The sequence below is a fragment of the Danxiaibacter flavus genome (assembly GCF_041060425.1).
GTDB lineage: Bacteria > Bacteroidota > Bacteroidia > Chitinophagales > Chitinophagaceae > Danxiaibacter > Danxiaibacter flavus.
Genome location: NZ_JAULBC010000007.1, coordinates 200,386 through 258,056, shown reverse-complemented (window position 1 = coordinate 258,056; position 57,671 = coordinate 200,386). Strand labels below are relative to the sequence as shown.

Here is a 57,671-nt window from a genome sequence, read left to right as displayed (position 1 = left end):
TAAAAAGCAAACCACCTATAACCGCAATTGCCAAAGGTGCAGTTTGCTTCCCGCTTTCGCCAATTCCTAAAGCCATCGGAATCATACCTGCTATCATGGCAAAGCTGGTCATAAGAATCGGGCGTAAACGGTTTCTGGCTGCCGCGGCCCCAATGCTTCCGTTAACATTATTGGCAGTCTTTAATTGTTCAGCGTTATGGACAAGCAATATTGCATTTGCAACAGCTACTCCCACAGCCATAATACATCCCATAAAGGATTGTATGTTGATTGAGTTGCCTGTAACCCATATTAACAGTATTGAACCGGCAAGTACTCCTGGAAATACTGCAAGAACAGCAAGTGCTAGTTTAAAAGACTGGAAATAAGCAGTGAGCATTAAACCAATCACAACGATTGCAAGGAGCAAGCCCAGCGATAGTTCATTGATCGTTTGTGTCAGCAGGTCCGATTGTCCGCGCATGTAAACTTTAACTCCCTGTGGCAGTTTTCCCATTTTGTTTATTGCTTTATTTATTTCTGTTACCGCTTTGCTTAAATGCTGCTTATGAATATTAGCAGTTACGGTGATAAATCTTTGCTGATTAATTCTGTTGTACTCGCCGATAGAGCTGCCGCTTTTGTAATCAGCAATATCTCTCAGGTAAACAGGATTGTTATTGTGATTTCCGACAGGGATCTGTTCAACCTGGTCCGTACTGTTCATGCCCATTTGAGGGTATTCGATCTGTACCTGGTAGGAGGTGCCCGAAGTTTTGTCAAGCCAGTATACCGGTGTTATGAAACGGCTGGAAGAAGTACCCTCTATTACTGATCGTCCGGCCTGATCAACCGAAATGCCCATTTGGCCGGCTCTCACCCGGTCATAATTAATTTGAATAGTAGGATAGTCCAATGGTTGCGGCACTTGCACATCGCGTAAATAATCTATTTCTTTTAATGACTTCATCAGGCGGGAAGCTATCTCGCGGCTTTGCTGAATATCTTTTCCCTGGACAACTACCTCAATGGGATTATCAGAGCCGAGGCTCATAACCTGGTCGACCAGATCGGCAGGCTCAAATGATAAACTTGCGCCTTGTATATTTTTGCTAACCAGGTCTCTGATCTTTTCTTTAAGTTCTTCTTCGTCAACTGACGCGGATTTTGCAAGTTTGATTTTGAGCAATGCTTCGTGCGGCCCACTGGTGTATAAAAAAATCGGGTTAATGGCATAAGTTGGCGGCTGAAGTCCCACAAATGAAGAGCTGATGGCGATATTTCCTTTACCTGCAACATCTTCAAAATATTGCAACAGTTTTTTTGTAGCATCTTCTGTACGCTCAATCCTTGTACCCACCGGCATGCGAAGGCGAACCTGCATTTGACCTGAGCTGACTTTCGGAAAAATTTCTTCACCGGCCCCTTTATAACCAAGATATGTTAATGCTATAAGCAAACACAAAACGGCTGCAACAAATAACCCTGCAGATTTTCCGGTCTTTTGAATAAACGCCGACAGTCGTGTTTTTAATTTTTCAAGCCCGCTCTCTTCCCTTGAATTTTGTACCGGCCGCACTATCCAATTGGACAACACAGGCACAAGCGTTTGAGACAACAAAAACGAAGCGATCATAGAAAAACCAACTGCAAGAGACAAGGGTAAAAACATAGATCTAGGCACTCCGGACATAAAAAGCGCAGGAACAAACACAGACAATACACTTAAGAGTATTAACAACTTTGGCACTGCAATTTCTGCACATGCGTCCCAAATAGCTCTCGCCTTTGATTTCTTTAACTCAATATGGTGATGGATATTTTCAACAGTTACAGTGGCCTCATCTACCAATATTCCGACTGCCAGGGCAAGGCCGCCCAATGTCATTATATTAATGGTCTGCCCAAGCAAATAAAGGCATAATGCGGAAGTAAGCAAAGCAACAGGAATTGTAATAACAACGATAGCTGCGCTTCTTACATCCCGCAGGAACAACAATACCATAATGCCGGTTAAAATGGCTCCCAAAGCGCCTTCAAATAATAAGCTTCTTAGTGAATTAATTACATAGCCGGACTGATCAAATTCATAAGATACTTTGATGTCCTGGGGTATCGCTGATTGCATATCAGGCAAAGCTTTCTTAATGGTTTGTACAACATCCCATGTTGACGCATCTGCACGTTTGGTAACAGGTATGTACACCGACCGTTTGCCATTAATAAGTGCGTAACCGGTAGTCACGTCTGCTCCATTGTCTACAGAGGCCACATCCCTGACGAGTACAGAAACGCCATCAGCGTTTTTGATAGTTACGTTTTCCAGTTCTTTAAAATTATCTACGACGCTGTTAGACGCAGTTATAAGCGCTTTGTCGCCTACGCGTATATTGCCCGCAGGGACGATCGAATTGTTTTTTGCAATAGCTGCTACTACTTCCTCAGCAGTCAGGTGATAACTGCGCAGTCTTTCCGGGTCAGCCTTTACAAGAACCGTTCGCTGATTGCCGCCGAAGGGTGGGGGAGCAGATACCCCTGCAAGTGCAGCAAACATAGGCCGCACTTTAAAAAGCGCGAGGTCCTGTATTTCTGAAAGAGAACGGGAGTCACTTGTAAACACCAGCTGCCCTACAGGCACAGAGCCAGCATCATACCTCATAACAAACGGAGGTACTGTTCCCGGTGGCATGAATGATCTTGCACGGGTAGCATAAGAAACCACTTCAGCCATAGCAGCCGCCATATTTGTACCCTCATGAAATTGTAGTTTAATGAGTGCCAGCCCCTGGATTGATTTACTTTCTACTGCTTTTATGCCGGTGATATACAGAAAATGGTATTCATAATAAGATGTGATGAATCCCTCCACCTGCTGAGGAGACAGACCACCATATGTTTGTGCTACATAAATGGTGGGAGCGTTAACAGCAGGGAATATATCAAGTGCTGATTTACGGATGCTCATTATGCCAAAGAAGATCACCGCTACCACTGCAACAATTATAGCTATTGGCTTTCTTAGTGCTAATTGTATTAACCTGATCATTGAGGTTTACCTGATTTCATTTATAAAAACTTGTTCGTCTCCCGTTACTGCTGCCTTAAGAAGCAATGCTTTCCACGCATCCCAATACGATCTTTTTAAGTCGAGTTCCGCTTTAAATAAATTGTATTGCGATTGAATAAGGTCAGCAAAACTGACGAGGCCGGTATTGTAACGGAATTGCATAGCTGAAAAAGCGTATTTCGCTGATTCCAGCTGTTGTTGCGTTTCCCGGGCCACTGCAATATTGTTGTCGAAGGTTGTGTTGGCGATTCGTTGTTGACTTAGAAGCGACTGCTTGTTCTGTTCAAGATTTTCCTGCGCGGATTTACTGATAAATTCCTGTTGAGCCAACTGCTGCCGGACTTCGCCATATTTAAGAATAGAAAAAGATAGCTGCAAGCCAACGCCATAGTTATAACGGCTCAAACCAAGGCCGTCCCAGGTTTTAACTGACCCGTCAGGCTGGAAACCCGAGCCTCGGGCAAAACCTGTTCCCCAAACGGAGAGTTTGGGAAGATAGGATTTGCGGATGTAAGCTTCCCTTGCTTTGCTCGCTTCCAGCTGAGATTGGCCAAACTTTACAACCGGATGATTCATTGTCCCACTATCGCGTTGCACTTCGGTAACAGGAAGCTTTTCTAAAAATGATGTATCGGTCGGAACAGGCAATGAATCTGTTGCAATTAGCTCCGCAAGCGTCCATTGTTGAGTCTCTAATTGCTTCCGGGCATTCAGCAGGTCTATCCTGGCCTTTGACAGTTCCGAAAGAAACAACGCCGTGTCTACCCCCGGTTTGATGCCAGTGCTAACAAGCATTTTGCTTTGTGAAAGGCCGGCGGTAATGCGGTCGATATTCCTTTGATTAATGCTTATCAGGTCGATGGACAAAAGAACGTCGAGATATGTACTCAGTACGTTTATTGAATGCTGGAACGTTTGGTTGGTTAACGCGGATTTTTTACTGTTGACCTCTGCAACCGCAGTATTGATCTGTGCATTCCGTTGTCCGAATGTTACGGCCTGCCAGTTGATCAGGATACCTGCGCCACTTCCGGAAACAGGGTCGTAGACGTTTTTACCGGAGGGAGGTCCGGTAATTGGGAGTATTGTTCCGGGATAGAACATGCCTGTGAGATTGTTTGCTGTACCCATATTGGCCTGGTACGCTGCGTCTATTGTTGGAAGTCTTGAATATTTTGCAACGTCTACATTTTTAGATGCTGCATCAGCATCGGATTGCACGGCTTTCAATTGGTGATAGCGGTTTTTGCCAAGTGTCACAGCATCTAACATGCTTATCGGCATCAATGGTACAGTCTGTGCTCCAGCCGCACAAGCGATCAGGATAAAGAACAACAAAAATCCGGAGTAGTGTAACGACGGGTTTCTTTTTTGCATGCGGTTGATTAAACTAGGGATTCCAGTTGTGCTTTTCATCTTTTACATATTTTGCCCAGCTATAGAGCGCATCATACATTTTCATACCTATTTCCAACATCTCGTGATCATCCGGATAGTTATAAGACAAGCCCGCTGAAATGCTCCATAATCCGGCCGATTGAGGAGCAAGCTGAAAGCTGTCAGTATCTGCACCTCTTACTATTGTAGCAATATCAAGCAGGGCGCTGTCTGTTATACAATGCTTTTTGATAATATAGTCAAACGTGCATTCCTCACCGTAATGCGTGTATTCAACACCAGCAATGTCATAGGGAATTGCATTTAGTTCCTCAGCTTTTTCAACTACCAGCTCTTTTGCGGTATAAATGAATTCCGCATCTTTATCTACAAAATTTTTGATCAGCCAAGGACAAGCGATCCTGTCTATTTTAGGATGCTCTCTGGTTATCCATTTCATGAATGTAGTCTTTATTTTAAAGCGATGACAGTTCTGCCGGCTTACGGCAAAATATTCATCTGCTAATTTTTTTTTGAGTTAGTCTTATCAAGGGGGCCTTTAATCCGGTTGCAGTTTTCCCCGGACCATTAACAGGTTGCGCAGAAAATGAATCAGCCTCTCTTCAATGGCAATTCATTTTCTGCAATGCTTCAAATCCTGAAGCAAACTTACCAAAGAGCGAAACTAAAAAATAGAACGTATTTAACTTTTGGAACGTTCTTTACCTTTTTAAAAACTTTTTTATAACCAGCACTTTTGCTGTTTATTTTCAATCATCGAAAAACGGCGTCGCCTGAGAAAACTGTGAGATAAGGAAATTAAGTAAATGAGTAGTCTGTGATTCGGTCAATGACCTTTTTTTATATGCATTCGGAGATATTCACCAGGTAATGATAGCAGCAACCAGATTTTCTTCAGAATTAAATATGACCTTCGGGTTAATTTTTGCCGTACAAAATGATAAAAGGAATCCTTTCTGTTGCTTTGACAATTTTGCTGGCTGGTGCACATGGACAGGTAACGAGCCCAAAAGACATCACCGGTAAAATTTCGGGTAAACTTGTAGATTCGGCAACCAATTTTCCTCTTCAATCTGCAACGGTTACATTATACATTTCGGGAACAATCAGTCCGGTTGATCAGGCTACTTCTGACACGAGCGGCAATTTTAAGTTTTTAAAAGTTTCCTTCGGCAACTACACAGCGGTTATAGATCTTGTTGGATATCGCACGGCTAACATTAAGAACATTATCGTGGACTATAAAAAACAGGTAGTCGACTTAAAACTGGTTTACCTTTCGAGACAAGCAACCACATTGCAATCCGTAACTGTAAACGCGCAGGAAAAATTGATTGAAAATAAAATTGACAAGCTCGTATTTAATGCTGAAAAAGATATTACATCCCAAACCGGCGTAGCGACTGACATACTAAAAAAAATACCTCAGATTTCCGTTGATGTGGATGGTAATGTGGAGCTGGCAGGTAGCACGAACATTCGATTTCTGATTAATGGAAAGCCTTCCACTATTTTCGGTAGTAATATCGTTGATGTTTTGCAATCTATTCCTGCTAACCAGGTAAAAAGCATTGAGGTAATTACTAATCCCGGGGCTAAATATGATGCACAGGGAACAGGAGGAGTTATTAATATCATACTAAAGCATAACACCATCCAGGGAGTAAATGGAAATGTGTCCTTAACCACAGGAACCATTGTGCAAAATGGTTCCGTTAATTTAAATGCGCGAAAGGGAAAATTTGGATTAAACGCATTTATGAATGGCAACGCCAGATTAAGCACTACTACACCAACCAGCTTTCAACGTCTTTCAACTGATACTGTAGCTAAAACCTATGTGAAGTTAAACCAGGATGGAAGCAGCGACTTTACCCGTTATGGATTCCAGACAGGAATTGCATTCGACTGGACCATCACTGAAAAATCCGGTATTTCTGCAGGGTTAAACTATTCCAGGTTCGGCAACCATGCAAAGGGAAGCATTAATCAATCGGAGGAAGAACACAAAACTGATGGCAGTATTTTTTCGAAGATCAATTCAATTAATAATACTGGTAATGCTTTCACGCAATATAGCTTTGATCCGAGTCTTAATTATAAACACAGTTTTAAAAATAAGGAACAAAAACTCGAGATTGGCATGGATGGGAGTTTTGCACATAATTTAAAAACGGCAGACAATGATCAGTATTTACAACCACAAGATTCCCTGATCTACGGCACCAGGAACAACAACCCGGCAAAAGAAAACGAATATGAATTGATGGTTGATTATATTCAGCCCTTGCACAAGGATGTAAATTTGGGAATAGGAGGAAAATTCAGCGGATATGATATTTCCAGTACCGCCAATGCCTTAGTTTGGAACAATTACGTAGCGGATTATCTTTATGATGCTGCATTGTCAAATAACCTCAATTACCATCAAAAAGTTTATGCTGCATATGCTGAATTAAGTTTCCCTATAGGTAAATTAACAGATGCCAAAATAGGTGGACGTTATGAACGGACCCAGGTTAATTCGTTTTATGCAAACGCACAGCAAACGATAGATAAAGGATACAATACCCTTATCCCTTCCATTTTCTTAATGAGAAAAATTGGCGAAAGGCAGGCGATAAAATTAAATTATACGATAAGAATTAATCGCCCCGGTTATGCGGACTTAAATCCCTTTATTAACACGAGTGACCCAAAAAATGTTACTACCGGTAATCCTGATCTGAAACCTGAAGTATGGGACCGGTATGAGGCATCTTATACCAATGATTTTGTTAAGAACGGATCTTTTATGATTTCCTTATTTTACCGGCAAAGTAATGGCGACATACAACCCTTCATTGTTTATTATCCAACAATACAGGTTGGCGACACCGTATATACCAACGTAGCAGTAACAACCCGTAAGAACATTGGAATTGAAAAAAACATGGGCACCAGTCTGTACCTCGACCTTCATATAAATGAGAAGTTGAATCTACGATCTAACATCACCTATTTTTATCGCTATACAATTAACCAGGTTGATCCGGGATATAATTCTACCGGAAATATTTACCGTTTCAATGTCAACGCGTCGTATCAGATAACAAGCAACTTTGCAACAGAAATATTTGGAAGTTACAATTCCCGCCATCATGAAGCGCAGGGAAATTTTCCTTCATTTACTTCGTACAGTTTAGCGGTAAGAAAGCTGTTTTGGAATAAAAAAGGAAGCGTCGCCCTCACAGCCAATAATATTTTCAGCAAGTATGTGGATCAACGTACGGATCTTTATGGTCCGAACTTTTTGAGTGTTAGCCTTCGAAGGATACCTTACCAATCGATTGGTATTAATTTCACCTGGAAATTTGGAAAATTGAACATAAAGAATGAGAGACCGGAAGATAATAACCCTGATCCTAATGCTTATTGAAAACCTTTAAAAGAATATATACTGGTAACTAATTGCAACAATATTGTAGTCCAGACCGCTGGCCGTAAAAGCACCTGTATGCAGCTGTAATTTTATTGAATGGGATTTGGCCAATGGAACCGCCCATATAGCGCCCACTCGCCAGTTGTCCTTGAGATCGCCTGCCGCCACGCCGTTAACAGTAGTTTCGCCGCCGTTAAACCAGTTTCCATTAACACCTACCCACATCTGGTTTTTAAAATAATAACAAACATGCCCCTGGATGCTAAAAACCGGACGTTGTTCCTGCACCTTATCAACGAGGTATTTGTTATTGTTCGTGTATAACCAAACGCCTGCATATGCCTCAGTATAAAAGCGCTTGAAACGCCTTGATACACCTACCTCTGGCTTGAAAGCCCATCGGTGGCTTCCTAAATTGATTCTTTTATCACTATAATAAAGTCCTATGGGAACAGATGTAACAAGGCTGACACCTACAATTGTTTTTTGCTGATACCTGCGGAAATCTTTCTTGTCCATAGCAGGGGAACCCCACAGATTCATACCAATCCTTACACGCATATCGCTGAAGCCGCTACGGGCGCCGCTGGTGTCATGGCCATTTATTTTTAACTGCCCGGCCATATCTGTATAAGGCAGCGAAAGTTGTACTCTCGATAATTTATTGGCTATCCCAAATGTGCGTACATAGCCAACTCCCAGGTTGTGGCTTGTTATTTTAAAATCAGCTATAGGCAGCGAAGGGTCTGCTACTACGTTTCCCTTGGCATAGCCATACACAAAGGCAACAGCGTTCATATTTTTAGGCAGGTTCGCATATATTCTCGGCTCAAGATCCTGGGTTTTGCCGGCGATACAATAAAAACAAACCAGGCATGTAAAAAAAATTCTTGCAGCATAAATAAAAGAGCGCAAAAAAGATCCATCGCTACCTGGCATAAATGCCGGTCCGTTATATTTTTTTGTATGGTATCGAAACTGCACTTTATAAGAGCTTTAATTATCTGTAGCCTTCTCTATTAAATGTAATCACCATCCAATTTTTTCAAAAGGGCTGGTGGCGGCCAATATTCCGGTGAAACGGAGTTGTCATAAAATGCATAACAATACAATATTAATTTTTATGAATTCACTTTGTATTTGTTTTACGGTTCATTTAACGGTAAAAACCGCAACGGATAAAATATATTGGCCAAACATTAAATTTAAATGTTATACATAAAACTTGCAATTCAGCGAAAGAAAAATTATTTTGTTTACGGAATTTTTAAAAGCCTGGTACTAAATATAAAGAAGCGATAGCAACCTGAATAAGACACCGATGACTAATTCGGATAACTGCCCCCATTTAACTATACTCAACAAAACTGACACAGTCTTTCCTTTAAGCCGTAAACCTTGTTTTCGATTTTGATCGGAGCAGATTTTTCGTGTGTAAAGGTTTAAGGTTAATGTCTTGCGACTAGTCTTTGTAAATGTAAAGCGTTTATGTACAAACATATTTATCATTTACTTAAATAAACTTTTATGCCAGATCATAACAGCATCCAGCAAGATTTGCTGAATAAAGTAAGCAGAAGGTATCTGTTGAAAAATTCTGCTATTGCAGCCACAGGGGCAGTTTTACTACCATCATTTATTACCGGATGCACCAAGCACAATGATTTTCCCGGAAAGGGCGGAAACGGGGAAGGAGATCCTCCGTTTACACCGGCACAATTGCAGCAGGCCGCTGATAATTTGAGACGTTTGCGTGTGTGGATAACCGATCTGTACCCGTTGACCATTGAGTATGAAAATATAGTACTTCTTGCATTAGGTGCTACCCAGGAGAATGGAACCTGGAACAACTTTATTGCGGGTGTCTTTATTGACATAGCTTTTGCATTGGCTGCTGCGGCTGCCATTGCGAGTGATGGTGCGGCTGCTGTGCCTGCATTCGCCTGTTTATCTGCATTTCTACACGACTGGGGCATTGGCAAGGACAAACCGAGTAACCTGGATGATGTGTTTGCAGATTTTGATTTCGGACACAATGTGATGCAGCTGTCAATAGAACAGAAACTAAGTTACCTGGTTGAGCCGGCTGATAATTACAAGAACCTGCAAGATGCTTGGGACAATGATTTTGTATACCAACCAGACCCTAATACAGCTGGTAAACATTACACCATCGGCGATTTGGCCAGTTCGAATTTCCCCGACCTTGGTGATGACTATAATGCATTACAAAGCGCTGCGTTCACTTCGTTTAAAAAATTGCTTTGGAATTTGGCGATAGTGAAAACTTGTTCATATTCCATAGAAAGCAGGTGGACTATAGATATATATAACGATCATAACAATAATACTTATCCCTATCATACCGTCACTGAATATGCTCAGCAAATAATGTACCCGCAGAACAAAGGACGCTACCTGAGGGCCGTTTTGGAATATAGATATGACGAATACAGTTCTTATGAACTGCAATCCTGGAACCTCGGTATCGACGGCGGTACATTTTCGGAAGCAGCGTCAAACATATTGTTTATGGACGATACCCCCACTCACATCATAAACCCCGCCGGTTTATTTAATCGCAGTTACGTTTTTGAACAATTCGCCGATAAAAAGCCCACCTTCTTGCGGGGTAATTATCCCGACTATCCAAGCTGGCACGAATTGGGACATGATCCGGAATCTAATTTCTGGCAGGATGATGACTGGAATTACACCTGTGGAAATCTCCCGTCGCTTATAAAAGGATAAACGATCACAATAACCAAGGGTTTCAGAAGTCATGATAAGTTCACTCATCATCTCTGAATCAAAATATTTTTTGTTAAGTCAACATATTTTCCAACCTGGTTAAACAAACTTTTATGACAGGTCCAGCTACCCATTCAAAAGAAATACCTGAAAAGCACTTCATTCAAAAATCAGGAAAACAGGCAATATACATTAACTGAATCAACGCAAATTAATATGGGAAAGATAACTCCGTACACCATCGTCATTATGTCTGCAATGCTGATGCTTTCCTTTTCAAAACATCATTTACCTTCTTCGGATGATCACCAGCGGAAAGTGCAGGCAGCAGTAGATAGCGTTCGACTCGCTCTGTCCGAAAAAATGGGCATTGATTATCCCTATATTAACGTTCTTATACAAACGCCCGGAGAACAGATCTTCGTTAGTTCGGCAGCGGCAGGCAACCAGCCGCTTACTGCTGATACTTATTATAGATTTGCCAGCACCACTAAAAATTTTACTTCAGCTGCCATACTGAATATGTATGAAGATGGCTGGCTTGATTATAAAGCAAAAATTGCCAGTGCAATTCCCGGAAGCGATATCACGTACGTACCAGCCACTCCTGAATGGAATTTCCCTCACAAGCAGGATATTACTATTGAACAGTTATTGCAGCATAGCGCCGGCGTATTTGACGTGGATAACGATTCTGTGCCGGGATATAAGGGTGAAACCTATACGGACTATGTAATGAGATTGGATTCAACGCATCAGTTCACTACAGATGAAATGGTAAGCGTGCTTACGAAAAAGAATCTTTCTTATTTCACTCCGGGCAATGGCTATCATTATAGCAATACAGGATATTCCATACTTGCAAAAATCATTGCAAGAGTTTACAGTTTTAAAGCTGGCACAAACAAAACATATGATGACTATATGCAGGACTATATTGTGGGAGGCCGCAGCCCGGTGCCGGTTCATGAAATTCATTTCCCCGTATTAGCAACGGAAAAGGCGCTCCCCAATCCTCATGTTACAGGAGCTTATCTGCTTCCTGATGGCATTCAGCGTTTTGATAGTTACAATATGAGCGCCCAGGTTGGTGAGGGAAACGGCTATGGAACTATGAACGCTTTGAATACGTATATCCGTTCTTTGATGAAAGGCAAAAATGTGCTGAAGCCTGCCACTGTGCAGTTGATGCAAACGGACAGGTTAGCATATGATTCTGCCTATGCACTTGGATGTACTTATCGTATCAATTTGGGGTTTGGACATAATGGCGCAAGGATCGGATACCTGTCACAAATGGCGTACGATCCTGTAAATGATATCTCAGTTGTATCAATGGTTACGATGTGGGATTTGCGGAAAGGCACCACCTCCTTCCTGCTACCCTTTAATGCTATTTATGATGCAGCGTACGCAGCAAGAAAAGCATTGGGATATCCCGGAAAACCATAGGTGGCAAGCATCTGATAAATGTATGAATTGATTGAATGGATTGATTGCATTGTAGAGACGTTGCATCGCAACGTCTCTACAGGCGGAACGCCTGTAACCAAAAACAATCCATTAAATCTGTTGAACACCTTGCGAAGAATCAATCGGCTACATTGCAAGGTTGCGTTTCCGCAATTGTTTCAGGAGATAAATATTACTGTAAGATCGTAAGACCGTAAGACCGTAAGATCGTAAGATAGTAAGAAGTGTAAAAAGATATCGAAGGGGCAAAGCTGCTTCCCAGTCCTTTTTCGAAGAGCAGGGACTTTACGAAGGCCGCTTGTTATGTGCACTTTTTTTCTTTGAAGATGCAGCTTCCTGCTCTTTATAAAATTCTCTTGCGCGTTTAAGGCCGGTTGCAATTGCTACTCCCTCGCCTGAGCCATTCAGAAGTAATTCGTTTGCAATTTCAGTTGCTTTATTTCGAATTTTTACCGGTTGATTTTTGTAGGAGGGAGGATAATTCCCATTATACCAGGGCATATTATTCGCTTTTAAGTAAATAAATGGATCACAATCTTTCTGTTTGGAAAGTTCTGTCGTATATCTGTCCGCAAAAGCCACGCCACAGCCGAAAAATACGCTTCTGGCATAATTATTTGATGGTTTGAAGTATGGCATCGAACAGAGAAATAATCCGTCAATTGAGTTTGTTTGCTGAGCTGTTGGTATTGCACGAAAAAGATAAGCGGTTAGCCGGAATTTTATCCGCAGCGGCATACCGTCTCCGTAATGTTTCTGAGGAATTGGTATTATTAGATAAAAGAGCGCTCGCGCAAATTGTCCGCATCGAAGTAGTAAAACTGATTGATGAATTAAGAAAAACGGGAACCATTGCTGCATTGGACGAACTTATTCAGCTTACGCCAGCCGGCTTGTTTGACATGATGCGGATTCGTGGCCTGGGTGGAAAAAAGTTGCACGATCTGTGGCATAAAGCCAAAATAGACAATGTGCAGGATCTGCTGAAAATATGCAAGGCAAGGAAGTTAAATGTTCCGGGATTTGGCATAAAAACGCAGCAAAATATTGTCGCGGCCATTGAAGCGTTGAATGAAAACCGGTCGCATTTCCATTATGCGAGCGTGGCTGACGCCGCAGATAGCCTTGTTTGGGCACTTCGTTCCCACTTCAAGACAGAACTGATAAGTTTATGTGGTGATATAAGAAGGCAGGCAACAACGGTAGAATGCATTGAAATTGTGGCAGCTGTTCCTCCCGCTAAATTCACGGCAGCTGCGTTGAAACGATTGTTGCTGATCGGTAAAAAGGACAGGTACGTCACCCATGCGCATACGCTTGATGAAGTACCTGTTCTGATCTATCATACAACAGACAAAGAGTATACGTATGAATTATTCACCAAAACGGGCTGCCAGGCACATGTTGAAAAGATTTTGTCACGGGTTGTCCGCCCATCAAAATTTACTTCTGAACAGGCTATTTATAATACGGCGGGAATGCATTTCATCGTGCCGGAAATGCGTGAAAATCTTGCTGAGTGGAAATTTAAAGGAATTGCGAAAGACCTGTTGACGGTTAATGATATTACTGGTGTGGTACATAACCATACTGACTGGAGCGACGGGGTTGACAGTCTGCAATCGTTTGTTATGGCGTGCATGAAAAAAGGGTACAGCTACTGTATTATATCCGACCACTCCAAAAACGCATTTTATGCAGGTGGTTTAAAAGAGGATAAAGTGTTGCAACAGTTAGCAGCTATCGACGCACTTAACAAGAAAATGGCACCTTTCAGAATTTTCAAAAGCATAGAATGTGACATACTTGTTTCTGGTGAGCTGGATTACAATGCTGCATTGCTCAGCAAATTTGACCTTGTGATCGCGTCTGTTCATCAGCAATTAAAAATGGATGAGGAAAAAGCAACCAGGAGGTTGATCAAGGCAATAGAAAATCCATTTACCACTATTCTGGGACATATGACTGGCAGGCAGTTGCTTATACGACCCGGTTATAGTTTGGATTTTAAAAAAGTGATAGACGCTTGCGCGGCTAATCATGTTGTGATAGAAGTAAATGCCAATCCATACCGGTTAGATATGGATTGGTCACACATTCCGTATGCCCTTGAAAAGGGTGTGATGATCTCAATAAACCCGGATGCACACAGTATTGCTGAAATAGATAATATCAAATGGGGTGTTGCGGCGGCACGCAAAGGCGGACTTACAAAAGCAATGACGTGGAATGCCATGCAGCTAAAGGACATTGAACGATGGTTAAGAAAGAGCAAACGTAAGCAGCTTGTTGAGGTATAATGCGGCGCCGGCCTGAAATGTGAATTACAAAATATAAAGGTGTACGGTATGGACATTGCTGAAAATAAAAAAAGCACAGATGAACTAACATATATCAAAAGCAAGCATAAGATGTGGATCGGCAGTTACATTTTTATAGCGATTGCTTTTGGTATATTCTACTGGTTGCTGCACCTGCATGTTTTTGCAATTGAATGGCTTCAACGTCCGGTCGTGATAAAGTGCTGCCTGGCGACGGTTATTGTTTTCGTTATTCTTACCATCTCCAAATATGTAGAAGCGTTATTCACTAAGTATGGTCACGCAAAGGCGGTTACTTATAATTTTGTCCGCCTGGTGCGTATCATTGCCGTGATCGCTATCGGTATGGTAATCATTGGTTTCTTGTTTGAAAACTGGTATACAGCTGCCGTTTCATTGGGACTTATATCACTCGTGCTCGGCTTTGCATTGCAAACACCCATTTCATCTTTTATCGGATGGTTATACATCGTGATTCGGCTTCCATATAAGGTGGGAGACCGCATTCAGCTTGGAACTTTTAAAGGAGATGTGGTAGAGATCAGTTACCTCGATACCACACTGTGGGAATTCGGCGGCGATTACCTGACAAACGATTTACCCACAGGAAGGTTAATACGTTTTCCTAACACACTTGTGTTACAAGGGGAAGTTTATAACTATTCCTGGCGCAAATTCCCTTACATCTGGAATGAAATTCCTTTTCATGTGGCATATGAAAGTAATCTGTCCTACGTAGAAGCCGTCTTAAGGAAAGTGGCAAAAGATGCACTGGGAAAGGACATGGAGGAAAAGGTGAATGAATTAAAGTTATTGGTTAAGCAGACGGCTGTGGATGAGCTTGACATAAAGGAGTATCCGTTTGTGACATTCAGAACCAATCCCAACACCTGGATAGAAGCTTCTGTTAACTACCTCGTTAACCCGAAAAAGGCTTCGGAGGTCCGCAACAAGATCATTAAAAATGCGACAACAGAATTGTTGAAAGAACCTGAAAAAGTGATGTTTCCCAACTCGAATGCCCGTTAATATTTTTACAGGCATTGGATGCTTTGTAATCAAAAGAAGGGCATTAATCAACAGTTGTTGCATAGAGTGTGTCAAAAAAATCCCACTCTCGTTTCAGTATCTCACGTTGTAACGTTTGCCAGGCCACTGGCATAATATTTTATGGTGAATAGAAAAAACATTTACTATGGCTACCACTGTGAAAAAAAGCGCACAAAAAAAGGCAACCAGGAAGGCTTCAAACACATCTTCTGCACGCAATCAGGCCAGAAGTGTGGCTCAACCCGAATCAGCATTGGCCGAATTATTTCTCGATGAAATAAAGGACATATACTGGGCGGAGAAAAAGCTGACAAAAACACTTCCCAAACTGCAAAAAGCTGCTACTTCAGAGCAGCTGAGAGCTGCATTCGCAACGCATCTGGAACAAACAAAGGAACATGTTACAAGGCTGGAGCAGGTATTCGAAATTTTGGGTAAGAAGGCACAGGCAAAAAAATGCGATGCGATGGAAGGACTTTCCATGGAAGGAGAAAGTATAATTGAAGATACTGATGCCGGCACTGCAACAAGAGATGTAGGACTGATCATTGCGGCGCAAAAGACCGAACATTACGAGATTGCAACTTATGGTTCCCTTACCACGCTCGCTGGAGTTTTGGGGCATAATGATATTGCAGACATCTTAGCCACAACGTTGCAGGAAGAAAAGGAAACAGACGAAATTCTGACATCTATTGCAGAAAACGACATCAATTACGAAGCAGAGGAAGAAACTGAAGAAGAAGAAGCTTAAATGCTGTATAAGGTGAGACAATAAAAAAAGGTTTGCAGTTATTGCTGTAAACCTTTTGTTTTTCTGAATACCAGGCTTTCATGGTGTTATAGTCACGCTTAAGTTCTGCGTTTTGATAAGCCGCCGAAAATAAAAGAGAGAACGGCAAAGAATATCAGCAAATGAATAAGCGCACTGGCGGTGTGATATACAATAAAACCGAAGATCCAGGCTATAACCAGGATAATTCCGATAAAAAATAAAATGCCTTTCATATTGTTTTTATTATTCTCTTAAAATTTTCATGCCAAATCAACGCGGGCCAACCCCCAGGCATGCATACATTGAAAATTAAAAACAACAAGGGTGATCCGTTATTCTAAAAAACTATTCTTCAGCCAGCTTGCGAAGTGCTTTAGAAATATCAATTCCCTTGCCGAGCACAGGCTTAAAAATGTCGCCTTCTGCTTTTATCCTTGCTATCGAATTCTTCATTGTAAAATCTGCAATTTTCAACCCTTTTTTTATTTCTTCCCAATGTAGTGGCATACTAACAGTTGCCTGTGGCTTTGGCCTTACGGAGTAAGGTGCTGCGAGTGTTGCTTTTGGCCTGTTTTGCAGAAAGTCAACGTATATCTTGCCTTTCCGTTTATCGGTCATGCGTTCTATGCTGGTGAACTTTGGAAGCTCCTGGTGTACATGGCTGGCAATTAATTTTGCAAACAGTACGCATTCATCAAATGAATATTTTGCACCTAGCGGTATGTACACATGGATGCCCGTAGAGCCGGATGTTTTAGGATAAGAAGGAACTCCCAATCCATCAAGCACTTGCTTTGTTACCTGGGCTGTTTCAATCACCTGATCGAAAGTATTTTTATTTGTAGGATCTAAATCTATCAGGCACCAGGTTGGATTTTCCGGCGCTTGTACGGTGCAGTTCCATGGATTCATTTCAATCGCTCCAAGATTCGCCATCCAGAGTAAACTCGCCTCATCTTCTGCCACGAGAAAGTTTTTATCTTCTCCTTCGCTTGTGCGGTAAGGGAATTGATTAATCCAATCCGGAGCAGTAGCAGTAACGTCTTTAAAATAAAAGCTTTTTCCTTCAATGCCGTTGGGATAGCGGTTCATAGACTGTGGCCTGTCTTTAAGATAAGGCATTATATAGGGCGCAACCTGGTAATAATAGTTCAACATGTCCCGCTTGGTGTAACCTTCCTTTGGCCAGAAAACTTTTGACAGGTTACTGAATTTAAGCTCATGCCCATTAATGGCTTTTACTTGCGTATCTTCAGAAGGATTAAGCAAAGTTTTGCGTTCACCCTTTTTTACCGGTTTTATCGGTATGGACTTATCTGTATCCTTAGCCACTTGCTTTTTCCTGGTGGCAGGCTTTGTTTCTTCCTGTATCACCTCTTCTGTGTGCGAAGCAACTTCTGCATGTACATCCTTGGCTGCTTTGTCTTCACGCAAACCTTCAAAGGATGGATGGCGCATAACGCCGTCATCTGTCATTTCTGTATAGCTTACTTCGCAAACAAGTGAAGGCTTAAGCCAAAAGGCTTGAGCATGTGGTGGATTTGGGCGGAAGCGTGACGGCTTGTTTACATCGGGCGAAATTGTAAAAGGAGATTTTTTAATTAAAAGCGGTTTGAATTTAGCCATCATTTCCTTTTGCAGCTTATCGTTAAACCCGGTGCCTATCTTGCCGGTATATTGCAACCTTCCATTGTCATAAACCCCTACGAGTAATGCACTGAATGCTTTTGGTGAATCATCATTTTTAGTGAAGCCGCCAATCACCACTTCATGACGCTGCAATACTTTTATTTTAAGCCATTCACTGCCGCGATCGCCGGGCAAATACTGACTGTCGGCTTTTTTTGCAATAATTCCTTCCAGTCCCATTTTGCCGGCAGCCGCCAGAAATTCCTGCGGCGACGCTTCAAAATTCTGGCTTTCGCGAATGATTCCTTCCTCCGGTATTAGTTGATGCAACAGTTCGCGGCGTCTTGTTAAAGTAAGTTCCATCAGGCTATAACCATTCAGCCATAACAGGTCAAACACATAATACACAAGTTCGCCATCTGCCTCGCTGCGCCAGTTTTGCAGCGCATTAAAACTCGTTACACCGGTATCCTTCAGCACACATATTTCTCCATCAAAAACTGCATTGTATTTCAGCTTCTGTAAGGCCTCACGTACGGGGTAGAACTTCTCATTGAATGACTTGTTATTGCGTGATATTATGTTGACGTCCGATTTGTTGCACAATGCTACAGCCCGGTAGCCATCCCATTTAATTTCATACAACCAACCGGAATCTGACGGTGCATGATCTACCAGTGTTGCCAGCATGGGCTTTATGGTTTTGGGAATTGGTTCTTTAACGCCATCGGCTGGTTTTACTGATGGCGCGGCTTTTTTAGGCGTCTTCTTTACTGCTGTGACAGAAGTTACTTTTTTTATTTTTTCAGCCGCGCGGCCGCGCGTTTTAGAAGAGTTATCTTTTTCCGTAGTACCCGGCTGAATGGTCTTTCTGCCATACACCTTATCAGGAGAAGCTTCCATTTTTGCCAGTGTTTTTCCTGACAATACAGATTTGTCTTTTAAGGTCACATCCGATTCGGATGCAAATTTATCCCGGTGTTTGATCAACAGCCACGCATTGTCGCTACGGCCACTGGTATGGACCAGCGCAAACTCGCCTTTTAGTTTTTTTCCGTGCATAGCTATCTTAACAGATCCTGATCTTAATTCCTTTAAAAGTAATTTCTCAGCCTGTTCCCGGCTGTTAACCGGTGTTATTGGTTCATAAGTCCCCTGATCCCAAACGATCACTGTACCTGCGCCGTAATTTCCTTTTGGAATGGTTCCTTCAAAATCTTTATAGTTGTACGGATGATCTTCCACCATCATTGCCAGGCGTTTGTCGGCAGGGTTAAGAGATGGCCCCTTGGGGATTGCCCAGCTTTTAAGAACGCCGTCCATCTCCAGGCGAAAGTCATAATGCAGGTGTGATGCGGCGTGTTTCTGCACCACAAAAGCTAATTTCTGTCCTGTGCCTTTTCCCCCGGTTGGTTCGGGCGTTTGATCAAATGAACGTTTTTTGCGGTATGTTGATAATGACATGGATATATCTTTTAAATAATTATAAAAAATAGCGTGCCATGACTAACCCGCTGGGGAAAAAGGGGAATGCTGCTTTACTCCCAATGATATGTGGAACAGAATCAACACACTTCCGGTATTTTTCAAAATTAAGAAGGGAAATAAAGCACAAATGCGACTGTATTTGTTGGCATGGATTTTTAAATTAAGTAGAAAACTATAGTATATGAAGACAGCAAATAATTCAAACAAAGGTCGCGCACAAGATCGCGCGAAAGTTGCTGGTGGTCAGGATTACGAAGTTAATTATGAAGCAAAGAAGCTAAATACTTCAAAAAGCGCTGTTAAGAAAGCTATTAAAACCAGTGGCAACTCGAGGAAAAAAGTTGAGAAATCCGTTAAAGGATAATCGTGTATGAATAAGAACCCTGGTTAATCCAGGGTTAATTTTGGTTGAACATTGTTCCCTGGAAAACAAATATCTGTTGATCATTCCGTCTGTTGCAAAGTGCCTGAAGGACCATGTAACCCGCACTTATCTAAAGCATTAAACATCTTTATTTAATCAGCACTCCGGAGAGCGGTCCGACCAAACATGTGCTAATAATTAGCGTGATAAAGACCAGCCTGCCTGTATTATTTTATGCCGGAAACAGTACAGAAATTTTTTTGCATTTTAATGCTATTAATTATATTTGTCTACTAATTTAGTAGGATAATAATATCGGATGAAAACAGGGCTAACTGATTTCTTATTTCCCAGCTGTACAAAAGGTATTGCTATAAGTGTTTCAAAGCAGCGTTTTGTAAAGGAAAGCTGTTGTTGACAATTATTGCGTGTCTGTTCCTTAAGACGCTATATATCGCAGTTGCCGGGCTATGAAAGCTGCAATACACTGCAGTTGTATCTGGCCTGCGCCTTTTAATCATTCATTATTCAGAACTATTATGAGCCAGGGCAAAATTATCGGCGTTTTAGCCAGCATTCTTTTTATACTGACAACCACAAAACTAATTGGTCAACAGAAAGCACTGCATCCAAAAGTTCTGGTTGTAATCGCCCACCCTGACGACGAAAGTATTGTGTCGGTAACACTATACAAGATAGCCAAAGAGCACAACGGACAGGTTGATCTTTTTGTTATCACGAACGGAGAGGCCGGTTACCGCTATTCAACACTTGCTGAAAAATATTATGGTGTTAAACTAACAGATGAAGAAAACGGGCGTTCGAAACTTCCGTCGATCAGAAAGCAGGAGCTAAAAAATGCCGGTCACATTCTTGGTGTATCCAATTATTTTTTTGCTGACCAGCGGGACAATAAATATTGCCTGGATGAAAAGGCTTCATTGGATTCCTGCTGGAATATCCCGGAAGTGAAAACGAAGCTGTTGGCTGTATTGAAGAGAGAAAATTATGATTTCGTTTTTTGCATTTTGCCAGGAGAAAATGAACACGGGGCACACAAGGCCGCCACACTTATTGCGTTAAATGCAGTGGCTCAATTGCCTGCCTTGCAAAAGCCGGTAATACTTGCTGCAACTGTTGTGAATAATAGCGATAGCATTATTCGTTTTTCCGGATATAAAAATTATACAGAGACAAAAGTTTTGCAGGATACAGCACTTTTTCATGTCGACCGAACGGCTTCATTCAGCTATAACGCTAAGCTCAATTATAAAGTGATCACTAACTGGGAGATTGCTGAACATAAAACACAGGGTGCTACTCAAATGACCATGAATATTGGAGACAAGGAAGCATTCTGGTTTTTTAATCAGAATGATGTAACGCGTGCAAATGACTGTCAATCCCTGTTTCAATCACTGGCAATAACACCTAAATAATTTTGTATGAAAAAGCTTTCCGTTTTAGTGCTGATTGTATTGTGTGCCTTCAGGCCTGCAAACAAGCAAGTCTTAACTATTTCCGGTCTTATTGTTGACAAGCAGACCAATCGTCCTGTTTCAAGTGCTTACATTGTGGCTGTGGAAGGAGAGGAGGAAGTGTTATCAACTACTGATGGAAAGTTTACACTCCGCACTTCTCTTAGCGTGCCTTTTAATATTACAATTACTCATAAGGATTTTGAAGAAATTAAAACCAATATTCGTGACACTTCAGGTTCATTGCTGATTCAGTTAACGCCATTGACAAAGTAATACAATCGTTCATTCCTGATCAATTTTGTCAATACTTATTAGAGCCTGTTCAATGATCGTTCGCGGTAATGATAATAACTAACGCATCTGCTTTACCAAATGTTTTGGGACATATGAAATTGAAAGAAATCGAGCATTTATCCGGGCCAGGCCAACAGGAAACATTCTCAAAAAGTTTTTACACGCATAAACGTCCTGTAATACTGAACGATTTTCTTGCAGACAAAACGGTCTTATCCAAATGGACATTTGATTTTCTTGCCGATCAGGCAGGAGATCAGTTAGTTGATATTTACGGGAAGGAAGACACTCACAATGAGTGGGTTACATCACCGCCTGTAGCACGCATTACTTTCCGCGAATATCTTTCTTTGATCCAAACCGCACCTACGCCGCTAAGGCTGTTCTTGTTCAATCTGCTGAAGAAAAAGCCGCAACTTAAAAAAGACCTGAAAATTAATGACGTCACAGGCGGTAAGATCCTCACATGGCTACCCTATCTTTTCTTTGGTGGAGAGGAGTCAAGTGTCAGGTATCACTATGACATTGATATGTCTGATGTATTCTTAACTCAGTTGCATGGCGTTAAAAGAATCATGTTGTTTTCGCAGGATCAATCAAAGCTGTTATACAAACTGCCTTTCAATTTTCACGGCCCCGTGAACCTCGCTGACCCGGACTATCAACAGTTTCCTGCGCTTCGGAATTTACAGGGATGGACGTGCGACCTACATCCTGGCGAGACCCTTTTTATTCCATCAGGATTCTGGCACTATATACAATACACTACTGCAGGATATTCCGTAAGTTATCGTGCTTTATCACCTTCATTCTGGCAAAGATTACGAGGTCTTAAAAACATCTTTATCGTACGAAAATTTGACAATATCATGAGAAATATTTGTGGCAGGAAATGGTTCGACTATAAAGTGCGAAAAGCAAAAAAACTGGCACGTCTTTACGAAGTGAAAAGGGATTAGGGCTTCGTAAAATGAAAGGTTGAAGTTTAATTAAAGCAGGCCCATTGAAACAAGTAAGTGTTGAATGAGCCTGTATGGAATATGGTTATGCAGGCACTGTCTCATTAGCAATAATCGCTTCGGAAAATCTTTCCATCTCCTCCAGTTGCGGTGAGCATTGTAACAGGAACAGGTCAACACCTGCTTCGCGGAAAGCCGCTATTCTATCCTGCACCTGCCATGGTGTACCCGTTAGTCCACTGCGCAGGCCACGGTTGGATACGGAATAATCCTCCAGCGAAACACGTTGTTCCAGTTGTGTGCCGGCGAGCCATTGATGATAGTTCTTGTAACCGGAACTGCCTTCGTTCACATTGGTGATGCGTTCTATTTCGCGCTTTACTTCCTGCTCACTATTTCTTATAATACTGTAAGCCGCTACACCAAACTTCATTCTTGGTAAACCAAATTTTTCACGTCGTTCACTCAGGTCACGAATGCGTTTGGCAATAACATCCGGGTGGTCACCATGCATTACATAGCCATCGCAGGTGCGTGCTATCAGGTCTTTAGCCGTTTCGCTTTCACCACCGGCATATATAAATGGTCGCGGTTGCTGTATAGGCTTAGGTTGCAGCACGTTGTCCTTCACCTTATAATATTTTCCTTCAAAACTGTAATTGTCTTTGCTCCAGACATTGTTGAGCACTGTCAGCCATTCTGCTGTTCTTGCGTATCGGTCATCATGTTGCTCAAAGTGCACGCCGTATTTTTCAGCTTCATCCTTCCACCAGGAGGAAACCACATTAAGCGATAACCTGCCATTGCTGATGTGATCGATATTTGCGGCTTGTTTAGCAAGCAGTGCAGGATTATGAAAAGTGGGGCGCACGGCAATCATCAGCTCCAGCTTTTCAGTAACGGCTGCAATAGCAGCAGCAGTACTCCATGCATCCAGTGACGGCGCATGTTCCCCCTTAATATCATTTAAATTGAGTTCGGCAATTAATGAAAGGCCATAGCCAAGCTGTTCACTTTTTACAGCCAGTTTTTTTACATAGTTCCATGATGCTTCCATTTGTTCATCGGCCACATTGCGCAGCCAGCCGCCGAATACAGGCATCCAATATCCGTATTGCATAGTGTTTGGTAATAAGAGGTGAAATAATCTTTGTGTAATGAATGTGATTAAGCGTTTGTTGAGACTGCTTTGTTGCTCGCATATACCTGTTCTTCCAGGAAATCAACAAGCCTTTCATGCGGGTTAAAGCCCACCACATTTACAGCATCAGCAACAAAATTCGAAAGTGCATTTACATCGTAGTAAAGCAGCGATCCGTCCCTGTCATCAATAATGTACTCAATGCCCCCAACGTCAATGCCTGCATGCTGCACAATGGTTTCTACTGCCTCAATCACTTGTGAGGGAGGATTGTATGCTTCGACTTTTAAGCCGTTTTTAGGAGCGTCAAGTGCACAGGCATTGCGGACCAGCTCTTTGCCTGCGCTGGTCTGGCAAATGTCTGCGGGGCATAGGTTGAATGTATCTCCCGTAATATGCACACGAATGGCGTACAGGAATTTTCCGCCGAGTGTTTCCACCCTGGTAATATATCCGCCGCGTGCAGGAATATACTCCTGTACCAAAGCTGTAAGGTCAATACCCAATTGAAGCGTGCCTGCATCAATGGCTTCCGCTATTTCGTCTCGTGAATCGAATCTTACAATACCTGCGCCGCTGCCACCGATATTCGCTTTAAGTACGATCGGAAAACGCAGGTCCGCGCTTGCATCCAATAGCTGTGACAGGTGATTGATGACTCTCGTTTTCGGATACGATAAGTTGAGTGATTGAAGAAGTGATAACTGAAGGGCCTTGGATGTTTCATAAGTAAAAGCTTTGTAGCCGTTGATTACGCTTACACCATTTAATTCCAGGTGTTTCAGCAGATTGAGGGTGTAAAAGATCCCCTGCTGATGGTCTCTTAAAAATGCGGAAGGACTCATCCTGTTAAAGAACAGGCTGTATTTTTCTTCTTTGGCTTCAATAGCAAACTGATGTTCTGCAGGGTTTAGCCGTTCGTAAGGAATGCCTCTTTTTTCAAGTTCGGCAAACAATGGTTTAAACCAGTCCGGATGTTCGTGATAGATTGCAAAAGGTTTCATGTGCCTAAAATTATTTACTCAAAAATAAAACTCTACTAATTTAGTAGGATAATTTTTTTGTTTTAAATTTTCGAATTAGTTTTGTCTACCAAATTAGTAGAATATTATATCTCTTATATGAAATCAACATTAACTGCAAAGCAAAATTTCACTAACGGATCTTTCGGATTTCAGGAATTTGTTACAGCCGTAAATCTTTACGTAACCGGCTCTGTTATTGAACGGGCTTGTTGTTGTTGATAGAATTTATACCAGATCATCTCATACCCCTTCATATTTTTTAGCGTTTAACACAGCTCCACACAACACTTCATTGATGTTTCCCTGCATCAACTAATTATTTATTTTTTTAAACACATTATTCATGAAACATTTCTTACAAAGAAGTGCTGTGTTTGTTTTTGTGCTATTTCTAAGTTACCGGGTAATGGCACAAACTGCCGTCACCGGAAAGATCCTTGGTGAAAACAATCAGCCTCTTGAAAACGCAACCGTACAATTGAAAGGCTCCAAAAAAGTAGTCTTAAGTGCAACGGATGGCTCTTTCCAACTGGAAGGAGGTTCCAAGGAAAAAAAGATCCTGGTGAGCTTCACAGGCTATGAAACACAGGAAATACCGGTGCCTTCAAACGGTATTATATCCATCACACTTAAAAGAGACAACCGGCAGCTTGAGGAAGTTATTATTACCGGTTACAGCACACAAAGCCGCAAGTTTATTGCAGGCTCTATTGTGAGTGTTAATGCAAGCAGTATTAAAGATATTCCCGCTGCTGGGTTTAACCAGCTGTTACAGGGTAAGGCTGCAGGCGTGCAGGTTACATCCAATTCAGGTGTACCTGGCGGTGGTATTACTTTTCGCGTAAGAGGTAATAATTCCATCAATGCATCGGTAGATCCCTTGTATGTTATTGATGGCGTTTTTGTAAGCAGTTCAGATCCCGTTCAGACAAGCATGGGCAATCAGCAGCAATCAAATCCGCTTGCAGATATCAATCCGAATGATATTGAAAGCATCCAGATCTTAAAAGATGCCAATGCAACAGCTATTTATGGTTCGCTCGGCGCCAACGGTGTTATCCTGGTAACAACCAAACGTGGCCGCCTGAACAGCAGTGCAAAAATTAATATCAATGCTTATCATGGTTGGAGCAATGCACCTAAAAAGTTTCAGGTAACCAATGGCCCTGAAACCGCTTTGCTGGCTAACGAAGCGGCCTATAATACAGCCATTGATAACGGCCAGGATCCTTCTGCAATCGTACTGCCTTTTCCAAAAGCGGATACGTTGCCAACGTACGACAGGATCAATGACCTGTTCAGAACAGGTAACACAAGTAACTATGAGCTTTCTGCGCAGGGTGGCTCAGAGAAAAGTACCTACTATGTCGGGCTGGGTTATCTGAAACAACAATCAATCGTAAAGCCATCGAATTTCGAACGTTATTCTGCGAGGCTCAATTATGATACTTACCTGAGCCGCAGGTTAAAAGTAGGAACCAGCATTAATATCACACGTACATGGCGCAATGTGAGTAGTAACGACAACAATCCGCAGGGCGTTATTAACTCCGCTCTCTTTGTCAGATCTTATCTGCCTGTCTATAACCCAAACGGTTCGTACGCAAAGTATGGCAGCTTTGACAACCATCTTGCGCTCATCAACAACCTGAACAACAATGCAGTTGGCTGGCGCAGTATTGGTAATATTTATGGTGAGTATGTCATTCTTCCTGAGTTAAAATTCCGCACCAGCTGGAGTGTAGACCGTACAGATGAGTACGAGAATAATTACGCCAATACATTGATCAGTGCAGGTGTTGCAACGAATGGCTCTGCCGCATCTTATCAAACAAAGAACCAGGTACTTACCAACGAACAGGTCCTCACTTACATTAAATCGTTTGGAAGTGGAAGAAAACATGCCATTAATGCCCTGATCGGAAATACGCTGAACAGTGTACTTACGGAAGGCACTACCGCAACGGGAACAGGATTTCCCAGCAACAATTTCACTGCTATTTCATCCGCGGCTACAAGGTCAGGTTCTTCTTCAAGGTCTGAAGCAAAACTTGTGTCCTTCTTTGGAAAAGCAAGCTATACGTTCGATAACAAGTATACAATTGACGGAAGTTTAAGGGCTGATGGTTCTTCTAAATTTGGCGTGAACAATCGCTGGGGATATTTTCCTTCCGGCGGTTTAACATGGCGCGCCAGCCAGGAGGAGTTTGTAAAGAATCTTAACTGGTTTGATGAACTTAAATTCAGAGGAAGCATTGGATTGTCTGGTAACCAGAACGGTATTGGCGCTTATGCAGCGCAGGGCTTATGGTCGGCAGGCGCAAACTACCTGGACAATCCGGGCGATGCACCAACGCAATTAGCTAATCCTGATCTTACCTGGGAAACGACAAGACAGGCTGATGTAGGCGTTGAGTTTGCTATTTTAAATAACAAGCTGAATGTAATTGTTGACTACTATAACAAATACACATATGATCTGTTGCTGAATGTGCCTGTTCCATTGCGTTCCGGCTTCGCATCTTATTTGCAGAACTATGGCGCGGTGCGTAACAAGGGCGTTGAAATAACGCTGCATTCAGACAATATCAACACAAAAGAATTCCGCTGGACAACCGATTTCAATATTGCATTCAATAACAACAAAATTGAAAAACTGGCTTCGGACATTGCACTTGGTGCATCGGGAAGAAATATCTCCATACTTCGTCAAGGCTACTCCGTTAATTCCTTCCAATTATACAAGCAATTGTATGTAGATCCTGAAACAGGAAATGCTGTATATGACGATGTAGATAAAAGCGGTACCATTACTTCAGCAGACAGGCAGATCGTTGGCAATGCCTTACCAAGATATACAGGCGGTTTAACAAATAATCTTTCCTACAAAAATTTCGATCTCGGTTTCTTCTTCTATTTCCAGCAGGGCAACAAGATCATGAACATGAATGATTTCTTTTTGGTGCATGGTGGAACGCAAAGAAACATTGGCTTTGTGCCAAGACAACTGGAGAGATGGCAGCATCCCGGCGATATAACAGATATCCCCAGAATGACGACCTACAGTGGCGACCCAACTATCAACGGAGGCTCTGCGAATAACTACGGTGGTAGCGTTGCAAGCCTTAGCTCACGCTACCTGGAAGATGGGTCATTCATCCGTTTGAGAACGATCACGTTAAGTTATTCTTTGCCATCCAGCGTACTGCGCAATGTTAAGCTCACGAACCTGCGTGTGTACGTGCAGGCCAGCAATCTGTTCACCATCACCAAATACAAAGGTTTAGATCCTGAAGTAAGTTCTCAAAGCGCTAACCAGAATACTGCAGGCTACGACTGGGCTACTGTTCCGCAACCAAGAACTATACAGGCCGGTATTAACCTATCCTTCTAAATGATAAAAGACTGAATTATGAAACCTCTCAATAAAATAATTAAAGGTATCGCTATGCTCTGGATGCTATCCGCATTTGTGTCGTGCAAAAAATACCTGACTGAAATTCCCAACAATGCAGTTCCTTCCACAGCCGCAATTACAGACGCAGGTACAGCCAGGGCCGCCATTATTGGGGCTTATGACGGCCTGCAGAACTACTATGCGTCCAACTATCCCACACTGGGAACCATTACTGCAGATAATGTTGTGTTCAACGGAACACTCAGTCAGTATCTGCAACTGGATCAGAATGCCATACCAACGGACAACGTAACCACTGTTGCCGCATACCAGGGCATCTACAGCATGATCAATACAGCAAACAGTGTGATAGCATTTGTTCCATCAGTCAACGATCCGTTGTTGACAAACGATGAAAAGAATAAGATTCTCGGCGAAGCTTATTTTATCAGGGCGATCGGCTACTTTGACCTGGGCAGAGGCTGGGGCGGCGTACAATTGCAACTTAAGCCGACAACGGATCTCAGTGCGCTTAAAGGTATTAAGCGAAGCACACTGGATGAGACATACGACCAGGTACTTGCAGATCTTGTTCAGGCAGAACAGCTACTACCGGAAGATGCAAAAACAAGGAACCGCGCGCAAAAAAGTACGGCCCGTGCGTTGCGTGCCAGGCTGCATTTATACCGCAAGCAATGGGCCGATGCAGAAGCTTACGCCAGCCAGGTGATCAGCAACACAAAGTATAGCCTGGTAAAACCATATGGTGCATTTTTTACGGCTCCTTTTCTTAGCAATGAATCTGTGCTTGAGCTTACATTTTCTGCAAATGACAGGAACAGTTACTGGAACCTTTGGTATCCCAGTTCCTTCGGCGGACAGTTTACACTTAAGCCTTCCGCTGGTATTGTTGACAAGCTCAACAATACTGATATAGGCGGAGCAAGAAAATCACTCATTGCAGGAAGCGGCAATTCGGTGTATGGAGTGTTGTACAACACTTATGCAACAAGTACGGATCCGGCTTACCTGATCCGCATTGCGGAATTGTACCTGATCCGTGCTGAGGCAAGGGCACAGCAAAACAATCTGCAGGGTGCCCTGGAAGATCTTGATGCTGTAAGGCAGCGTGCGGATGTTGCCAAATCTACAGCCGTTACAAAAGCTCAAGTTATCCAGGCAATTGAAGATGAGAATAGTGTAGAATTTGCTTTTGAAGCACACAGGTGGTTTGATCTGGTGAGAACAGGACGGGCAGGAGAGGTGCTTGGACTCACCAACAAAGACTTTTGGCTGTTCCCTATTCCTTACCAGGATATTTTATCTGACCCCGACGTAACACAAAACCCCGGCTACTAAAAATTCATCTAACTCAATATTTCCATCATGAAATCATTTCGTTCAATCATGTTGCTTGGCCTGCTGGCGTTATTGGCAGGAGAGCGTGCAGCAGCACAACAGAATTATTACTTCCGCAATGCAGGAACTTTCGATCCGAAAATTCCTACGCCCGAACAGTTTCTTGGTTACCCCATCGGTACGCACTATACACGGCATGATCAGATTGTAGCATACTTCAATGAACTTGCACGTGTAAGCAATAAGATCCACGTGGAAGTGATTGGCAAAACGTACGAAGAACGTCCTCTGATTATTGCCACAATTACATCGCCTGATAACTACGGACGAATCAGTAATATTAAGCAGGCGCATGCAACTTTGGTTGATCCGGAAGCACCGCTGCCGGGGAAAGATGTGCCCGTAGTTGTTTGGTTAGGTTACAGCGTACATGGTAACGAGACCTCAAGCGGTGAGACAGGTTTGCTGACAGCTTATTACCTGGTTGCCAATCAGAGCGAAGAAACACAGCAATGGTTGAAAGAATCCGTGGTGCTGGTTGATCCTTCTCAAAACCCTGATGGAAGGGACAGGGCCGCCAACTGGTATAATTCCTACAAATCTTTTCCGCCGGTGGCTGATGCCTACGATAAAGAGCACCAGGAGATCTGGCCGGGCGGCAGAAGCAACCATTACCTGAACAATCTTAACAGGGACTGGCTCAGCCTTACGCAGGTAGAAAGTAAAGCAAGAATTGAATATTTCCATCAGTGGTATCCCAACGTGCAGATAGATTTTCATGAACAGGGTGCAAACGCTACCTACTACTTTGAGCCAACACCCAAGAGCCATCAGAGCCCGATCATTCCGCAAAGCGTGTACGACTTTAATGCAGTGCTGGCGAAGTACCAGGCAAAGGCGCTGGATGATATCGGTTCATTGTATTTCACCAAAGAGAACTATGACAATCTATCACCGATCTATGGTTCTACTTATCCCAAATTTTACGGTGGAGTAGGCGCTACTTTTGAAGAAGCCAGCAGCCGTGGATTAAATATTGAAACAAGCAACGGCATACTCACATTTCCATTTACGATACGCAATCATCTTGTAACAGGTCTTGCTACAGTGCGTGGTGCTGTAGCGGAGAAAGAAGGCTTGTTTAAATTGCAGAAAGACTTTTTTAAATCCGCATTGGAACAGGCTGCGAGAAACGATGCAAAAGCATATGTTTTTGGTGACAGCCGCGATGAAACACTTACCCGCAAATTTCTTGATCTGTTATTAAGACATCGCGTGAAAGTGTATGAGCTTACAGCGAATGTAAGTGCTGAAGGAAAAAGTTTTGAAAAAGGAAAAGCTTATATCGTTCCGGCAGCGCAACCCAATTTCAGGATCATCCACTCATTGTTTGAAGAAAATTTGCTGAAGGACAGTGTATTTTATGATAACACCGGATGGTCAATCATTCATGCCTATGGCCTGCAATACAGCAAGATCAAAAATCCTGCATTCTCTAAAGGAGAACCTGTTACTGCGTTGCCATCCTTGAAAGGCGAGGTGGCAGCCGGACAAGCTTCCTATGCCTATCTCTTAAGCTGGAGCGATTACAATGCATCAAAGGCTTTGTATTACCTGTTAAACAGAGGTGTTAACGTGAAAACCGCGTTTAAGCCTTTTACGGCAAACACTCCCGGTGGTAAGAAATCCTTTGGTTATGGCGCACTTGTGGTACCGGTAGCCGCGCAGGACATTCCTGCTGATTCCCTGTATAGAACACTTAATAATGCAGCATCATTGGCAGGCGTATCATTTACATCTGCGCTTACAGGTTTCAATGCTGAAGGTATAGACCTGGGAAGCAGCAACATCAAAAGCGTACGAAAACCATCTGTTGCACTGGCTTTTGGTCAGGGCATCAACTCGGAAGAAGCAGGTGAAGTTTGGTTTTTATTGAACCAACAACTGGGCTTGCCGGTTGTAAAGATTGATGCAGATAATTTTTCGCGCATCTCACTAAAAAAATACAATACACTGATATTGCCTGGCGGTAATTACAGCGAATGGGATAAATCTGTTGTCGCAAAAATTAAGGACTGGGTAAGAGAAGGTGGCAATCTTATTACTTTTCAGAATGCCAGCGCCTGGGCCATTAATCAGGAAATTTCCCGTGAGAAAGCATATGTAGATTCTTCGCTGAACAACCGTGGCGGTGGCAACACAATTCGTAATGTGCCGGCAAATGCAACCGTGTCTCCGGTATCTAATTCAACAGAAACGCAGAATGCAAAACGGGCGTTATCTGCTGAAAGATTGGATTACGTTAGCCTGCAGGATGTTGAAGGTGCAAAGCGGTTAAATGGCGCCATTTTTACGACTGATCTTGATACTACGCATCCTGTCGCGTTTGGAGTGAACAGTCGCCGTTTGTTTGTGAACAAAAACGGATCAACCATTTTGCTGCCGTCTAAAAACAAATACAACACCGTTGCTCAATATGATAAGGACGCGTTTGTAAACGGATATGCGCCAAAAGAAAGCGTCTCTAAAATAAATAACTCGGCTGCTATTATAACCAGTGCAGAAGGTTCAGGAGCCATCACACTTTTTGCAGATGATCCTGCATATAGAAGCTACTGGCTTGGTACGAACCGCCTGTTGCTGAACGCTATTTTCTTCGGTAACCTGATCAGTGGTTTTGGCAATTTCGGTTCTGAATAATCGTAGGAGTTTTTTTGTCATTTTCCCATAAGCAAATACAAAGCCCGTTGTTTCCACGGCGGGCTTTAAATACTTTGAGCGCAGGATTGTAAAAGTGATTTTTAACCTCCTAAAACGGGTTATGAAAAGTATGGCACTGTTTGTTACCACGATCATCATTAAAAATGCAGATATTCAGGCGTTGTCTGCAATAAAAAAGGGACTTCCGCCGAAGCTTTACCGTTTAATCATATACACGTTTTCTGAACCGGGAAAATCAACACTTCACGTTGAATTGGAACGGCAGGCACAAACAATAGAAACCGTGGTGAATGAGGTTTTATCCGTTCTTGAAAAATTAAGTCTTGGTTTTTCATTCACAATTACATATAGATAGTCATTTTTTTCGCGACCGGCAGTTAAGTCAACGTCAATGATGGTCATGAGAAAATGAAAGACATAAATTAAAACGTTAAATATTTACACACAATTGAACAAAACCGGGAGATATCAGGCAGGCTACATGAGTTAAACCTGATTAAGATGCAATGCCGGCGTCAAGAATTTTTGAAGAAGAAAGTATTTTGAATTCCTTTAAGTATTTAAGTTCCTCCCCGAGTTTTTCTTGCTGATCATTAACAAAGTTCCTTAAGCCGATGCTTAGGTCATGTCGATCCATTAATCTTGCATAAACATCTAAAACCGCAAGATCTTCTTTTTCGCAAAATGAGAGTATATCGAGCGTTTTCATGTCATCCGGCGCGGGCCTCAGCTTTGTCCACTGACTAAAGGTTTCATCCTGTGTGGTTTTTTGCCAGTGTTCATGTATGCAATAATATTTTTTATTAATGAACCTGATGAGGTTTGAACAGTCACGGATCATCTTAAGGAGAAATGCTTTTGTTAATACCCGCATATATTTACTGCCCGCAAGGATACTGTAAAAGGTGTTAGCCCTTTCTTTGCAAATATCCTGAATGTCAGCCAGGATTTTAACTTCCCGATAATTTAGCAGAATAACGTTATTACTTAGCAATTCATCGGTTTGTAGTGCATCGACATTAGAGCTGCTTATTATACTAATTGTCTCACTAAAATATTCATTTTCAAAAAGGCTGTATCGATGCATCATCTTCAATTATTTTTTTGTGGGATCTTGCCACGGTTTGTGATTTTTTTTCATGATGGTATCCTCATCCATGAATTGCCTGTGCGTTTGGAAAGCGCTGATTGTGCCAAACAATGAGCCTGTATTCAGATTGTTCTACAGTATTTATTACTGGTTTATCAGTTCTCATTTGCCGGTTAGCAAAAAAAAGATTGCGGTAACAAATAATAAATATCCTGTGACGGACATGCAAAGTAGTTTTAGGTCGCTCAATTCTCCCGGGCAAGTTGCGGTGTACATCAATAATAAAAATGCAAGACTTACCATGGTATATATGACCGTCTTTCTTTTTTTAATGGTACTGGAATCCGGGTCGGTTCTTAGAAAAATACGGGGTAATAAATGTTTCATGTTAGAAGGGGATTTTATGCTGTTATAACAAGCAACTGCGGCATTGCCTGCAAGTCATATGCTTATTTTTTGAACGATTTTTTGGGTTTAGCATTGAATGTCTCTTCAGCGCTGGTAAGACTTTTTGTTATGCTTCCACTGGCAAAATATGGGTGACATAGGTTGCCTGTACTTTTTTGCGTGCACCGACACCGTTCATTTTGTACTGAAGATACCTGGCCAAAATTCCCGGGACAGAGCGGGGGGATGAATTTATTTCGTCTACAAAAACATTGTACTGTGTAATAATTCCGGGTCAATCTAACTATAAATCCGGTACAAATTAAGCCGGCACGTTCAAGTTATATGTAGACGTTTATTGAAAGAATTGAATGGACGGAAAACATTTGTGTTTATGTAGAAGCCGGCTTCTGCTAAGCGCTTGCGGTTGTATGATTTTTGAAATCGACGAGTAGTTAAAGTAAAGCAAATAATTATACCTTAGGTATTGATTGGACATCGGTTGCTATTTTACCCAGCTGCTGGCAATTGCGATCAGTTGACTCATGTCAAGAATAGTGATCCTTGTTCCTTTTGTTTGTAAAATTCCTGCTTCTTTAAACTCTGTCAACAACCGGATTACATTTTCCCTGGCAGTGCCTACCACGCTTGCAAGATCTTCCCTGCCTATTAAAATTTCTGTGGATTGTCCTGACTTGCCGTCTGTTTTATACTTTTCAGTAAGCAGAAGTAAATGTATTGCCAGCCTCTGCCGCACCGTCTTGCTGGTAAAAGCGGATAAGTTATTGCACATTACAGCAAATTCGTGGCTTAAGGCCTGCAACAGCCTTTGTGCTAAAACGGATGATTGTTGAATTGCATCACTAAAATCCTCGCGGGAGATGAAAATAATACGGCTTGCTTCAAGTGTTGCTGCCGCAACGGAGTAGCGATCATTCGATAGGACTGCGTGGTATCCAATTAGCTCTCCGGACTTAGCGATGTAAATTATTCGCTGCCGTCCGCCTTTTTCCATTTTGTATTTTTTTACTTTTCCTTCTACTATATAAAAAATACCCAAAGGATAACTGCCTTCACGAAATACAATTTCACCTTTTTTGTATACTTCCTCAGAAGTATGTGCAAGCAAAAGTTGAAGGTCTCTCGATGGCAGGTCTTGCAATATTGACTCACGCTTAAAATTCCAGTTGTCTATCAAAAAATTCCCTCTTACACTCATTCCGGCAAATATATGTTTATAAGCAAGTGATGTATATCACTTCTATAGGATTTCGGTTGTCAAAACGAAATACTCAGCCAAATGTCTATGTACTGATGCCAATAATCCATACTCATTATTTTGTGAGTGGTTGGGGGATGTAACAATACCGGCAACATCAGAAAACTAGATCAATGCCTGTGTCCCGGAGCTTTCAGCATGCCTTACAATATATTCACGTTACCTTTTATAAAGCGTATATGCAAGCATATTGTTCTGGGTGACAATGAATGCTTATAATAGTTCCTGTTTTGGCTGGTTTACAGTCTGCAGTTGTAGCTGATATTATATCAGGGGTAAATTGTGAATTTTGGTATTGGCAATAATGGTCGATAAACTAGCTTCTCTTAATTACGCTCTTTAACGCTTGCTTGGCAAAATGGATGCGGCTTTTAATCGTGCCGACCGGAAGGTCAAGCATCCAGGCAATCTCAGTGTATTTATAGCCCTCAAGATGTAACACAAAAGGCTTTTTTAGCAAACATGGAAGCTTTTGAATTTGTGCCAGAATATTTTTAGTCGAAATGTCAGGATGATAGCTCGTGTTCGCCAAAGGTTCTTTCTGCAGGGCTTTAGTTTGGGCAACAGTTAGTTCAAGCGTTTTTTTTCTTCGGCGATAATTGTTGATAAAAATATTCCGCATTATTACATAGAGCCAGGCTCCTATATTCGTAGTTGACTTAAAATTGTCCTGGTATGCAAGGGCTTTACATAGTGTTTCCTGCAGTAGATCCTCTGCGTCTTCTTTCGTCCGTGTAAATTTCCGGGCCATGACCATCAGGGGTGGAGTGTTTTCTACCAGTAAATCCATGAAGGATGAATTATTCATATGTTGACTATTTTAAGCTGATTGGGACATAGGATTCTTAGGAATAATGTTTAGTTGCTTCAAAGCTTTATCTAAAGGATCGCAGTAGTTTTCCCAAAATGCAGACAACCTGACTAGCAGTAACGATATAGCTACTTAACGCATATCAATAGAATGCCAGCTTTTTTCCAAATGGACGGACGTAAATTGTAATTATTGTTGTGCCCAGCAAACGATCGTTGAATGCTGATGAAAGAGCTTTCCTGGTCAGGAGATAATGCGGCATAATCGCAAATGTCGCTATAGTATCCTAACAAGGGCTGGTGAATCGGTGAGCCGGATATCTGATTACCGCTCACTCTTGCATCAGTTTTATGTATTTCGGTCTAATGAGTCTGGTGTCTTGACGGCCGGCGATTTTGTGCCTGGAGCAGGGCATATTGAAGGCTTAAAATTGCAGTGTCATTCACGCTTACAAATATATATTTGTGTTTCCGTGATCTAAATCACTTTTTGAAATTAACGGTAACAAATCCAGGTTATTTGTACTACTTTTTCTGATGAGCCAGGATCGTCATGTAAACGGATAATTTGGTTAGCCACAATCAAAAGGAGATGACGTACACTTTTCGTTGATAGCCCGTAGGGTTTAGCGTTGTATAGAGGCCGTAATATAGAAGGTCCTTCTTGTGAGCAGGACATTATCCCCTTTTATTTGGTTAAAGTCCTAACGGACTATGTATTCTCAAATCAGACATTTCTATTACGCTTAATTCCTTACGGGAAAAACTGTCACTGTTGTGAAATCAGTCATTGATACTAAGCCATGCGCTATATAGAGTCAAAAAATTGAATGACAGATGTTCATTGCAAAGCTCTGTAGGTCTCCGTGTTTTCTCCGGTTGTTCTCCTATGTAACAAAAGAAAGCAGCACATGCAGACAGCGCAACAAAAAATATTTTTCCCGATTAAAAATATTTATTCATATTTGATTTCAATATTCAGCGAAGTTCATTGCCCTTAATTTGTAAACAAAAAGCTTTAAATGACTAGCCAAAAATTATGAGAAATACGCCGGTGAATTTTGTTCCCGGTTACCGGAACAGATGATTTTACCCGCTTGGAAAACCTTATTTAAGCCAAATCTTATTTAACCGAAAACCTGTGATGTTATACCTAAACTGTTAATCAAACTCTATGAAAAATTCCCCCATTTTTGTGTCTTTAGTAATATTGCTTGCGGCTGCCCTGCTATTTATTATTGTTTATAAGACCCGTCGTAGAAACATTATGACACGGAAGCGCTTTTTAGCGATAGGCATTTTTATTACGCTTGTAATGAATTCGATTTTCTACTCTTATTTAGCCAGGGGCGAGGTCAAGCCAATTCCGGCATTTGCAATATTAACTTTAGAGGTTTTCGAAATACTGCTTTTTGCATTGGTTTGGGGCATATTTAAGTTGGTGGAAAAAAATAAGAAAAAATCTTTGCGGGGAATAGTCAAATCATCCGAAAGAGAAAAGGAAAAAATGCACTATTAGCAGCCCGGATCAGCGCTTGCCTGGTGGAAAAGGTATTTGACGGATGAGGGTCAACTTTTTAGCAAATGCAATTGTTGAGCCTTTTCAGGGGTGATATTTATCACTTTCTGAAGTAAAAATACTCACCGCGGCCGAACAATGTTGCTGATAATTTTGCAGCTATGAATTTTTCAAATGCAGTAACCGGGCAACATTACTTTACACAGGATCACGATTGGGTCGAGTTTAAAGGGGCTGTAGCGGATATAGGTGTCAGCGCGTTTAAATTGACCGGATTTAAAGCAATAGATAAAATTGAATTTGCCAACGTAAGTGGCTTTATGCAGCCCGGTGATCTGATCGCCTCCATCTACTACAAAGACTATTGTATTGAACTGAGAATGCCCATTGCAGGTAAGATTGCGGAAATCAACAGCTTGTTGCTTACAGAAGAAGCGAGTGCGCTGTTGCAATCGAATGGCACATGTTGGATTGCCCGGATAATACCAGCTCAACCTTATGAACGAAAAGGTTTAGTGCTTCCGGAAGAATATCGTATGAATGGCAAGAGCAAATACGCCAAAGCCTAGCTATCCTCAAAAAGTATAAGTATAATAATGATTGATGACAACAAGTGTTGCGCAGTTACACGTTTTCGGAGCGATCGTCAATTCAATGATGTGTTCCCGCCTTCCATCAGGAAATTTGCGGACAGGCATTGGACACCGTTGAGCGTAGCAAGAAAGGTTGCGGACTATTTATCGGTTAAGAAAGGCAGTAAAATACTGGATATTGGAAGCGGAGCCGGTAAATTTTGCCTCGCCGCTGCACATTATAAACCTGAAGTGCAGTTCTTTGGCGTAGAGCAACGAAAGAGCCTGGTTGATGAAGCTGAAGCTGCCAAAAAAACACTGGGTATTCGCAATGCATTTTTTCTCCATGGAAATTTTATGCAAACCAATTTTGATCTTTATGATCATTTTTATTTCTTTAACTCATTTTACGAGAATTTGGTTTGGGGTGAAAAAATAGACAACACGCTGGAGTATTCGGAAAATCTTTATCACTATTATAACCGTTACCTCTATAAACTTCTGGCTTCCCGTCCCGACGGTACACGCCTGGTTACATACCATAGTGTTGAGGATGAAGTGCCGACTGATTATCAGTTGGTTGGCTCGCATTTGGATGGACTCTTGAAGTTCTGGATAAAAATAAGTGGACTCAACGATGTAGATCACGAAAATGATCATCCTTATTATAAACCGTCACGTATATCATTAGAACAACAGGAAAAAATGATAGTAGCAACCGGGTTGGCTGACAGAAGTCTTTAAACCACTGCTTTGTTATAACGAAGATTTGATTTTCTTAACTTTGCAGCATGAAGGCAAAAACAGAGCGCCCGGTATCGCAGTTCAATAGCGAGTTGAAGTTAAGAGGCTTTAAAGTTTTCCAGATTGAAAACGACAGTAATGCCACGCGGATCTACAGCAGAAAAGATTTTTATAAGATCTGTCTGACTACTGGTAAGAGTGTGATTCATTATGCCGACAGAAGCTTCGATATGGACGGTACGATTCTCTTTTTTGGCAACCCTCATATACCTTATTCCTGGGAAACGATCTCGAGAACCTACGTAGGTTATACCTGTCTTTTTTCTGAAGAATTCTTAAAAGTATCTGACCGGTCGGAGAGTTTGCAGCAATCACCTTTATTTAAGATCGGAGGTACACCGGTTCTGAAAATAAGTGAAGATCAGCGCATGTTCCTCAACACAATATTCCGTAAGATGATTGATGAACAGGGAACTGACTACGCTTACAAGGACGACATGATGCGGAATTACATCAACCTGATCATTCATGAAGCCCTAAAGCTGCAGCCATCTCAGAATATCGACAAGCAAAACAATGCGCTGGTCCGGGTTACTTCTGTGTTCCTGGAATTGCTGGAGCGACAGTTTCCTATTGAAACAATTGATCATCCGCTTTCCCTGAGATCTGCACAGGATTATGCCAAAAACCTTGGTCTTCATGTGAATTATCTTAACCGCGCTGTAAAAGAAGTTACGGGTAAGGCAACAACAACTCATATCAGCGAACGTATTGTTACCGAAGCCAAAGCACTTCTCCAGCATACCAACTGGAACATTGCTGATATAGCTTATGCACTCGGCTTTGAGTATCCCACCTATTTCAATAATTTTTTCAAGAGAATTACCGGCACTAATCCTTCTTCTTTAAGAGTTCAGGAAGTTTGAAATTCTTAATCATCGGTTTGATTATCATTACCACGCCCATACAATGTCATGGTATCTTTGCAATGTCATTAAGTTTAAAATGCAGCATTAGTAAAAACAGGTAACGGGTGACCGAAGTGTGCAGTTTACCTGCATTCTTTACTGCATAAAAATTGCACAACGCCAGTGTCATCCTTCACAGCTTACAATAGCTCTGTTGTTAGGAGGTGCAGGTATGTGCGGCGCGGTATATCGCATAACAATCAATTTCAAATCAAATAGCAAACAAGGTGATCAAAGACATTTTTGAAAGAATGAAAGCCGGACAGCTGATCAGGTTGGATGATCCTGACTATTATAAAGTACAGGAAGTTGTTGACAGAACGATTTCCTTATCGCCCGTACTCAATAACTCAACGAGCATAGGGCAGATACGCGAAGTTATCAGTGAAATAATTGGATCGCGGCTGGATGAAAGCACGACTGTATTTGCTCCTTTCTTTACCAATTTCGGCAGGTTTATCAGCATTGGCAGGAATGTCTTTATTAACCATGCATGTTCATTTTTGGATATGGGCGGAATTACAATTGAAGATGATGTACTGATAGGACCCAAAGTAAATCTGATCACCGAAAATCATCCAATGGATCCGAACGATAGGAGGGCGCTTGTTTGTAAGCCGGTAATCATCAGGCGGGGAGCGTGGATTGGTGCAGCTGCAACCATATTGCCCGGTGTTACAGTTGGGGAAAATGCAGTTGTTGCAGCCGGAGCTGTTGTTTCAAAAGATGTGCCCGCAAATACCATTGTGGGAGGGATTCCTGCGAAGGTATTAAAGACGATTTCAATAGGAGATGTATGATCAGCTTAGTGTTTCATCGTCCTGTACGAGCATTTGCGATTGTTAGTCTTGTCTGTATGGTCTGTTCCTGCAAGGCGTATACAAAAGATAATGAAAGTGCATTTCCCGAATATATGAGTACAGATACACTAACACATAAAATGAAAGTCACGATTGGCTCACAAACATTCACTGCTTTGTTGTCAGACAATCCTGCATCCGCTGCCTTAATAGCGGCGTTGCCTTTAACGCTCGTTATGACAGAGCTGAACGGTAATGAAAAATATGCTAAGCTTCCAAATGCTCTTCCGGCAGCGCCGGCTAATCCTTCAACAATCCAGGCGGGTGATCTTATGCTGTGGGGCAATAATACGCTGGTACTTTTTTATAAATCTTTTTCTACCTCGTACAGTTATACCCGGATCGGCAGGATCGATGATGTGCGCGGACTGTTTCCAGCAGTCGGTTCAAAGGAGATAACTGTTACGTTTTCTGTAGAATAAGCCGGTGTGGTTCAAACATCTGCCCGGAAAGTCTGCTCAACTTACATTCAATAAAAATTACGTGTTATGGAGAATAATAAAAAGATGAACTCAATACATAGCTCCCGCAGAAGATTCATTCAACAGACAGCAATGGCTGGTACAGGTTTGATATTAATGCAACACACACCCGTTTTTTCACAATCAAATGGAATCAGAAAAATGACAGATAAGATAAAGTCAAAAGGTTATGCTGCTAAAGATGCATCGGGAACGCTAAGTCCATGGGAATTCGAACGGAGACCTGTTGGAGACAATGATATTTTGATTGACATTAAGTATGCCAGCATCTGTCACTCAGATATTCATCAAATGAAAGGTGATTGGGGGCCACAACAATATCCCCAGGTACCCGGGCATGAAATTGCCGGCATCGTCACTGCCGTTGGCAGAAATGTTACCAAATTTAAAGTTGGCGACAGGGCCGGTGTCGGTTGCATGGTTGATAGCTGTCTTCGGTGCGATAGTTGTAACCACGGCGAAGAGCAGTTCTGTGACAATCATGCTACCTTATTCACATATGGTTACCCTGACAAGGCTTCCCCATCAGGTATAACACAAGGCGGATATTCCAATAACATCGTAGTGAGAGATCACTTTGCAGTTCATATTCCCGGTCATATTAGTCTTCAGGAAGCAGTACCTCTGCTTTGCGCAGGTATTACAACTTACTCTCCCCTGATGAGAGCCAATTTCAAAAGAGGCGATAAGATTGGAGTCGCTGGTATTGGTGGTCTGGGACATCTTGCGATCAAAATTGCGGTTGCAAAAGGAGCCGATGTTTATGCATTTACAACATCTCCTGGTAAAATAAAAGATGCACTCGCGTTTGGAGCAAAAGAGGCTGTTTTAGTTGACAATACTTCCAAATTAGCTCAATATAAAGGCAAGCTGGATTATATGATTTCCACAATTCCGGCTCAATACGATGTGGCTGCTTACGCTTCAGCGGTTAAGCGTGGTGGCTTTTACACACAGGTTGGCATGCCGGTTGGCTTTCAGCTTGCCCTGAGCAATATTGGCCTGGCAAATACCGGTGTAAATTTCAATGCATCACTTATTGGCGGGATTCCTGAAACCCAGGAAGTAGTATATTATTGCGCAGATAATAAGGTGTTGCCACAGGTCCAGATCATTAACGCGGCGGAAGTGAATGATGCGTGGGAAAAAGTAATTGCCAAACAAGCCCGTTACAGGTTTGTGATAGACACTGCGACGCTATAGCCTGTTTGATTCACACTGACAGGGATCGTTTTCTGTAGCTGCAATCTCCGGTATAAGTAAGGTGTCGGCCGCGCCAACGTTTCTTTGTTAACAACTGATAAAGCTTAAAGCCCAAAGCCTAAAGCTCAAAGCTGACCGAAGCGAAGGTTTTTAATCATTTAAGAAATATAAGAGTAAATAAGAATTTTTGCCCAGGATAATAATTACACTTAAACGACAATATATTTACTTAACCAGCCCGGACCTTCACCATTGACCATTCACTATTCACTAGTTGTATAGAAGTAAGGTGTCGGCCGCGTCAACGTTTCTTTGTTAACAACTGATAAAGCTTAAAGCCCAAAGCCTAAAGCTCAAAGCTGACCGAAGCGAAGGTTTTTAATCATTTAAGAAATATAAGAGTAAATAAGAATTTTTGCCCAGGATAATAATAACACTTAAACGATAATATATTTACTTAGCCAGCCCGGACCTTCACCATTGACTATTCACTATTCACTAGTTGTATAGAAGAATTGACATGATAATCATGATCGTTTATGAATATTAAGCACAATAAATTTTCAGATAAGTTGCTCGCTGAAATAGACAAAGCCGATGACCTCCACATTGCACCATTGCGCGGGGACGGTGTATCTTATGGAACACCAACATGGATTTGGGAGGTTGTTGTTGACGACTGCCTGTATGTAAGAGCTTATAACGGTGTGCAATCGCGATGGTATAAAGCTGCTATTAACCAAAAGCGGGGCCGCATTGAAGCTGCAGGAAAAATCATGGATGTGGCGTTCATTCCCGCTTCCGGCGAAGTGAATGATACCATTGATGAGGCCTATAAAAAGAAATACGGAGGAAGCCCTTATCTGTCTTCCATGATCAGTAACCGTGCCCGTGCTGCGACAATAAGAATTGTTCCTGCGTGAGAATTGGGGTAATGGAAATTCTGTTTGGATAAAAAAACGAAATGAGTAATAACATTCAAGACAACGAAATTGCTATCAGGAATATTAAGATAATCTCCTAATCATTTAAAGGAATTCTAATGAAAATAACACGAATTGGAACGCAGCCTTCTGCTATTGGACCGGGTGACTGGTTTACCGGAGCTGTAAGGATAGATCCTCTTTTTGCTGCAAACGAAGCCAGACGCGCTGCAGCGGCCAGTGTAACCTTTGAACCAGGTGCGAGAACCGCATGGCACACGCATCCGCTTGGTCAGACGCTTATTATAACAGCCGGTTGTGGCTGGGTACAGCGCGAGGGCGAAGACATTGAAGTAGTAAGACCTGGCGATGTGGTTTGGTTTGAGCCGAATGAAAGGCACTGGCACGGAGCAACCCCAACCACAGGCATGACTCACATTGCGATACAGGAAAATTTAAACGGAAAAGTTGTTGACTGGATGGAACAGGTAAGTGATGAACAATATAGTCGCCATTTATAAGAAAAACAGAAGGCGTAAACAAGGGAAGGGGACACAGAGGGCACAAAGAAGACACAGAGTTACACAGAGGATATGCTTACATTCCAATCTATTACCACGACGGGTATTTGGTTAACCACAATCAAGAAAGAGATGACAATACACGTTTTGTCGATAGCCCGTAGGGCTTACAGTTCAATAGAATGTCCCGGTGTAAAGGGGTTTCTTGTCCGTAGGACATTAACCTTTGATTGGTTAATGCCCTAACGGGCTATTATATTCTCGTTTTGATCACGTCTATTGAACTTAATTCCCTACGGGAAAAACTGTCACTGTTATAAAGTCTATCATTGCCATTAAATCATGTCGTGTACGCAATCAAAAATTAGATGCCAGCTTTAACTTGATAGCCTCTGTGCAACTCATTGTCTGCTTCTGCCTTTCCTGTGAAACAAAAAAATACAGTTACACAGAGGGCACAAAGAAGACACAGACGATATGCATGATCTTATCTGATATATTGCGAGCAATTGATATTAATTCAGCTCTTGTTAGAATTACTTCCCAACTTTTCCTTTGAAGCCATAAGTAATGGTGACATGCTTTGCAGGCAGGACGATCATTTTTTGATCGATTGTTCATATTATTATAATCTACTTTTAATTGCATTCTCAAAAATATTTTTTTCGGTCTTTCCTTTTTTCTCTTTCTTCGCATCTGAGAGAAAATCCAATATTTATACCTAGCTAACCAAAAAATGCCGAGCCCAAAAACAGCCAAATGCATTGAACTGCTTTATATCCTATGCCATTGCCGGATTCCAGTTTATGCTCAAACGAATGCAATACCCCTGACACGAACAGATCAAACCTTTTCGCGTAGCAATAAGTTTTTAAAGTTTTTCAGGAACATATACACAAGTCTTGCTTCTGCTGTAAACAAGCAGGCTGAGAAGATGCTTACCGGTTTGCCGCAGAAGCAAAACAAGTGGTATTGTAAACCTGTTTTAAAAAACAATACAAACACATCTGTGTCATTCTATAGCCCGCAAAAGAGCTCCGGGCAACTTCAGGGCAAGTTCAAATCACCCATCGATAAAGTTATTCAAAGAGCTATTTCCATTGTAAGAAGATTACCTGCATCAAAAAAAATTGTGCAACCAAACAGCACGCTGAGGCTGCTATTGGGAACGCCTGTCAACTTCAGTATCCGGCACAGACTGAAAGGATTGAAGATAAGTGAACAAGAAGAACTTCTGACAAGTCAGCGCATAGGACTTCTTATGACCCGCAAGTCATCAACAGAAGCGACAAGAGTTATTGCTTAAGTATATATAGCAGCAGATAGCGCAGGCTGCAGTTCACTTATGTTATTTCAGCACAGATCCAAATAAAGTTGACAGGCATGAACAGATATCCAATGAAAAAACTGCAATTCGTATTCCGGAATCTATGTTTGATTTTGTTATTGAGTTTAGGAATTACACAACTTAAGGCGCAGACCGATATCACTATTAACCCATCCGGAGGAAACACTTTGACCGACGGGTTGAAGGTGGTTTTGTTCACATCCGGCGCATACGGGGGTAGTTTTAATGTTTTTTCAAATGGATTCAGCCAGATATATAAGACTGGATATATCCGGTTGTATTTCCGGTTCGGAAATAATTCGACACAGGCCAATTTTAACTATTGTTCAAGCACGCCGTTAACGGGGCAGGGAACAACTGCATCACCCTGGAGCACAACAGTCAGTGGAACGGTTACTTCTACAGTTAGTAGCAAGACTTTCTATGTTACCTACACGGTAAAGTATAGTATGGGAAATGCAATGTATGTAGATTATGTTGTAAGAGCCCCTTCTGGTTTATCAGCTCCGGAAGATGTGCATTTGTATCTTTCGGAAGCTACCAACGATGGGAATGATCAAAGCGGAAAAGGATTTAAAACAACCAACAGTTCAGGAGATATCGTTGGAAATTACCGGCTGGACGCCACCTGTCTGCATGATATGAGCGGAGGCAAAGTAACCACCGTGTCGCATGCATATAAGGTAAAAGGCAACTTTACCAGCTACTATTCCGGTGCAGCCGCTTCCAGGGACAATTTGCAAGCTAGCTCAAATAATCTTTTGACAAATCTGGTTGACCCAACGTGCGCATCAGTCGCGGGAATTGCCATTCATGTTGCATTGGGAACACTTGGTTCGGGGCAGGCGGTTGGTAAAGAAGTCATGATTGGTTACGCAACCAATAGTACTGATTTTGATAACAACCCGGTGGTCGACCCGGTTCCTATAACAAGTGGATCAACGCCGGTCACGGTTCAATTTACTTCAGCTACATTAGCAGGTGCAGAAGGAGATACGACAGGACCTGCACCCGGATTAAAGGTTTTGGTTTCAAATGGAGTGCTTACGGCACCGCAGGTTGTAAGTTTTGCGGTAAACGGAGGCACCGCTGTGCTAAATACGGACTATACTTATCAAAATGCATTTTTAATTCCCGCCGGTGATTACACTACTGCACAACAGGTGAGTGTTAGTCCGATTACAACAATTGGCAATACCTTACCACAGTCCGACCGTACAATAAGTATCGGCCTTGTAGCCAATAGTTGTAATGACCTTATTCAATTAGGCACCCAGACAACATCAACTTATACAATAATTGATGATGACATACCTAAGGTAAGCCTGGAAAAGGTTTCAGATATAACAACTTGTGCCGGCACACAGGTATTCAATATTAAATTAACCAAAACTTCTTCAACCCCAACAACCGTAAACCTTGGATTTACAGGTTCCACCGCCGCTGCTGGTGATTTTAGTTCGTTGCCCGCATCCATTACTATTCCGGCAAATACGCTTTCTTATTCATACTCCTTAACGCCCGTTGCAAACAACGTTATTGATATTGATAAAATATTGGCTGTTCAGATAACGGGAGCGACTTCCAATGGCACAAACCTGCCGATCGCAGCTTCTCCCGCAAATGCTGTTTCTATTAATGTAACAGATTGTGATAATACTGTAGCAAATAAGAGCGTCACCATTACACCGGCAACTGTTAATGTAAATGAAGGAACAAACACTACAATAACAGTAAAGCTACCAACAGGCATCACTTCGGCTTATGCGATCGATGTGCCCATTGGTATTAGCGGAACAGCGACATCTGTTGCTGACTATGATGCACTTCCCGCAAAGGTTACTATTCCCGCAAATTCAAATTCTATCACCTTCCTTGTTAATGCGAAGACAGACAATATTATTGAGAGCGATGAAACAGTGATTGTTACCGGCGGAACATTGCCTGCAGGTTATACATACGTTTCTGGTAATGATGTATCTACCGTAACCATCAAAGATCAGACGGGTACTGCTGCCAATAAGCAACTTAGCATTACATCTTCTTCTCCAACTGTAAACGAAGGCGCAAGCGTTACCATTAAAGTTGCTCTGCCCGCTGGCATTACATCAACTTCGGACATTGTAGTTCCGCTCACATTAAGCGGAACCGCGATCGTAACTACAGATTATACTGTAACTCCCGGCAGCGCTGTTACAAGTGTAACAATTCCTGCAGGTTCTAATTCGGTGACCTTTACTATTGATGCAAAAACGGATAATATTATTGAAAGCGACGAAACAGTCACTGTTACGGGTGGCACTGTAACAGGCTATACTTACGTTTCCGGCTATGATGCATCAACTGTGACCATCAAGGATCAGACGGGCACCGTTGCCAATAAGCAGATCAGTATTACATCAGCCGCTGCAAATGTGGATGAAGGATCGAGTACTACTGTAACCGTAAAACTGCCGGCAGGCATTACGTCGAGTACTGCAATCGCCGTACCTGTGAGTGTTAGCGGGACAGCCTCATCTGGTGTTGATTATGATTTACTGCCAACAACCGTTACTATTCCCGCAGGCTCCAATTCGGTAACCTTCCCCGTTAATGCAAAGACTGATAATATTATTGAGGGCGACGAAACAGTTATCATTACCGGTACACCCATTGGAGGCGGCTATACATACGCATCAGGTAATGATATATCTACTGTCACCATCAAAGACCTGACAGGTACCGCTGCTAATATGCAGATCAGCATTACACCTGCTACAGTTAATGTGGATGAAGGTGTAAGCACTACTATAACGGTGAGTCTACCGTCGGGCATCACGTCAAGTACTGCAATTGCCGTACCCATTGGTATTAGCGGGACAGCTACTTCCAGTGTTGACTATGATTTAATTCCGGCAACGGTTAGCATTCCGGCAGGTTCCAATTCCATAACCTTCCCTGCTAATGCAAAGACCGATAACATTATTGAGAGCGACGAAACAGTGATTATTACGGGAGGAACACTTCCTGCTGGCTATGCCTATGTTTCCGGTAGTGATGTATCTATCGTCACCATCAAAGACCTGACAGGTACCGTTGCTAATATGCAGATCAGCATTACGCCTGCAACCGTTAATGTAGATGAAGGGGCAAGCACTACAATAGCCATTGGTCTGCCGGCAGGTATCACGTCAAGCACAGCAATCCCTGTATCCATTGCTATCAGCGGAACGGCTACTTCCATTGCTGATTACGATGCACTTCCCGTAACTGTTACCATTCCGGCGGGTTCCAACTCAATAACCTTCCCTGTTAATGCGAAGACAGATAATATTATTGAGAACGACGAAACAGTAATTATTACAGAGGTAACGCTACCAGCAGGTTATGCATATGGTAACAAAGTGTCTGCAGTAACGATCAAAGACAAGACCGGTACTGCGGCTAATATGCAGATCAGCATTACACCTGCAACAGTAAATGTAGATGAAGGAGCAAGCACCACGATAACCGTGGGCCTTCCGGCGGGCATCACATCTACTTCTGATATCCCTGTATCCATTGGTATTAGCGGAACAGCCAGTTCGGTTGTTGATTATGATGCCCTTCCAACAACCGTTACCATTCCGGCAGGTTCAAATTATATAACCTTCCCGCTTAATGCGAAGACAGATAATATTATTGAGGCTGATGAAACAGTAGTTATTACAGAAGGATCGCTTCCAGCAGGCTATACATATGGTAATAACGTATCCACAGTAACGATCAGGGACAAGACCGGTACTGCTGCTAATATGCAGATCAGCATTACACCTGCAACAATAAATGTAGATGAAGGAGCAAGCACTACCATATCTATTGGCCTGCCATCGGGCATTACATCTACTTCTGATATCCCTGTATCTATTGGTATTAGCGGGACAGCAGGTTCTGTGGTTGACTATGATGCTCTTCCGGCAACCGTTACCATTCCGGCAGGTTCAAATTATATAACCTTCCCTGTTAATGCGATGACTGATAATATTATTGAGGCAGATGAAACAGTGGTTATTACAGAGGGGACATTGCCGGCAGGCTATACTTACGGTAATAAAGTGTCTACTGTAACGATCAAAGACAAGACCGGCACTCCTGCTAATATGCAGATCAGCATTTCACCTGCGACTATAAATGTAGATGAAGGGTCAGGCACCACAATATCTGTCGGCCTGCCGGCAGGGATCACATCTACTTCTGATATCCCTGTATCCATTGGTATTAGTGGAACGGCAAGTTCGGTTGTTGATTATGATGCCCTTCCAACAACCGTTACTATTCCGGCAGGTTCAAATTATATAACCTTCCCGGTTAATGCAAAGACAGATAATATTATTGAGGCTGATGAAACAGTAGTTATTACAGAGGGAACGCTGCCGGCAGGCTATGCATACGGCAACAAAGTGTCTACCGTAACGATCAAAGACAAGACCGGTACTGCGGCTAATATGCAGATCAGCATTACGCCAGCAACAATAAATGTAGATGAAGGAGCAAGTACTACAATAGCTGTCGGCCTGCCAACAGGGATTACCTCGACTTCTGACATTGTTGTGCCTATTTCTATTAGTGGAACCGCAACTTCAACTGTTGACTATGATGTACTTCCAACAACCGTTACCATTCCGGCAGGTTCAAATTATATAACCTTCCCGGTTAATGCGAAGACAGATAATATTATTGAGGCTGATGAAACAGTAGTCATTACTGAGGGAACGCTGCCGGCAGGCTATACATACGGTAATAAAGTATCTGCTGTAACGATCAAAGACAAGACCGGTACTGCGGCTAATATGCAGATCAGCATTACGCCTGCAACAATAAATGTGGATGAAGGAACAAGCACTACAATAACCGTCGGCCTGCCAACTGGTATCACATCTACTTCAGACATCCCTGTATTTCTTACAATAAGCGGAACAGCAATTGCCGGTACAGATTACGCAATAACTCCAGGCAGCGCAGCAACAAGTGTCACAATTCCGGCAGGGTCTAACTCGGTAACTTTTAGTGTTGATGCGAACACGGATAACATTATCGAAGGAGATGAAACGGTAATCATTACCGGAGGATCATTACCTGCGGGCTACACCTACGCAACAGGCAAGGATGTATCTAATGTAACGATCAAAGACCAGACAGGTACCATAGCCAATAAGCAGATCAGCATCGCATCCTCATCCTCAACTGTGAATGAAGGAGCAAGCGTTACAATAACTGTTGGCCTGCCAACAGGTATTACATCAAGTACCGCAATAGATGTACCCCTTGGCGTTAGCGGAACTGCTACTTCCGTTGCCGATTATGACCTGCTGCCAACAACTGTTACCATTCCTGCAAATACAAATGCTGTAAGCTTTACTGTAGATGCTAAAACAGACTTTGTAATTGAAAGCGATGAAACGGTGATCATTACCGGCGGAACACTGCCTGCCGGCTATACTTATACAGCCGGTAAAGGTGCATCTACCGTAACCATCAAAGATCAGACAGGTACCGCTGCTAATAAGCAGATCAGCATTGCACCAACAGCAATTGGTGTGAATGAAGGAGCAAGTACAACTGTTACAATCAGCCTGCCTGCAGGTATTACATCATCTTCAGCAATTACAGTTCCACTTGCAATAAGTGGAACAGCAATAGCTGGCTCAGATTATGATCTGACTCCCTCAGGAGCCGCAACAAGCGTTACCATTCCAGCAAATACCAATTCCATCACCTTTACTGTTAATGCAAAGACGGATGGTATTATTGAATCAGACGAAACAGTGATCATTACCGGGCAAACGCTGCCCGCCGGGTTTACATATGCTTCGGGCAAGGATGTATCTACTGTAACGATAAAAGATGCGAGTGGTAATGTGCAGGTAACCATTGATCCGACAGTTACGGATCTGAACGAGGGTGCCAGCGCTACCATAACAATCAGTCTGCCCTCCGGCATTACTTCATCTTCAGCGATCACTGTTCCTCTTGCAATAGGCGGAACTGCAATTGCCGGTACTGATTATTACCTGGCTCCGGCAACTGCAGAAACCAGTGTAATCATTCCCGCAGGTGCCAGCTCTGTAACCTTCACCATCAATGCAAAAACGGATAATATTATTGAAGGGGATGAAACGGTGATCATAACAGGTGGAACTTTGCCTCCCGGCTACACATATGCAAATGGTAAGGATGTGTCTACCTGGACCATCAAAGACCAGACTGGTACAGCTGCCAATAAACAGATCAGTATCACATCAGCATCTGCAAATGTGAATGAAGGGGCAAGCACCACTATAAGTGTTAGTCTGCCAACGGGTATTACATCAACTGCTGCAATCACTGTTCCTGTTGCTATCAGCGGATCGGCTATTGCCGGTACTGATTTTGATGTAACCCCGCCAACCGCGGCAATCAGCGTCACTATTCCGGCTGGTTCAAACGCGGTAACCTTTACCGTTGATGCAAAAACGGATAACATTATCGAAGGCGATGAAACGGTGACGATAACAGGTGGAACTTTACCTGCAGGATATACTTATGTAACCGGTAAAGATGCTTCTACTGTAACCATTAAAGATCAGACAGGCACAAACCCGCTCAACACGCAGATTAGCATTGCATCCGCATCTGCAAATGTGAGCGAAGGATCAAGCGTTATTGTAACGGTTAGTTTGCCCGCTGGCATTACATCCACTTCAGCTATCAATGTTCCTCTTGCCATGAGTGGAACTGCAATTGTAAACACGGATTATGGCTTAAATCCGGCAACTGCGGAAACCGGCGTTACCATTCCTGCTGGTGCCAACGCTGTGACCTTTGCGGTTGATGCAAAAACGGATAACATTATCGAAGCCGATGAAACCGCGATCATAACAGGTGGAACGCTGCCTGGTAGTTACACCTACGTTACAGGCAAAAATGTTTCTACTGTTACAATAAAAGACCAGACAGGCACAACGGCCAATAAGCAGATCAGTATCAACCCGACAACTGTTGATGTGAATGAAGGCGCCAGTACTACTATCACGGTTAGTCTGCCTACGGGCATTACATCCAGTTCTGCCCTCAACATTCCTCTGGCCATAAGTGGAACCGCAATCTTAAATACGGATTATGATCTGACTCCAACAGGAGCATCTGCCGGTGTAACTATTCCCGCAAATGCCAACTCCGTGACTTTCACTGTTGATGCAAAAACGGATAACATTATTGAAAGCGACGAAACTGTCACCATAACAGGCGGAGCGTTGCCAACAGGTTATGCATATGTAGCCGGTAAAAATGCAGCTGTTGTTACCATCAAAGATCAGACTGGTACTGCTACCAATATGCAGATCAGCATCGCATCAGCATCTGCAAATGTAAACGAAGGTGCAAGCGCTACTATTACAGTCAGCCTGCCAACAGGAATCACATCCACATCAGCAATTACTGTTCCTCTCACAATAAGCGGAACTGCAATTTTAAATACAGATTATGATCTGACACCAACAGGAGCCTCTGCCGGCATTACCATTCCGGCAGGATCCAATTCAGTAACGTTTACCGTCGACGCAAAAACGGATAATATTATCGAGAGTGATGAAACAGTGACCATCACCGGCGGAACGCTGCCCGGAGGCTATACATACGTTTCGGGCAAAAACCTTTCCAGCGTAACAATAAAAGACCAGACAGGTACAGTTGCTAATAAGCAGATGAGTATCAGCCCAACAACAATTGATGTGAATGAAGGTGCGGGTACTACAGTAACTGTCAGCCTGCCCGCAGGTATCACGTCAAGCGCTGTGATCCCCATATCCATTAGTACTGGTGGAACAGCAGCTTCCGTTGCAGATTATGACTTACTTCCAACAACCGTTACTATTCCCGCAGGTTCCAATTCAGTAACCTTCCCCGTTAATGCAAAGACTGATAATATTATTGAGAGTGACGAAACAGTAATTATAACAGGCGGAACGTTGCCAGCTGGTTATACTTATGCAACCGGAAAAGATGTAGCTACTGTAACGATAAAGGACCAGACAGGCACGGTAGCCAATAAACAGATCAGTATTACACCGTCAACAGCTGATGTGAATGAAGGGGCCGGTATTACCATAACTGTCAGCCTGCCGGCAGGTATTACGTCAAGTGCAGCAATCGCTGTACCCATCAGTGCCGGCGGAACAGCTACTTCCAATACTGATTATGATTTACTTCCTACAACCGTCACTATTCCGGCAGGTTCTAATTCAATAACCTTCCCGGTTAATGCAAAAACTGATATCATTATTGAAAGTGACGAAACAGTAACCATAGCAGGCGGAACGTTGCCAGCCGGTTATACTTATGCCAGCGGCAAAAATACTTCTACCGTAACCATCAAAGATCAGACAGGTACAGTGGCAAATAAGCAGATCAGCATTTCACCCGCAACAGTTGATGTAAACGAAGGAGCAAGCGCTACTATTACAGTCAGCCTGCCAGCCGGTATCACGTCCAGTGCTGCAATTGCTGTATCCGTTAGTACTGGCGGAACAGCTGCTTCCAGTACTGATTATGATTTAATTCCTTCAGCCGTTACCATTCCGGCGGGTTCTAATTCAGTAACCTTCCCCGTTAATGCAAAAACTGATAACATTATTGAGAGCGACGAAACTGTGATTGTAACAGGTGGAACGCTGCCAGCAGGTTATAGTTATGCAACTGGTAAAGGTGCATCGACTGTTACGATAAAAGATCAGACAGGTACCGTAACCAATAAGCAGATCAGCATTACACCTGCAACAGCCAATGTGAATGAAGGAGCGAGCGCCACTATAATAGTAAGCCTGCCTGCTGGTATCACGTCAAGTGCTTCCATCTCTGTACCAGTGAGTGTTAGCGGAACAGCTGTTTCCAGTGTTGATTATGATTTGATTTCATCAACAGTCACCATTCCTGCGGGTTCCAATTCTGTCGCCTTCGCAGTAAATGCAAAGACAGATAATATTATTGAAAGCGACGAAACAGTGACTATCACAGGTGGAACGCTTCCAACAGGATATGCTTATGCAACTGGTAAAGATGCGGTTGTTGTAACTATCAAAGATCAAACGGGCTCTGTAACCAATAAGCAGATCAGCATAACGCCAACAGCCCTTAATGTAAATGAAGGAACAAGCACTTCTATAACGGTCAGTCTACCGGCAGGTATCACATCCAGCGCGGCCATCACGGTACCCATTAGTGTTAGCGGAACAGCTACTTCCAGCGCCGATTATGATCTGATTCCAACAAGCGTGACGATTCCGGCAAATACAAACTCGGTAAGTTTCACAGTAAATGCTAAAACAGATTTTGTAATTGAAGGCGACGAAACGGTGATCATAACAGGCGGAACGTTGCCGGCAGGTTATACTTATGCGACCAGTAAAAATGTATCTACCGTTACGATAAAAGATCAGACAGGAATAAACCCGCTTAATAAGCAGATCAGCATCGCACCTACATCGTCAAATGTGAATGAAGGTGCAAGCGTGCCGGTTACAGTCAGTCTCCCGGCAGGCGTCACATCGTCTTCTGCAATTACTGTTCCCCTTGGCGTAAGTGGAACTGCAATTGCGACTGCTGATTATGCCTTAACCCCGGCAACCGCAACAACAAGTATTACTATTCCGGCCAATACCAATTCCGTAGCCTTTACAGTAGATGCCAAAACAGACAACATCATTGAGAGTGATGAAACTGTAGTAATTACAGGCGGAACACTGCCATCGGGTTACACCTGGGTACCAGCCAAAGACGTATCTACCATAACCATCAAAGATCAGACAGGTACCGCAACCAATAAACAAATCAGTATCACACCAACAACCGTTGATGTAAATGAAGGTGCAAGCACTACTATAACAGTGAGTTTACCAGCAGGTATTACATCAAGTACTGCAATCTCTGTATCCATTGGCTCTGGCGGAACAGCTGCTTCCGGGGCTGACTATGGCATAAATCCAACAACCGTTACCATTCCGGCAAATACCAATTCAGTAACCTTTACGGTAGATGCCAAAACAGATAACCTTATTGAGGGCGATGAAACAGTGATCATTACAGGAGGAACACTTTCTGCTGGTTATACTTATGTATCCGGTAAAAATATCTCTACTGTAACGATAAAAGATCAGACAGGTACCAATCCTCTGAATAAACAAATCAGCATAACACCAGCCACAACAACGATAGATGAAGGTGCCGGTGCGACAGTAAAAGTGAGCCTTCCAACGGGCATCACTTCCGTTTCGCCAATAGTAGTACCGTTAGTGATTGCAGGAAGTGCAGCTGCAGGTACCGACTATCATTTGACGCCGGGAAATGCAGTAAACAGCATTACCATTCCGGCAAATACCAATTCAGTAACCTTTACGGTAGATGCCAAAACAGATAACATTATTGAAAGCGACGAAGCTGTTGATGTAAGCGGCGGTGTTTTATCCGGCGGCTATACGTTTGCGTCCGGTGCAACCCGGTCTGTAATTACCATTAAGGACCAGACTTTGGCGGGTAATAATATCATCACCCTGTCCGTAACACGGGGTAACCTTGACAGGGGAGGAGCGAAAGGTAATATCACCGCATCACTACCTGCAGGCATTGTTGCCAGTTACCCTCTTACAATTAACCTGGCAGCTGCCGGAACAGGCTTAACGGCAAGTGTTGATTATTCTTTATCATCTAATACCATTACCATTCCCACGAACAGCAATTCGGTTTCAGATGTTACGGTGTCGGCTTTGTGTGCACAAGCCTTATCATCCAATTTTACATTGAAGGTAAATGGTGCTTCAACAGGCTTTACTGTTAGCCAGGCAAGTACGGTTATCAATGGCGCCAATATCGGCAATGCCATTACATATAGTGGCTCTACAAGCTTTTGCAATAATTTATCCCTGATGCTCACAGCGCCGTCAGGAAGCAGTTATGCATGGTATAAAGATGGTGCGCCTGTTCCGGGTGCTATTCAAAATACTTATACGGCTACTGCAACAGGAGCTTATACCGTTAAAGTGGTCAATACAAATGGTTGTTACGGCGTAAGCATGCCTGTTAATGTAACTGTGATAGACAGACCTGCGGCGCCATCGGTATCGCCTGGCGGATCACAGGATCTTTGCAGCGGTGCACAGATCATGCTGGCAGCCACTGGTACATCGGGAACCACAGGTTATCAATGGTATAAGGATGGTACAGCTATCGCCGGTGCCACAGCATCCACTTATTTTGCATTCGCAGCCGGAACATACAAGGTTACTACTATAGTAACCGGATTTAGCTGCCATTCAGACTCCAGCGCAGCTGTCAATCTTATCAGCAGCTCAGGCGTAGCTCCTGCAAGGCCGGTGATAACGGCCAGTAGCCAGTTACTCTGTGCAGGAGGAAGCATATTGCTCAACACAGATCTTACTGCAGGGATCACTTACCAGTGGTATAAAGATGGTGCAGCAATTGTTGGCGCTACAGAACACATATATACAGCCATGTCAGGTGGCAATTACACAGTTCGCGTGCAAGCCGGTGGCAGTACTTGCTCTAACATAAGTGATGCATCCGTTGTTACATCTGGTAGTGGAACAGCGCCGGCACGGCCAGCTATAGAAAGCAATGGTACGGTGCTGTGCGGCACGGCCAGCAGCATACTATTGCGTTCATCAACCGCGGGGAACAGTTACCAGTGGTTTAAAGACGGTGTTGCAATAAATGGTGCAATCGCCCGCACTTTGGTAGTTAATTCTGCTGGAAGTTATATTGTGCAGGTATTGGAAGCAGGTGGTTGCAGCAGTGTAAGTGATGCATTGTCTATTACCGCCAACGGAGGCAAAGGTGTTGCAAAACCGATAGCGCTTCAAAGCGGCAATGTCGTCTGCACTAACGGTGAGGTATTGTTGACAGCCGATATGGGCAACGGCATAACAACAGGTATTAACTATGTATGGTATCTCGATGGTGCTACAATACCAGGCGCCACAACCCAAAGCATTGTTGCAGTGCAGGCGGGAACATATATTATTGAAGCCAAAGATGGTGGCGGATGTATAAATACCAGCGATCCGCTTGCGCTTACAGGTAGCACAGGTACAGCTCCAGCCAAACCATCTGTTCAGGCTGGTAGTAATACAGTGTGTACAGGTGGCAGTGTGATGCTTACTGCAAGCACAGGATCCGGTTTTAATTACCAGTGGTACCTCAATTCATTCCCAATAGCCGGGGCAACCCAGCAAACTTATATAGCAACAGCGGCAGGAAACTACCGTGTAGCGATTACTGATGTTGGAGGCAATTGCACAAACATCAGCGACGTTTTAGCCATCAGCCAGGGTAGCGGAACAGCACCGGCCCAGCCAGCTATCCTGCAAAGCGGAAATATAATATGTGCAAACGGCAGCGTTCTGCTGGTTTCAAGCATCACCGCCTCGGGTTACCAATGGTTCAGGAATGGTTGGGCAATAACCGGTGCTACAGCTCGCAGTTACGTGGCAACGCAGGCTGGTTCTTACAGGGTTTCCATCATCGAAAATCCATGCAGCACTATCAGTAACGAAGTGGTGCTTTCATCTTCATCCGGCACGGCTCCTCAAAAGCCTGTAATAGCAAGCTCTTCATCAACTATTTGCGCCAATGGTAGTATTACACTTACAGCAGATGTTACTGGCGTGAGCTATCAGTGGTATTATAATGATGAGGCCATCGCCGGAGGAGTAAACCGCATTTTAAATACTACAAAATCGGGAACCTACAGGGTAGCTGTTACCGAAAGCGGTACTTGCACAACGGTGAGCGATGAAATGACGATAGATGACGGTGGGGCGCAGGCTCCGGAAGCTCCGGCTATTTCTGGTACAACGCACATCGTA

37 protein-coding genes (2 of these 37 only partly in view) are annotated in these 57,671 nt (G+C 42.8%); 25 read left to right on the top strand and 12 right to left on the bottom strand.

Features of this window, described 5'->3' with window-relative positions:
* The 3 genes in view from QTN47_RS20380 to QTN47_RS20370 are tightly spaced (at most 13 nt apart) and all read right to left on the bottom strand, a layout consistent with a single transcriptional unit that may run on beyond the window.
* On the bottom strand, positions 1–3,025 hold the 5' portion of the coding sequence (locus tag QTN47_RS20380; RefSeq protein WP_369331267.1) for an efflux RND transporter permease subunit. It extends 125 nt beyond the left edge of the window; 3,025 of the gene's 3,150 nt are visible here — the first part of the coding sequence; its start codon is at positions 3,023–3,025; the stop codon falls past the left edge of the window.
* Between the two features lie 6 nt (positions 3,026–3,031).
* Positions 3,032–4,423 carry a TolC family protein gene (locus QTN47_RS20375; RefSeq protein ID WP_369331266.1) on the bottom strand — a complete coding sequence of 464 codons (1,392 nt, stop codon included), beginning with the start codon at positions 4,421–4,423 and terminating at the stop codon, positions 3,032–3,034.
* A gap of 13 nt (positions 4,424–4,436) precedes the next feature.
* Positions 4,437–4,883, bottom strand: coding sequence for a chromate resistance protein ChrB domain-containing protein (locus QTN47_RS20370; RefSeq protein WP_369331265.1), 447 nt, complete (start codon positions 4,881–4,883; stop codon positions 4,437–4,439).
* 498 nt (positions 4,884–5,381) lie between these two features.
* On the opposite strand from QTN47_RS20370, the gene QTN47_RS20365 reads away from it, so the two are divergent.
* On the top strand, positions 5,382–7,862 hold the full coding sequence (locus QTN47_RS20365) for a TonB-dependent receptor (RefSeq protein ID WP_369331264.1): 2,481 nt from the start codon (positions 5,382–5,384) through the stop codon (positions 7,860–7,862).
* Positions 7,863–7,868: 6 nt separating this feature from the next.
* Here QTN47_RS20365 and QTN47_RS20360 read toward each other — a convergent pair whose 3' ends face one another.
* Positions 7,869–8,849 (bottom strand): transporter, encoded by a 981-nt coding sequence (locus tag QTN47_RS20360; RefSeq protein ID WP_369331263.1) that lies wholly within the window; start codon positions 8,847–8,849, stop codon positions 7,869–7,871.
* 543 nt (positions 8,850–9,392) lie between these two features.
* Here QTN47_RS20360 and QTN47_RS20355 point away from each other — a divergent pair.
* Positions 9,393–10,616, top strand: coding sequence for a hypothetical protein (locus QTN47_RS20355; RefSeq protein WP_369331262.1), 1,224 nt, complete (start codon positions 9,393–9,395; stop codon positions 10,614–10,616).
* Positions 10,617–10,832: 216 nt separating this feature from the next.
* Positions 10,833–12,068 (top strand): serine hydrolase domain-containing protein, encoded by a 1,236-nt coding sequence (locus QTN47_RS20350; RefSeq protein ID WP_369331261.1) that lies wholly within the window; start codon positions 10,833–10,835, stop codon positions 12,066–12,068.
* A 306-nt stretch (positions 12,069–12,374) separates the two neighbouring features.
* On the opposite strand, the gene QTN47_RS20345 is transcribed toward QTN47_RS20350, so the two are convergent.
* Complete coding sequence (locus QTN47_RS20345; protein ID WP_369331260.1) at positions 12,375–12,728, bottom strand: DUF2188 domain-containing protein; 354 nt, start codon at positions 12,726–12,728, stop codon at positions 12,375–12,377.
* Here QTN47_RS20345 and QTN47_RS20340 point away from each other — a divergent pair.
* The 3 genes from QTN47_RS20340 to QTN47_RS20330 all read left to right on the top strand — a co-directional run bounded on the left by QTN47_RS20340 (position 12,722) and on the right by QTN47_RS20330 (position 16,214).
* Entirely contained in the window at positions 12,722–14,389 is a 1,668-nt protein-coding gene (locus QTN47_RS20340; protein ID WP_369331259.1) for a DNA polymerase/3'-5' exonuclease PolX, read from the top strand. The two genes, QTN47_RS20345 and QTN47_RS20340, sit on opposite strands and share 7 nt — an antisense overlap.
* A 48-nt stretch (positions 14,390–14,437) precedes the next feature.
* Positions 14,438–15,439 carry a mechanosensitive ion channel family protein gene (locus tag QTN47_RS20335; RefSeq protein ID WP_369331258.1) on the top strand — a complete coding sequence of 334 codons (1,002 nt, stop codon included), beginning with the start codon at positions 14,438–14,440 and terminating at the stop codon, positions 15,437–15,439.
* A gap of 166 nt (positions 15,440–15,605) precedes the next feature.
* Positions 15,606–16,214, top strand: coding sequence for a YciE/YciF ferroxidase family protein (locus QTN47_RS20330; protein ID WP_369331257.1), 609 nt, complete (start codon positions 15,606–15,608; stop codon positions 16,212–16,214).
* A 98-nt stretch (positions 16,215–16,312) separates the two neighbouring features.
* Here the strand turns inward: QTN47_RS20330 and QTN47_RS20325 are convergent, their stop codons facing one another.
* Positions 16,313–16,468: a DUF5670 family protein gene (locus QTN47_RS20325; RefSeq protein WP_369331256.1), complete on the bottom strand. Its 156-nt coding sequence runs from the start codon at positions 16,466–16,468 to the stop codon at positions 16,313–16,315.
* Positions 16,469–16,580: 112 nt separating this feature from the next.
* A complete protein-coding gene (ligD, locus tag QTN47_RS20320) occupies positions 16,581–19,328 on the bottom strand; it encodes a DNA ligase D (protein WP_369331255.1) in 2,748 nt (915 codons plus the stop codon).
* Between the two features lie 205 nt (positions 19,329–19,533).
* Between ligD and QTN47_RS20315 the strand changes: the two genes are divergently transcribed.
* The 4 genes from QTN47_RS20315 to QTN47_RS20300 all read left to right on the top strand — a co-directional run bounded on the left by QTN47_RS20315 (position 19,534) and on the right by QTN47_RS20300 (position 22,450).
* Positions 19,534–19,716, top strand: coding sequence for a DUF3606 domain-containing protein (locus tag QTN47_RS20315; RefSeq protein WP_369331254.1), 183 nt, complete (start codon positions 19,534–19,536; stop codon positions 19,714–19,716).
* A gap of 470 nt (positions 19,717–20,186) precedes the next feature.
* Entirely contained in the window at positions 20,187–21,155 is a 969-nt protein-coding gene (locus QTN47_RS20310; protein ID WP_369331253.1) for a PIG-L family deacetylase, read from the top strand.
* A 6-nt stretch (positions 21,156–21,161) separates the two neighbouring features.
* Positions 21,162–21,470, top strand: a complete 309-nt coding sequence (locus QTN47_RS20305; RefSeq protein ID WP_369331252.1) for a hypothetical protein — start codon at positions 21,162–21,164, stop codon at positions 21,468–21,470.
* A gap of 113 nt (positions 21,471–21,583) precedes the next feature.
* Positions 21,584–22,450, top strand: coding sequence for a cupin-like domain-containing protein (locus QTN47_RS20300; RefSeq protein ID WP_369331251.1), 867 nt, complete (start codon positions 21,584–21,586; stop codon positions 22,448–22,450).
* Positions 22,451–22,535: 85 nt separating this feature from the next.
* Here the strand turns inward: QTN47_RS20300 and QTN47_RS20295 are convergent, their stop codons facing one another.
* Positions 22,536–23,570 carry an LLM class flavin-dependent oxidoreductase gene (locus tag QTN47_RS20295; protein WP_369331250.1) on the bottom strand — a complete coding sequence of 345 codons (1,035 nt, stop codon included), beginning with the start codon at positions 23,568–23,570 and terminating at the stop codon, positions 22,536–22,538.
* A gap of 47 nt (positions 23,571–23,617) precedes the next feature.
* Complete coding sequence (locus tag QTN47_RS20290; protein ID WP_369331249.1) at positions 23,618–24,595, bottom strand: ATP-grasp domain-containing protein; 978 nt, start codon at positions 24,593–24,595, stop codon at positions 23,618–23,620.
* A gap of 364 nt (positions 24,596–24,959) precedes the next feature.
* Between QTN47_RS20290 and QTN47_RS20285 the strand changes: the two genes are divergently transcribed.
* From QTN47_RS20285 to QTN47_RS20270, 4 genes are all read left to right on the top strand, one after another.
* Positions 24,960–28,010, top strand: coding sequence for a SusC/RagA family TonB-linked outer membrane protein (locus tag QTN47_RS20285; protein ID WP_369331248.1), 3,051 nt, complete (start codon positions 24,960–24,962; stop codon positions 28,008–28,010).
* Between the two features lie 18 nt (positions 28,011–28,028).
* Positions 28,029–29,372 carry a RagB/SusD family nutrient uptake outer membrane protein gene (locus QTN47_RS20280; protein WP_369331247.1) on the top strand — a complete coding sequence of 448 codons (1,344 nt, stop codon included), beginning with the start codon at positions 28,029–28,031 and terminating at the stop codon, positions 29,370–29,372.
* A gap of 27 nt (positions 29,373–29,399) precedes the next feature.
* A complete protein-coding gene (locus QTN47_RS20275) occupies positions 29,400–32,072 on the top strand; it encodes a M14 family zinc carboxypeptidase (RefSeq protein ID WP_369331246.1) in 2,673 nt (890 codons plus the stop codon).
* 121 nt (positions 32,073–32,193) lie between these two features.
* Positions 32,194–32,448 (top strand): hypothetical protein, encoded by a 255-nt coding sequence (locus tag QTN47_RS20270; RefSeq protein WP_369331245.1) that lies wholly within the window; start codon positions 32,194–32,196, stop codon positions 32,446–32,448.
* Between the two features lie 141 nt (positions 32,449–32,589).
* Here the strand turns inward: QTN47_RS20270 and QTN47_RS20265 are convergent, their stop codons facing one another.
* From QTN47_RS20265 to QTN47_RS20255, 3 genes are all read right to left on the bottom strand, one after another.
* Positions 32,590–33,183 carry a hypothetical protein gene (locus tag QTN47_RS20265; RefSeq protein ID WP_369331244.1) on the bottom strand — a complete coding sequence of 198 codons (594 nt, stop codon included), beginning with the start codon at positions 33,181–33,183 and terminating at the stop codon, positions 32,590–32,592.
* 892 nt (positions 33,184–34,075) lie between these two features.
* Positions 34,076–34,789 (bottom strand): Crp/Fnr family transcriptional regulator, encoded by a 714-nt coding sequence (locus QTN47_RS20260; protein ID WP_369331243.1) that lies wholly within the window; start codon positions 34,787–34,789, stop codon positions 34,076–34,078.
* A gap of 376 nt (positions 34,790–35,165) precedes the next feature.
* Entirely contained in the window at positions 35,166–35,657 is a 492-nt protein-coding gene (locus tag QTN47_RS20255; protein ID WP_369331242.1) for an RNA polymerase sigma factor, read from the bottom strand.
* 1,176 nt (positions 35,658–36,833) lie between these two features.
* Here QTN47_RS20255 and QTN47_RS20250 point away from each other — a divergent pair.
* The 11 genes from QTN47_RS20250 to QTN47_RS20200 form a co-directional block, all read left to right on the top strand.
* The gene (locus QTN47_RS20250) at positions 36,834–37,178 is read left to right on the top strand and encodes a hypothetical protein (RefSeq protein ID WP_369331241.1); all 345 of its coding nucleotides are present in this window, start codon (positions 36,834–36,836) and stop codon (positions 37,176–37,178) included.
* A gap of 161 nt (positions 37,179–37,339) precedes the next feature.
* Positions 37,340–37,747, top strand: a complete 408-nt coding sequence (locus QTN47_RS20245) for a biotin/lipoyl attachment domain-containing protein (RefSeq protein WP_369331240.1) — start codon at positions 37,340–37,342, stop codon at positions 37,745–37,747.
* Between the two features lie 27 nt (positions 37,748–37,774).
* Positions 37,775–38,494, top strand: coding sequence for a class I SAM-dependent methyltransferase (locus QTN47_RS20240; RefSeq protein WP_369331239.1), 720 nt, complete (start codon positions 37,775–37,777; stop codon positions 38,492–38,494).
* A 47-nt stretch (positions 38,495–38,541) separates the two neighbouring features.
* Positions 38,542–39,420, top strand: a complete 879-nt coding sequence (locus tag QTN47_RS20235; protein WP_369331238.1) for a helix-turn-helix domain-containing protein — start codon at positions 38,542–38,544, stop codon at positions 39,418–39,420.
* Positions 39,421–39,689: 269 nt separating this feature from the next.
* A complete protein-coding gene (locus QTN47_RS20230) occupies positions 39,690–40,262 on the top strand; it encodes a DapH/DapD/GlmU-related protein (protein ID WP_369331237.1) in 573 nt (190 codons plus the stop codon).
* A complete protein-coding gene (locus tag QTN47_RS20225; RefSeq protein ID WP_369331236.1) occupies positions 40,259–40,744 on the top strand; it encodes a cyclophilin-like fold protein in 486 nt (161 codons plus the stop codon). The genes QTN47_RS20230 and QTN47_RS20225 overlap by 4 nt, the downstream gene beginning before the upstream one ends.
* A gap of 66 nt (positions 40,745–40,810) precedes the next feature.
* The gene (locus QTN47_RS20220) at positions 40,811–42,007 is read left to right on the top strand and encodes an NAD(P)-dependent alcohol dehydrogenase (RefSeq protein ID WP_369331235.1); all 1,197 of its coding nucleotides are present in this window, start codon (positions 40,811–40,813) and stop codon (positions 42,005–42,007) included.
* A 539-nt stretch (positions 42,008–42,546) separates the two neighbouring features.
* Positions 42,547–42,930: a DUF2255 family protein gene (locus QTN47_RS20215; protein WP_369331234.1), complete on the top strand. Its 384-nt coding sequence runs from the start codon at positions 42,547–42,549 to the stop codon at positions 42,928–42,930.
* A gap of 119 nt (positions 42,931–43,049) precedes the next feature.
* Positions 43,050–43,451 carry a (R)-mandelonitrile lyase gene (locus tag QTN47_RS20210; protein WP_369331233.1) on the top strand — a complete coding sequence of 134 codons (402 nt, stop codon included), beginning with the start codon at positions 43,050–43,052 and terminating at the stop codon, positions 43,449–43,451.
* 736 nt (positions 43,452–44,187) lie between these two features.
* Complete coding sequence (locus tag QTN47_RS20205; protein WP_369331232.1) at positions 44,188–44,757, top strand: hypothetical protein; 570 nt, start codon at positions 44,188–44,190, stop codon at positions 44,755–44,757.
* A gap of 92 nt (positions 44,758–44,849) precedes the next feature.
* Positions 44,850–57,671 carry the 5' portion of a Calx-beta domain-containing protein gene (locus QTN47_RS20200; RefSeq protein WP_369331231.1) on the top strand. 2,697 nt of this gene lie beyond the right edge of the window, so only the first 12,822 of its 15,519 coding nucleotides appear in the window; its start codon is at positions 44,850–44,852; the stop codon falls past the right edge of the window.

Excerpts from the sequence above, each read along its gene's own strand:
- QTN47_RS20375 (WP_369331266.1), bottom strand. The coding sequence starts at position 4,423 with ATGCAAAAAAGAAACCCGTCGTTACACTACTCCGGATTTTTGTTGTTC.
- QTN47_RS20370 (WP_369331265.1), bottom strand. The coding sequence starts at position 4,883 with ATGAAATGGATAACCAGAGAGCATCCTAAAATAGACAGGATCGCTTGT.
- QTN47_RS20365 (WP_369331264.1), top strand. The coding sequence starts at position 5,382 with ATGATAAAAGGAATCCTTTCTGTTGCTTTGACAATTTTGCTGGCTGGT.
- QTN47_RS20355 (WP_369331262.1), top strand. The coding sequence starts at position 9,393 with ATGCCAGATCATAACAGCATCCAGCAAGATTTGCTGAATAAAGTAAGC.
- QTN47_RS20350 (WP_369331261.1), top strand. The coding sequence starts at position 10,833 with ATGGGAAAGATAACTCCGTACACCATCGTCATTATGTCTGCAATGCTG.
- QTN47_RS20340 (WP_369331259.1), top strand. The coding sequence starts at position 12,722 with ATGGCATCGAACAGAGAAATAATCCGTCAATTGAGTTTGTTTGCTGAG.
- QTN47_RS20345 (WP_369331260.1), bottom strand. The coding sequence starts at position 12,728 with ATGCCATACTTCAAACCATCAAATAATTATGCCAGAAGCGTATTTTTC.
- QTN47_RS20335 (WP_369331258.1), top strand. The coding sequence starts at position 14,438 with ATGGACATTGCTGAAAATAAAAAAAGCACAGATGAACTAACATATATC.
- QTN47_RS20330 (WP_369331257.1), top strand. The coding sequence starts at position 15,606 with ATGGCTACCACTGTGAAAAAAAGCGCACAAAAAAAGGCAACCAGGAAG.
- QTN47_RS20325 (WP_369331256.1), bottom strand. The coding sequence starts at position 16,468 with ATGAAAGGCATTTTATTTTTTATCGGAATTATCCTGGTTATAGCCTGG.
- ligD (WP_369331255.1), bottom strand. The coding sequence starts at position 19,328 with ATGTCATTATCAACATACCGCAAAAAACGTTCATTTGATCAAACGCCC.
- QTN47_RS20315 (WP_369331254.1), top strand. The coding sequence starts at position 19,534 with ATGAAGACAGCAAATAATTCAAACAAAGGTCGCGCACAAGATCGCGCG.
- QTN47_RS20310 (WP_369331253.1), top strand. The coding sequence starts at position 20,187 with ATGAAAGCTGCAATACACTGCAGTTGTATCTGGCCTGCGCCTTTTAAT.
- QTN47_RS20305 (WP_369331252.1), top strand. The coding sequence starts at position 21,162 with ATGAAAAAGCTTTCCGTTTTAGTGCTGATTGTATTGTGTGCCTTCAGG.
- QTN47_RS20300 (WP_369331251.1), top strand. The coding sequence starts at position 21,584 with ATGAAATTGAAAGAAATCGAGCATTTATCCGGGCCAGGCCAACAGGAA.
- QTN47_RS20295 (WP_369331250.1), bottom strand. The coding sequence starts at position 23,570 with ATGCAATACGGATATTGGATGCCTGTATTCGGCGGCTGGCTGCGCAAT.
- QTN47_RS20290 (WP_369331249.1), bottom strand. The coding sequence starts at position 24,595 with ATGAAACCTTTTGCAATCTATCACGAACATCCGGACTGGTTTAAACCA.
- QTN47_RS20285 (WP_369331248.1), top strand. The coding sequence starts at position 24,960 with ATGAAACATTTCTTACAAAGAAGTGCTGTGTTTGTTTTTGTGCTATTT.
- QTN47_RS20280 (WP_369331247.1), top strand. The coding sequence starts at position 28,029 with ATGAAACCTCTCAATAAAATAATTAAAGGTATCGCTATGCTCTGGATG.
- QTN47_RS20275 (WP_369331246.1), top strand. The coding sequence starts at position 29,400 with ATGAAATCATTTCGTTCAATCATGTTGCTTGGCCTGCTGGCGTTATTG.
- QTN47_RS20270 (WP_369331245.1), top strand. The coding sequence starts at position 32,194 with ATGAAAAGTATGGCACTGTTTGTTACCACGATCATCATTAAAAATGCA.
- QTN47_RS20265 (WP_369331244.1), bottom strand. The coding sequence starts at position 33,183 with ATGATGCATCGATACAGCCTTTTTGAAAATGAATATTTTAGTGAGACA.
- QTN47_RS20260 (WP_369331243.1), bottom strand. The coding sequence starts at position 34,789 with ATGAGTGTAAGAGGGAATTTTTTGATAGACAACTGGAATTTTAAGCGT.
- QTN47_RS20255 (WP_369331242.1), bottom strand. The coding sequence starts at position 35,657 with ATGAATAATTCATCCTTCATGGATTTACTGGTAGAAAACACTCCACCC.
- QTN47_RS20250 (WP_369331241.1), top strand. The coding sequence starts at position 36,834 with ATGAAAAATTCCCCCATTTTTGTGTCTTTAGTAATATTGCTTGCGGCT.
- QTN47_RS20245 (WP_369331240.1), top strand. The coding sequence starts at position 37,340 with ATGAATTTTTCAAATGCAGTAACCGGGCAACATTACTTTACACAGGAT.
- QTN47_RS20240 (WP_369331239.1), top strand. The coding sequence starts at position 37,775 with ATGATTGATGACAACAAGTGTTGCGCAGTTACACGTTTTCGGAGCGAT.
- QTN47_RS20235 (WP_369331238.1), top strand. The coding sequence starts at position 38,542 with ATGAAGGCAAAAACAGAGCGCCCGGTATCGCAGTTCAATAGCGAGTTG.
- QTN47_RS20225 (WP_369331236.1), top strand. The coding sequence starts at position 40,259 with ATGATCAGCTTAGTGTTTCATCGTCCTGTACGAGCATTTGCGATTGTT.
- QTN47_RS20220 (WP_369331235.1), top strand. The coding sequence starts at position 40,811 with ATGGAGAATAATAAAAAGATGAACTCAATACATAGCTCCCGCAGAAGA.
- QTN47_RS20215 (WP_369331234.1), top strand. The coding sequence starts at position 42,547 with ATGAATATTAAGCACAATAAATTTTCAGATAAGTTGCTCGCTGAAATA.
- QTN47_RS20210 (WP_369331233.1), top strand. The coding sequence starts at position 43,050 with ATGAAAATAACACGAATTGGAACGCAGCCTTCTGCTATTGGACCGGGT.
- QTN47_RS20205 (WP_369331232.1), top strand. The coding sequence starts at position 44,188 with ATGCCGAGCCCAAAAACAGCCAAATGCATTGAACTGCTTTATATCCTA.